Here is a 41,870-nt window from a genome sequence, read left to right on the forward strand (position 1 = left end):
GTCGAGGTGCTGACCGACAACCGCAACCGCGCCGCCTCGGGCGTGCGCTCGGCCTTCGCCAAGAATGGCGGGGCGCTGGGCGAATCGGGCTCGGTCACCTTCATGTGGGATCGGGTCGGCAAAATCGACTATCCGGCCGAGGCGGGCACCGAGGACGCCGTCATGGAAGCCGCCATCGAGGCCGGCGCCCAGGACGTCGAGAGCGATCTGGTCAAGCCGGACATCTATGAGGACGCGCCGGGCCACACCATCTGGACCGCCTTCGAGGACCTGAACGAAGTCGCCGAGGCCATGTCCAAGGTGCTGGGCGATCCCAAATCGACCGCCATCGTCTGGAAACCTCAGTCGGAAATCGACCTGGAAGGCGATTCCGTCGGCGTCCTGTTCAAGCTGCTGGACGCGCTGGACGCCGAAGACGACGTGCAGCAGGTCTATTCCAACGAGAACGTCTCGGACGAAGACGCGGCGAAGTTCGCGGGCTGAATCCTGTTCAGCTGCAGTCGGCTGTCCACTCCGCATCCGGCTCGGCGGCTCTGAGGCCGCTGAGCGTCGGGATGTGTCTTTCCGCATCCGCCGTGATCGTCAGGCTGGACCAGGCGCTGCCAGTCGGCGCTTCACGGCGATAGACGGTCATAGCGAAGGGGACGCGCCCCGCCGCCTCTACGCGATAGACGGTGTTGGATTCCCCGGCGCCGAAGGCGTAGCAGCCGATCGGCATGACCACGGCGTCGCGCGTCCGTAGGGCCTCGACGATCTCATAGGGCACGGGTTCCCCGACGGCGGTCCACCCCAGTTCCAGCAGGGTAGTCGGCCCGCGTCGGGCCACGACCTTTACCGGGCCGAGCGCGCCCTCGAACGCCTGGGCGTCGGGGCGGGCCGGCAACCAGCGCACCCCTGTCGCCCGCGCCTTGACGTCGGCGGGATCGAGCGCGGCGGGAGCGCCCTCGGCGAACGGAGACAGGATGGCGTCGACCAGGGGGTTTGAGCGCGTCACCGCCGGCCAGGTTTCGGCGCAGTAGGACGCCGCCCAGTCGGCCCCAGGGTTCTGAGCCAGCGTGCGCTCGCGACAGCGGGTGAGGAAGTGATCGCGAGCGTCCTGGGGCGCGGCGACGGGCGCGCTCAGGGCCGCCCCGGCGGCGGTCAGGCTGAGACCGGCGGCGAAAAGAAAGCGGCGCATGACACGAGGAGACATGGAAAGGCTCCGGCGTTTGTTCCCCGAATGACATTATGCCTGAAATATCGCCGTTGCGGGAGTCCGGCGGAACTCGCCCGCGCCGCCAAGGCTTCTAGAGGCTCAAGCCTTGCCGCCAGGAGCCTTGCGCGATGGACATCACCCAACTGATCCTCGACGACCACGCCGAACAAAGACGGCTCTTCTCCCTGGTCGAAGAGATCGGGGCCGACGATGTCGAGGCGCTGGAGGCGGTCTGGGGGCGGCTGTCGGCCTTTCTGGACGCTCACGCCGAGGCTGAGGAACAGCATTTCTATCCCGAGCTGCTGAAGCTGGGCGAGGGCGCCAATGACGCCGAGGACGGCACGGTCCAGGGCGAGACCGAGGACGCCATCGAGGATCACAACAAGCTGCGCGACGCGGTCAAGGCCGTGGCCAGGCACAAGGTCGGCAGCAAGGCGTGGTTCAAGGCGGTGGGCGAGGCCAATGTCGTCAATTCCAAACACATGGGTGAAGAGGAGCGGCAGGGGCTGACTGATTTCCGCCTGAACGCCGACCTGCAGACCCGGCACGAATTGGGCGTGCGTTTCGCCGCCTTCCAGGCGCGTCACATCAACGGGGTGAAGCCGGTCAACAAGGACCCGGAAACCTACGTCGAAAAACATGGCTGACGCCGCCTGGGTGGAGACCTTCCTTCTGCCTATCGCGGGGGCCCTGATAGCCGGCGGGATGATCGGGTTTGAGCGCGAATGGCGGGGCCGGCCGGCGGGGTTCCGCACCCACATCCTGGTCAGCCTGGCGTCCTGCCTGCTGATGCTGGCGGCGATGACACAAGCCGACTGGGCCTTCCGCGCCTTGCCGGACGAGAACATCGTCACCGACCCGACCCGCATGGCCCACGGGGTGCTGACGGGGATCGGCTTTCTGTGCGCGGGGGTCATCTTCCGCACGGGCTTCTCCATTCACGGTCTGACGACGGCGGCGTCGCTGTGGATCACCTCGGCCATCGGCCTTCTGTTCGGGGCGGGGCTGTTCGGTCTGGGCGCGGCGGGGACGGTGATTACGGGCCTGATCCTGATCTCGCTCAGGGTGGTGAACGCTCGCCTGCCGGATCGCACCCTGGCGGACGTGGAGGTACGATGGCACCGCGACGCCCCCTCGCCGGAGGCGGAGGTCGAAGCCGCCCTGCGCGCCGTGGATCCCGTTCCTGCGACCGATCGATTTGAGTTGATCGACGACGGCGCCGTGGTGCGCCGCAGCTGGCGCGTCCGCATCGAGGGCGAGGAGGCCTTGAAGGCCCTGGCGGCGCGGCTGTCAGGCCTGTCTTCCGTCTGCGGCTATGTGCTGGATCCGCGCGACGACTGACGACTTGCCGGGCGCCCCGGCGCGGTTCAACCTGAACGGTCGTTGGGAGCGGTTGTGACATGGCGATTGACTGGGGCGTGACGCATTGGGGCGTCGAGGATCTGAGCCTGCTGGCGCCGGCGGCGGCCGCCATGATCGCGGGCGGCCTGATCGGGATCGAGCGGACCTATCACGGCCATCCGGCGGGGTTCCGCACCCATATCCTCGTCTCCATGACCTCGTGCGTGCTGATGCTGGCGGCCATGCATCAGGCCAGCTGGGGGTTCGTCGCCCTGCCTGAACAGCGTCTGGTGATCGACCCGACGCGGATGGCGCACGGCATACTGACCGGCATCGGCTTCCTGTGCGCCGGGGTGATCTTCCGCGAGCGGTTTTCGGTCCATGGCCTGACCACGGCGGCGTCCCTATGGACCACCTCGGCTATCGGGGTGATGTTCGGCGTCGGCCTGTGGAAGCTGGGCCTGATCGCCGCGGGGGCGACCCTGCTGGTGCTGGCCATCCTGCGCTTTCTGGATGCGCGCCTGCCGCACGTCGGCGTGATGGACGTCACCCTGCGCTGGACGCGCGGTTCGGCGCCGGACGAGAAGGTTCTGCGCGCCCTGCTGGCCGATAATGGACTGAAGCCCACTCGCATCGGCCATGTCGTCAGCCCAGACGGCCTGATCCACGAACAGTACGTCAAGGCGCGCGGCCCCATGCCGCTGAAGGTCGACGCCCTGTCCAGCGTCCTGGCCGAACAGGCAGGCCTTGCGGGCTTTTCGGTCATGCCCCGAGACGACTGAGCGGACGCGCGAACTTCTGACAAAACGCCCGGTCATTGTTCGCTAACCCTCTTTGGGGCAATAGGAACGGATGGCGAACGAAACGACTCGGATTCTGGGGCTGGACCCCGGCCTGCGCCGCACGGGCTGGGGCGTCATCGAAAGCGAGGGCAGCCGCCTGCGCTGGATCGCGCACGGCGTCGTCGCGCCCAGCGAAAAGGCCCCCTTCTCCGAACGGCTGCTGCATCTGCTGGAGCAGGTCGGCGAGGTCTGCGCCGCTTATGACTGCGACGAGGCGGCGATCGAGGAGGTCTTCGTCAACGTCAATCCGGCCTCGACGCTGAAGCTGGGCCATGCGCGAGCGGCGGTCATGCTGGCCCCGGCGCGGGCGGGTCTTTCCGTCGCCGAATACGCCCCGAGCCTGATCAAGAAGGCGGTGGTGGGCGCAGGGCAGGCCGACAAGAGCCAGATCGCCTTCATGGTCAAACGCCTGCTGCCTGCCTCGGGCGATGTGAAGGCCGACGCCGCCGATGCGCTGGCCGTGGCCGTCACCCACGCCCATCATCGGCGGTTCAAAACGATAGCAGTGAGAGGGGCGGCATGATCGGTCGTCTGCGGGGTGTTCTGGCTGAGGTCGGCGAGGCGGAGTGCCTGATCGACTGCGGAGGCGTGGGCTATGTCGCTGCCTGCGGGGCGCGGACGCTGGGCCGCCTGCCGGCGCCGGGCGACGAGACGACCCTGTTCATCCACAGCCAGTGGAGCCAGGATCAGGGGCCGCGTCTCTATGGCTTCCTGACCCGAGACGAGCGCAAGGTCTTCACCCTGCTGCAGACCATTCAGGGCGTGGGGCCGAAGGCGGCGCTGGGGGTGCTGGATATCCTGCCGCCCGCCGAACTGGCTGCCGCCGTCGCACGCGAGGACAAGGTCGCCGTCGGCCGCGCCAACGGCGTGGGGCCGAAGCTGGCCCTGCGCATCGTCACCGAACTGAAGGGCAAGAGCCTGACCGACGGCGTCTTCGCCCCGACTGCGCCGGGCGTCCACGCCGAGGCCGCCGTCATCGCTCCACCGCCGCCCAGCGTCACCGGCGAGGCGGTCGCGGCCTTGCTGGGTCTGGGCATCGCCGAGGTCAACGCCCGCCGCGCCGTCGATCACGCCCTGATCAAGCTGGGCGAAGACGCCGAACTGCCGCTGGTCATCCGCACGGCCCTGCAGGAGCTGGGACGATGAGGGCCGCCGCATGACCGACGACCGCATCATCTCGCCCGCGTCAGCGCCCGGCGAGCAGCACGACCGCGCCCTGCGGCCCCAGACCCTGTCCGAGTTCGTCGGCCAGTCGGCGGCCAAGGGAAATCTGAAGGTCTTCATCGACGCCGCGCGCGGCCGCTCGGAGGCGCTGGATCACGTCCTGCTGTTCGGGCCTCCGGGGCTGGGCAAGACGACGCTGGCGCAGATCGTGGCGCGCGAACTGGGCGTGGGCTTCCGCGCCACCTCCGGCCCCATTCTGGCCAAGGCGGGCGATCTGGCGGCCATCCTGACCAACCTCGAACCGCGCGACGTCCTGTTCATCGACGAGATCCACCGCATGGCCCCGCAGGTGGAGGAGATCCTCTATCCGGCGATGGAGGACCATGTGCTGGACCTGATCATCGGCGAGGGGCCGTCGGCGCGCAGCGTGCGCATCGACCTGGCGCCCTTCACCCTGGTCGGGGCGACGACGCGGGCGGGCCTGCTGGCCACGCCGCTGAGAGACCGCTTCGGCATTCCGCTGCGGCTGGAGTTCTATACGCCCGAAGAGCTGACGGCGGTGATCCGGGGGGCGGCGCGCAAGATGGGCGCGGCCATCACCGAGGATGGGGCGATGGAGATCGCGCGTCGCGCGCGCGGCACCCCGCGCATCGCCGGGCGCCTGTTGCGCCGGGTTCGGGACTTCGCCGATGCGGAAGGGACCCCTATCGACCAACTGGCCGCAGCGCGGGCGTTGGCGCGGCTGGAGGTCGACGAGGCCGGGCTGGACAGTCTGGACCGCCGCTTCCTCAAGGCCCTGATCGAGAATTACGGCGGCGGGCCGGTCGGCATGGACACCCTGGCCGCCGCCATCGCCGAGGCGCGCGACGCGGTCGAGGACGTGATCGAGCCCTATCTGCTGCAACAGGGCTTCATCCAGCGCACGCCGCGCGGCCGGATGGCCTGCGCCAGGGCCTATGAGCACCTTGGGTTAGAGACGCCCGCCGCGCCGCCCGCCGCCGCCCCGGACCTGTTCGGCAAATAGGCCGCGACTCTTTCGCAACAGGGCTTCACCTCGGCGGCGAAGCCGGTCATCCTTCGGTTTCCCAGAAGGAGGCGGTTTTGGCCCAGCCCCGCAGGATGAACCGGATGATCATCGCGCTTGGCGCGGCTGTCGTGGTGCTGGGCGGGTTCAGCCTCTATGCCGTCAATCAGGGCGCGCGCTTCGGGCCGCGTCAGGCCACGCCTGCGGAGCGGGCCTTGTCTCAGGTGCGAGAGCAGATGGGGACCGAGGCCGAGGTGCGCTATGTCGAGGCCGGGCGCGGCCGGGCGGCCTGCGGCTACGCCGGTCTGAAGGGCCGCAAGGAGGCGGTGGCCTTCGTCTCGCGGCCCAACCGCATCCTGATGAGCCACGATCCGCTGACCGGCGAGTTCGCGACGTTGAAATCGCGCTATTGTCCCGGCTTCGACGCCCCTGTTCCCGCCGCCGGCAAGAGCTGACCGACCATGACCGATCAACCCAGCGCGGGCCGTTTTGACGGCCGCGATCACCTGTTGCCCGTGCGCGTCTATTACGAAGACACGGACTTCACCGGCCTGGTCTATCACGCCAACTATGTTCGCTATTTCGAACGGGGGCGGTCGGACTTCCTGCGTCTGGCCGGGGTGGGACATGCGGACCTGCTGGAGCAGGAGGAACCGCTGGCCTTCGTCGTCTCGGACCTGGCGATCAAATATCTGAAGCCGGCGCGCATCGACGACGCCCTGGTGGTGCGCACCCGCTATGAGGCGATCAAGGGACCGCGCCTGATCATCCGCCAGACGGTCGAGCGGGACGGGGAGGCCTTGTGCCGGGCGGATGTCGTCGCCGTCTGTATCCACCTGGACGGGCGCCCCCGGCGGCCGACCAGACGGCTGGTGGAACTGGTGACGCCCTGGCTGTCGGGGGAGGAATAGGCGCAACTTCTCCCTCCCCTTCATGGGGAGGGTGGCTGAGGCGAAGCCGAAGCCGGGTGGGGGCGGCTTGGCTGTTCACGCGCCGCGCCTTGCATCACCCGGCCCTCCCCACCCGGTCGCTGCGCGACCACCCTCCCCATGAAGGGGAGGGAGAGGAGGCGCTTGTTTCCTCAATAACGATGTTGTCACCCTTTCGCCTGATGACGCAGGCCGCGACGCCGGTTAGACCGCCGCCATGAAACCGCCACGTCCGCCCGGTGCAACTGGCGGACTGATCGGACCCTTCGCCAAGGACCACGCATGACACCGCCCGTCGACGCCTCCCTGCTGAACCCCATCGAGCTGTTCATGACTGCCGACTGGGTGGTGAAGACGGTGATGATCGGCCTGGCCGTGGCCTCGGTCTGGTCGTGGACCATCATCATCGACAAGGCGGTGCGTTTCTCGCGCATGAACGCTCGGGCGACCGCGTTCGAGCAGCAGGTCGAGGGCGGGCGCTCGCTGGAAGAGGTCGCCGCCCAGGCCGGGCCGCAACCAGCCGATCCCCTGCCGCGCATGTTGGTGCTGACGCTGCAGGACTGGCGCGAGGCGCGCGCGCGCGGCGCCATGACAGATACGCAAGGCTCCATGCTGATCGCCCGCATCGACCGCGCCCTGGATTCCGTCATCGCCCGCGAGAGCCAGAAGATCGAGAACGGTCTGGGCGTGCTGTCGGTGGTCGCCACCGCTTCGCCTTTCATCGGCCTGTTCGGCACGGTGTGGGGCATCATGAACGCCTTCGACAGTATTGCAGCGGCGGGCAACACCAATCTGACGACCGTGGCCCCGGCCATCGCCGAAGCCCTGTTCGCCACGGCCATCGGTCTGGCGGCGGCCATTCCGGCCTATATCGCCTTCAACGCCTTCTCGGTGTCGGCGGGCAAGTTCACCGGGCGTCTGGAGGCCTTTGCGGACGATCTGCAATCGGCCATCGCCCGCCGTCTGGGCGCGCCGTCGACCCCGCCGCCTCCGCCCCCGCCGCCGTCGGCCGACCTGAACCTGCGCCGGGGCGCCTGATCCATGGGCATGGGTGCTGCAGGAGGCTCCAGCGGCGGGCGCGGCCGTCGCCGCGCGCGCAAGCGTCCGCTGAGCGAGATCAACGTCACGCCTCTGGTGGACGTCATGCTGGTGCTGCTGATCATCTTCATGATCTCGGCGCCGCTGCTGACGGTCGGGGTGCCGCTGGAACTGCCCAAGACCGAGGCCAGCGCGGTCGAGACGACCGACAAGCCCGTCACGGTCAGCATCGACCAGAACGGCGCCATCTTCATCGGCGAGAGCGAGGTCCGCTGGGAGCAACTGGCCCTGCGAGTGGCTGAAGAGGGCGGCGACAAGGCGCGCGAGAAGCCGATCTTCATCCGCGCCGACGGCCGCGCGCCGTATCAGGCCGTGGCGCGGGTGATGGCCCGCCTGTCGGCCTCGGGCTTCTCCAAGCTGAACCTGATCACCGACACCGCCGCCGACGAGCCGACGGAGGGCTGACGGACCTTGCGCCGCCCCAGTCCCGCCATCCTCGGCTCCATCGCCCTGCACGCGGGGGTGGTGGCGCTCGCCCTCGTGTCTTGGTCGTCGAAGGACGAGTTGAAGCCGCTGGTGAACTCGGTGCCGGTGTCGATTATCTCGGATATCGAGATCGCCGCCGCCCCGGCTGACAATCCGCAGGAAGAACCTTCTCCTGACGACGGCGAGACGGCCCCGGTCGAGACCTTGCCGGAACCGACGCCGCCAGAACCTGAGCCGACCCCGCCCGCGCCACAACCTCAGCCGCGCCCGACGTCGCCGGCGCCGCGCCCGACCCCGACGCCGCCGCAGAAGAAGGCCCCTACGCCTGCGCCCGCGCCGACGCCGCGCCCGACGCCGACCCCGCCGGAAAAGAAGGCGCCGACCCCGCCGCCTCGACCCACGCCCGCTCCGCCTGAAAAGAAGGCGCCCGCGACGCCTGCGCGTCCTGCCCGTCCGGCGCCGGGTCTGGACCTGGACGCCCTGGCGGGACCGCCGCGCCCGACCCAGAATCCCGGCCGCCCGGCGGCGGGCCAGCAGGGAGCTGGCTCCGCCCCACGCGCCACCGGCCCGCAGTTGGCCGCCCTGGGGGCCCAGGTGACGCCGAACTGGAACATCAACTGCGACATGCCGGGCATGGATGATCTGGTCATCCGCGTGACCGTGCGCCTGAGCGCCGACGGCCAGATCATCGGCACGCCGCGCCTTCAGGACGTGCAGAACGATCCGACGTGGAGAGCCGCGTCCGACGCCATGCAGCGCGCGCTGCGGGCGACCTCGCCCTTCACCGTGCCGGACGGCTTCCAGGCTCAGGAAGTGCCCTTCCGCTTTGAAACCAAACGTCAATGCGGGAACCGTTAGGGGCGCGAGCCGTCTATCACCCCAAAGTCGCCCAAATCCTTGTGAAGCTGGCGATTGTCGGTCGCGCCGATGCTATGAAGGGCGACCGGGCCCGACCCTGTCACGATCTGCGAAGGAATGACCCATGCGCCTGAACCGCTTTCTCGCCTCGGCCGCCGCGCTGGCTTTGACCGCCCCTCTGGCGCTGGGCGGATCGGTGCAGGCCCAGTCGACGGCGCCCTCGTCGGCACCGATGCAGGACGTGGTCGTCGATGAGGGCGTCCTGCGCCCGCTTCAGATCGCCGTCGTGCCCTTCACCGGCCAGAACGGGTCGCAGATTTCGAGCGTCATCAGCGGCAACCTGAAGCGGTCGGGCTTCTTCGATCCGCTGAACCCGGCCAGCTTCGTCGAGACGGGCCTGACCCTGGCCAATGCGCCGAACTTTCCGCAGTGGACCTCAATCGGCGCCCAGGCGGTGCTGTACGGCGGCGTGACGCCGCGCGCGGACGGGCGGATCGACGTAGGCTTTCGTCTGTACGACCCCTATCGCCAGTGCCAGCTGGTCTCCTACCAGTTCACCGCCACATCGGAGCAGTGGCGCCGCATCGCGCACAAGATTTCGGACGTGGTCTATCAGCGTCTGACCGGCGAGGCGGGCTTCTTCGATTCGCGCGTTCTGTTCGTGTCCGAAAGCGGCACCCAGCTGAACAAGCTCTCGCGCCTGACCATCGTCGATCAGGACGGTTACAACCCCGTCTTCCTGACCCAGGGCGACGAGGTGATCATGTCGCCGCGCTTTTCGGCCTCCAATCCTGACGAAGTGACCTATGTGGCGCTGGGCAAGGACTACAGCCGCATCTACCTCTACAATCTGTCGACCGGCCGCCGTGAAAGCCTGGGCGAGTTCGACGGTCAGGTGCTGGCGCCGCGTTTCTCGAACGACGGAACCAAGATGGCCTTCTCCATCATCCGGCACGGCAACACCGACGTCTATGTGATGAACCTGCGCAGCCGCCAACTGTCGCGCCTGACGACCGATCCGGGCATCGACACCTCGCCCTCGTTCAGCCCTGACGGCAATCAGATCGTCTTCACCTCGGACCGTTCGGGCTCGGCGCGCCTCTACACCATGCGGGCCGACGGCTCGGGCCAGCGCCCGATCAGCCGCGGCGGCGGCATCTACACCGCCCCGGCCTGGAGCCCGCGCGGCGACCTGATCGCCTTCACCAAGCAACAGGGCGGCCGCTTCCACATCGGGGTGATGAAGTCCGACGGCACCGGCGAGCGCATCCTGTCGTCCTCCTATTTCGAGGAAGGCCCCTCCTGGGCGCCGAACGGCCGCTATATCGCCTTCGCGCGTCAGAGCCCGGGCGGGGACACCCGTCTGTGGACCGTAGACCTGTCGGGCCGCGTCGTGTCCCAGGCGGGCTACGACGGGCGCGGTTCGGACCCGGCGTGGTCGGGATTGCTGGACGCCCCGCCGGTCAATCTGGGCATCGGCCAGGGTCCGGATTCCTGCTCGGCGTAACGCGGATTCGCTGTCGCTGCATCTTCAGCGGAGCCATTGCCGTAAACTGTGCGTTATCCCGCTAGCGTAACGCTGCATAGCGCTGTAGCAGCCGTCAAATACAGCTAAGCTAGAGGCATCGGCCTCGAACCGAATGAGAAGGAGAATTACATGAACGCCTCCACCCTGATCCGGCTCGCCGCCGTCGGCGTCGCCGTGACCTCGCTGGCCGCTTGCACCAAGCCCAAGGTCGAGCCCGCCGTCCCGACCGAAACCCCGCCGCCCGCCACCGGGCCTCAGTATCCGACCGCGCCGAGCACCCCGGTCACGGGCGGCAACGTCGGCGCCGCCGCCCCGGGCTCGGAACAGGACTTCGTCGTCAACGTCGGCGACCGCGTCTACTTCGACCTGGACTCCTATTCGGTGCGGGCTGAGGCCCAGCCGCGTCTGGACGCCCAGGCCGCCTGGCTGGCCCGCTACCCGCAGGTCACCGTGCGCATCGAAGGCAACGCCGACGAGCGCGGCACGCGCGAGTACAACCTGGCCCTGGGCGCCCGCCGCGCCGAGGCCGTGCGCTCGTACTTGATCAGCCGCGGCGTCGCCGCCGCCCGCATCGACACCATCAGCTTCGGCAAGGAGCGTCCGATCGCTGAGGGCTCGAACGAGTCGGCCTGGGCCCAGAATCGCAATGGCCGCACGGCCATCGTGTCGGGCGCCCCGCGCTAAACAGCAGGCGAAAAACTGACGGATCGAGGCGTCGGCGAAAGCCGGCGCCTCTTTTCTTTGCGCTTTCCAGGGATCAAAGTCCGCACCGAATCGGGGAGAAAGTGCATGGATCTGGAGGCGGCAGGCGGGGCCATGACGGCAGGCGTCATCGCTGGAGCGATCGAGAAGCCGACCGGTCAGGCGGGCCAGCCTCACGGCGTCTGCGCCGACTGCGGGGCCGAGGTCACGGGGAGGTTTTGCTCCAACTGCGGACAGGCGGCCCATGTCCACCGCACCCTGCTGCATCTGGGCGAAGAACTTCTGCACGGGGTCATGCACTTCGACGGTCGCCTCTGGCGCACCCTGCCGCTGTTGATCGTCAATCCGGGACGGCTGACGCGCGAGTGGGTTCAGGGCAGGCGGACGCGTTATGTCTCCCCGCTGGCGATGTTCTTGTTCACCCTCTTCGTGATGTTCTTCGCCCTCAGCTTCATGCCGCATCAGGAAGTGGCCCTGCCGTCCCTGCCGCAGCAGATCGAGGCCCAGAAGGAGGCGATAGCCGAGGCGGAACAGGTCGCAGCGGCCGCCCGTAAGGAAGTCGATGCGGCTGCCGCGGCGATGCAGCCGGCGGACGGATCACCCCCGGCGTTCAACAGCGGCGCGCGGGCGGGCGCCGCCGCCGGCGTTCTGGCCGGAGCCGAAGCCGGCGTCATCGCTGAGAAGGCCAAGCTTGAACGCCTGCAGAAGGACGCGGTCGAGGGCCGCAAGGACGGCCTGGACTCGGGCAGTTGGCAGGCTCAGGTCGCCGATCTGGCCGCCAGCGTCGGCACGGATGGTCAGACCAACGGCTTGACCAAGACGGTGGCCAAGAAGCTGAAGAACCCGGATCTGGCGCTCTACAAGCTACAGCAGACCATTTATAAATTCGCCTTCCTCCTGGTGCCGCTGTCGATCCCGTTCGTGGCCCTGATGTTCCTGTGGAAACGGGGTTTCACCCTGTATGATCACGGGGTGTTCGTTCTCTATTCCCTGACCTTCATGTCGCTGCTGCTGATGGCGGTGGTCGTGGTCGCGACGACGCTGAAGGGAGCGGGCGCAGCTGTCGGCACGATCGCGGCGCTGATCGTCCCCGTTCACATGTTCGCCCAGTTGAAGGGCGCCTACAGTCTGTCGGTCTTCTCGACCCTGTGGCGGACGGCGGTGCTGCTGATCTTTTGCGAGATCTCGGCGACGTTGTTCATCGTCTCCATCATCTATCTGGGCCTCGGACATTGATCGGGGCCTTGCCGTCGCCGCAAATCGGTGGGACGACAGAGCCATGCTGAAGACGCCATTCCGCCTCACGAAACCCGCTGTCCTGACGGCGATCGGCCTGACGTTGATCGGGGGCGCCGTCGTCGCCCAGGTCCAGCCGATGGAGCCGATCCAGTGGGACAAGCGCCGCCTGGACCAGCTGGACCGCAACGTCCGCCGTCTTGAGCGCGCCCTGACCCAGCGCAACGCCGCCGGCCAGCCGGTTCTGGTCGAGGTGGACCCCGAGGTCGTGGCCCTGCAGGGGCAGGTCTCGATCCTGGAGCGCCGTCTGGGCGACGTGGAGCAGACCTTCCAGCGCATGAACGCCGACAGCGAACGCCTGACCTTCCAGCTGGACGAGGCGACGCGCGAAAATACGCAGTTGAGCCGCCGCCTGCGCGATCTGGAAGGCCGGGTCGAGCGCGCCGAGAAGGCTGCTGAGGAAGCCGCCGAACTCAACGGTCCGGTGGTGGCGAACTCGCCGACCGGCGACGCGGCGCAGGACCTGCAGGCGGCCATGCGTCTGGCGGGGGAGGACGCCGTGCGCGGCGGCCGCGCGCTGGAGACCGTCATCGTCACCTGGCCGAACACGCCCCAGTCGCGCGAAGCCAACAGCCGTCTGGGCGACCTGCACGTCGCCGCGCGTGACAACGCTTCGGCGGTTCAGGCCTACGCCGCTGCCCTGAACGGCTGGCCGCGCACGCCGTGGGCGCCTGAGACGACGCTGAAGCTGGCCGAGGCCCTGCGCGCCACCGACCGCGCGACCCAGGCCTGCGGCGCCCTGACCGAGTTCGGTCGCCGCTACGCCGAGGCGGCCACGGCGGCGCAGAAGACCCGCGCGACCCAGCTGCGGACGCGCGCCAGCTGTAGCTGATGGACGATCTGACCAGTCGGGTCTTCGCCCGGCTGGACGCGCGCCTGAACCATCTTGGCCCCGAGCCGGTCGCCCTGGCCCTGTCGGGCGGGGGCGACTCGATGGCCTTGCTGGACCTTGCCGTCGCTTGGGCGAAGGCGAGGAGACGGCGGCTGCTCGCCCTGACGGTCGACCACAATCTCAATCCCGACAGCGCGGCCTGGACCCGGTTCGCGGCCGAGGCTGCGCGCGTGGCGGGCGCCGACTGGCGCGGCTTGCTCTGGGCGCAGGCGCGAGGCGGCGCCGGGCTTCCGGCGCGCGCGCGGGCGGCCCGCCACGCCCTGCTGGCCGAGGCCGCGCGGGATGCGGGGGCGCGCGTCATCCTGACCGGCCACACCGCCGATGACGTGGCCGAGGGCGAGTGGATGCGAGCCGAGGGCGCGACGCTGGGGCGCCTGCGCGACTGGTCGGCGTCGCCCGCCTGGCCTGAGGGGCGCGGACTGATGCTGTTGCGTCCGGTGCTGGAGGAGCGGCGTGACGCGCTGCGGGATCATCTGCGCGCGCGCGGGGCCTCATGGCTGGAGGACCCCGCCAACGCCGACCTGCGCTTCGGCCGGGGGCGGGCGCGGGCGGCGCTCGACAAAACCCCGCCCCGCCCGCCAATGGAAAGGCGGAGGGCTGATCCGCAGGTCACCCCCGGTTTTTTGCCGTGCGGGCAGGACCTTGCCTGGGCCGGGGTGCTGGCGCTGCCCCGCGACCTGCCAGGATCGACGCTGGCCGCCGTCCTGCTGTGTGCGGGCGGCAGCGTGACCCCTCCGCGCGGAGGCCGGCTGGCGGCACTTCATGGGCGGCTGGCGGCGGGCGAGGATTTCACCGCCGTCCTGTGCGGCGCCCGCATTGAGGCGTCCGGCGCCCTTGTCCGGGCGATGCGGGAGCCGGGCGAATGGCGGCGCCATCCGGTCGCGCCCCTGGACCTGACGCCGGGCGTCGCCGTCGTCTGGGACGGGCGGTTCGAGATCGTCACGGACAGGCCCGGCCTGCACGTCGAGGCGGCGGCCGGGCGGCTGGCGCAGTTGTCCGATCGGGAAAGGGCGGCCTTGTCCGGTCTGCCGCCCGCCGCCCGCGCCGCCGCGCCGGTGTTGATCGACGGGTCGGGGCAGGCGCGGCTGGCCTGGCGCGGGGCCAATGTGCGGGCGCTGGGCCTGCGCCGTCTGGCGCTCGCCTCGGCGGTTTTTACGGGCGAAACGACGCAGGAAGACGGACTCTTTCAAACCCTTCATGGCGAAACGCCGCCGTCTGACCTATTTTCAGACGAAGACTGCTGATCGACGGGCCCAGCGCGGCCCTGTCGAGGAACCGAGGACCGAATGAACCTGCGCAATTTCGCCATCTGGGCCGTGATCCTGTTGGGACTGGTGAGCGTCTACGCCGCGATCAGCCAGAACGGCGGCCCGGCCATGCCCGGCGCCAAGGAAGGCGCTGCCGGACGCCCTGAGACCCTGACCTATTCGGAGCTGATGACCGCCGTCGAGGCGCAGCAGATCAAATCCGTGGTCGTGCGCGGCGACGCCATGACCGGCGAGAAGAAGGACGGCGTCAAGTTCAACGCCGTGACGCCGGTGCCCAACGTCGACCTGCTGAACCAGATCCGCACCAGCGGCGGCGACGTCGAGGTCAAGAGCACCCGCCAGCCGTGGTGGTCGGGCCTGCTGGGCCTGCTGTTGCCGGTGGCGCTGATCGTCGCCTTCTGGCTGTTCATCATGAACCGCATGCAGGGCGGGGCGAAGGGCGCGATGGGCTTCGGCAAGTCCAAGGCCAAGCTGCTGACCGAGCACAAGGGCCGCAAGACTTTCGACGACGTCGCCGGCGTGGACGAGGCCAAGGACGAGCTGCAGGAGGTTGTCGACTTCCTGAAGGACCCGGCCAAGTTCCAGCGTCTGGGCGGCAAGATCCCCAAGGGCGCCCTGCTGGTCGGCCCTCCCGGCACCGGCAAGACCCTGCTGGCCCGTGCTGTGGCGGGCGAGGCGGGCGTGCCCTTCTTCTCGATCTCGGGCTCTGACTTCGTGGAGATGTTCGTCGGCGTCGGCGCCAGCCGCGTGCGCGACATGTTCGAACAAGCCAAGAAAAATGCGCCGTGCATCATCTTCATCGATGAGATCGACGCCGTCGGTCGTCACCGTGGCGCAGGCCTGGGCGGCGGCAACGACGAGCGCGAGCAGACGCTGAACCAGCTGCTGGTCGAGATGGACGGCTTTGAGGCGTCCGAGAACATCATCCTGATCGCCGCGACCAACCGTCCCGACGTGCTGGACCCGGCCCTGCTGCGTCCGGGCCGCTTCGACCGTCAGGTCGTGGTGCCCAACCCCGATGTTTCGGGTCGCGAGCGCATCCTTCGCGTGCACATGAAGGACGTGCCCCTGGCCGCCGACGTCAACGTCAAGACGCTGGCGCGCGGCACGCCGGGCTTCTCGGGCGCGGACCTGGCCAACCTGGTCAATGAGGCGGCCCTGATGGCGGCCCGCAAGGACCGTCGCATGGTCACGCACCGCGACTTCGAGGACGCCAAGGACAAGGTCATGATGGGCTCTGAACGGAAGTCCATGGCCATGAATGAGGAAGAGCGCCGCCTGACCGCCTATCACGAGGCCGGTCACGCCATCGTCGCCATCAACGTCAAGATGGCCGACCCGGTGCACAAGGCGACCATCGTCCCGCGCGGCCGGGCGCTCGGCATGGTGATGCAACTGCCGGAAGGCGACCGCTACTCCATGAAGTTCCAGCAGATGATCGACCGCATCGCCATCATGGCGGGCGGCCGTGTCGCTGAAGAGCTGATCTTTGGGCCAGAGAGCATCACCTCGGGCGCCAGTTCGGACATCGAACAGGCGACAAAGCTGGCGCGCGCGATGGTCACGCGCTGGGGCTTCTCGGAGCGTCTGGGCACGGTGGCCTATGGCGAGAATCAGGAAGAGGTCTTCCTGGGCCATTCGGTGTCGCGCAGCCAGAACGTGTCTGAAGAAACGGCCCGCATCATCGACGAAGAGGTCCGCCGCATCGTCACCGAAGGCTGGGAAGAGGCGCGCCGCATCCTGACCGACAAGGCGGGCGACCACGAGAAGCTGTCTCAGGCTCTGCTGGAGTACGAAACCCTCTCGGGCGACGAGATCAAGGACCTGCTGGAAAACGGCCAGCCGCCCAAGCGGGATGAGGAAAACGACACGGTCGTCGGCCCGTCGCTGTCGGTTCCGGCGACCCCGGAAGACGAACCGGCGAAGCCGGTCGAGCCGGCTCCCGCCGTCTAGGAGACTTTCGTCCAGCCACGAAAAAGGGGCGCGTCCGATGGGCGCGCCCCTTCTTTAATTTGAACCTCGGCCTGACGGCTTAGTTCGCCGGCTCCGGGTCTTCCAGCTTGACCAGGGTCAGCTTGCGCGCGGCGCCGGACGGATCAGGCCACGTGATGGACTGGCCTTCTTTCAAGCCGATGAGGCCCGCGCCGACATAGGACAGGATGGAGACGCGACCGGCGTCGATGTCGGCTTCCTTGGGCAGGACCAGCTGGACGCGACGCGTGTCGGGGCTGTGGTCGTCCGAATAGTGCAGCCAGCGGTTCAGGGTGACGACATTCTTGGGCATGGCCTTGGGCTCGCACACCTTGGCGCGGTCCAACTCCTGTTGCAGCAGGCCGGCGGGGCCCGAGCCGGGCAGATCGCCGACCAGGCGGTCCAGGGCGTCGAAGTCGTCGCTGCGAAGCGTAATGGCGGGCAGGGCGCCCTTGCGAGGGGTGGTCATGGAACGTCTCGTTCTCAAAAAAGCGATGGGGACGCGCTCAGGCGGCTGAGGGGCCGTCGTCGTCGGGATGATGGTCTTCGGGTTCCGACGCGGGCGGCGGCGCGCTATCGGGCGCGCTGCCTGGGGTTGGGGGGCGACGGAAGGGAATGATTTCGGCGCCGCCGACGTCTGGCTGAGACGAATCCGGCAGGCTGTGGTCCTGAATTTCAGTGGTCATGGCGCAAAGTCTCTTGGCCTGTCCGACGACCGGCCTGTTCTGCGATGATAAAAAAGGGAACCGAAAGCGTGCAACGTGGTCCCGTAGCGGGCGCCCGGCGCAGGGCGCGCGCGTGGCAGACCGCTACGGGTTAAAAGCCTTCGACGCGGCGTCCCGCGTGGGTGAGGCGTCGAGCCTGGCTGACGAAGCGTTTCATTGCCGTTAGAGGCTGAACCCCAGCGCACCGAAAGTCAAACCGGCGCTCGCGGAGTCATCGTCGCATGAGCCTTCAATCCCCCGTGAAGCGGCCCTTGGTCATGGGCATCGTCAACGTCACGCCGGACAGCTTTTCCGATGGCGGGCGCCTGCCCACGCCGGACGCCGCTCTTGAGCACGCTCTGCGTCTGATCCAGCAGGGCGCCGACGTGCTGGACATCGGCGGGGAAAGCACCCGGCCGGGCTCCGACCCCGTCGGCGAGGACGAGGAAACGGCTCGCACCCTGCCCTTGATCGCCGCCCTGCGTGCGCGCTGGGACGGACCCATCAGCATCGATACGATGAAGCCCGTCGTGGCCCGCGCGGCTGTCGCCGCCGGGGCGACGATGTGGAACGATGTTTCTGCGCTGGGCCATGCGCCGGACAGTCTATCCACAGCAGCCGAACTGGGGTGCGGGGTGGTGCTGATGCATATGAAGGGCGCGCCCAAGACCATGCAGGACGACCCGCACTATGACGATGTAGTCGCCGAGGTGACGGCCCATCTGGCCGCTCGCGCCGAGGCGGCTATGGCGGCGGGCGTGACGCGCGACAGGATCTGGCTGGATCCCGGCATCGGTTTCGCCAAGACGACAGCGCACAATCTGACGCTGACGGCGCGGTTGGAGGCCCTGGTCGAGCTGGGTTTTCCGGTCCTTTACGCGGTCAGCCGCAAGCGGATGATCCAGGGGGTGGACGCGACGGCGGGGGATGCGGCGGATCGGCTGGGCGGTTCGCTGGCCCTTGCCTTGGAGGCGGCGCGGCGCGGCGCACGGATGGTGCGTACCCACGACGTGCGCGAGACGGTTCAGGCCTTGCAGCTTCAGGCGGCGGTCGAGGGCGCAGCCTGAAGCCAGGGCTTAGAGTTTAGGCTTCCAGCTCGGCAGGACCTGATCGGGGAACCGGTCCAGGATGAAGGTCGGCTCGATGGCGCGCTCCAGCCAGATCTTGGCGCCGGCTAGCGCCAGGGTGAAGCCTTCCATCGCTTCGAGAGCCGCCTTTACGCCTGCGTCGGAAGCGGGAAAGCCGCGGTTTGAAATCTCGACCCAGGTGGCCGGGCCGCGCTCTTCGAACGTCCATTCCACCTCGGTGGGCGCATCGTCCAGATTCCAGTCGATCAGGATGCGTCGGTTGGCCTTCAGCGCCTTCACCAGAACGCGCGTGGCGACGCCATACATGCCCCAGGTCCAGGTCAGCTGTGCGCCCGGCGTCATCCGTCGATCCGCGTGGGTGAACCAGAACCACGCCGTCACGCCCGGCTCGGTAAAGGCCTGGTAGACTTCGTCGGCGGGCCGACGGATCAACATGCCAGTCTTCACCACAGGAGCTTCCATATGGCCTTCTCTATCATAAAACCCGCATGGCAACGCTTATGAAGCCGAAGTTGTTGCGCCAATTTTACCAAATTTTGCCGAAAACCTTAGCTGTTCTTGCAATAACTTTGTCTTTCTGAGCTATTCATTGAGATCATTGTTCATTTATGTGCTATTTTAAAACAACTCTCCTCGTCTTACGTATGAGCGAGGGGGATATGGCGCTCCATCGGGGTCTTTAGATCGCCCTTGTCTGACGCTTCGCCATCAGTCATGCAGCCGTCATGTCCTGGTTGCTGTCCCTGAATCCCTGGTTGGTGCTCGTCGTTGCGGGGCTTTTCGAGGTGGGCTGGGCGTCGGGCGTCAAATACGTCGGGCTGCAGCGACCGTTGACTTCGCTGGGCGTGGCGCTCGCCCTGGCGGCCAGTATGATCGGCCTGTGGGCGGCGACGCAGAAGCTGCCGGTGGGCACGGCCTATGCGGTCTGGACCGGCATCGGCGCGGTCGGAGCGGCGGCGGTCGGGATCGCCGTCTATGGCGAGCCGGCGACGGCGGTGCGGGCCGTCTGCATTCTGCTGATCGTGGCGGGCATCGTCGGGCTGAAGCTGTTTTCGGGGGCGCACTGATGACCTCTTCTGCGGAAGCGGCGACGAAGCCGCTGGGCCGCGTGCTGATCCTGGCGGGATCGGACTCAGGCGGCGGCGCGGGCATTCAGGCGGATATCAAGGCTGTGACCATGCTGGGCGGGTTCGCCGCCACGGCGATCACCGCCATCACCGTTCAGAACACCCTGGGCGTTCACGGCGTCCATCCTCTGCCGCTGGACGTGATCGAGGCTCAGGCCAGGGCGGTGCTGGACGACATCGGCGCGGACGCTCTGAAGACGGGCATGCTGGGCTCTGTGGAGGTCGTCGAAACGGTCGCCGGTCTGATCGACTATGCGGGCGGCGTCCCGGCCGTGGTCGATCCGGTGATGATCGCCAAGGGCGGCTCGCCTCTGCTGGCCGAGGCGGCGGTCGAGGCGGTGCGGCGGCTGATGGTCCCGCGCGCGGCGCTGCTGACCCCCAATGCGCCCGAGGCCGAGGCCCTGACCGGGATCGCCGTCGTTGATCTGGACGGTCAGCGCCGGGCGGGCGAGGCCTTGCTGGCGATGGGCGCGCAGGCGGTGCTGATGAAGGGCGGTCATGTGCCCGGCGAGACGGTGACCGATCTGCTGCTGACCCACGACGGCGAGACGGTGCTGGAAAGCGAGCGGGTGGAGACCCGTCATACCCACGGCACCGGCTGCACCCTGGCCAGCGCCTGCGCGGCGGGCATAGCCAAGGGCCTGCCCCTGTCGACGGCGGTGGCCGAGGCCTGGGCCTATGTCGCCGAAGCCATCCGACGCGCGCCGGGACTGGGGCAGGGGCATGGCCCGCTGGATCACGGATGGCCCCTGCGATGAGCTTGGAGACGACGACCGCTGCGGAGCTTGAGGCCCGCCTGATCGACATCGTCCGCGCCAATGCGGGCCTGATGCATGTGCTGCGCGTGATGCGCGACCTAGATTTGCCGGACTGGAGGCTGTTCTCGGGGGCCGTCTATCAGTCGGTCTGGAATGAGCGGACGGGCCGGGCGCCGGGCTATGGCGTCAAGGATTACGACATCGGCTATTTCGACCCCGATACCTCCTGGGACGCCGAGGATGAGGCGATCAAGCGTGTCGCGGCCGCCTTTGCGCCCGAGCTGCGTGATATTGTCGAGGTCCGCAATCAGGCGCGGGTGCATCTGTGGTTCGAGGGCAAGTTCGGCGAAGCCTATGAGCCGCTGACCTGCACGGACGACGCCCCAGCCCGCTTCGTCGCCCCGGCTTTCGCCCTGGGCGTGCGGCTGGAGAAGGATGATGCGATCAGCATCGTCGCCCCCTTCGGCCTGCAGGACGTATTCGACATGGTGATCCGTCCCAATCCGACGCGGAGCCTGGCCAGGGGCTGGGACCGGGTGATCGCCAATGCCCGCGGGCGCTGGCCCGAGATCACGGTGATCGAGCCGGCATAGATAAGGGCGCGACCCTTTCGGATCGCGCCCTTGGCAGAGCCCCTGACAGGGAGGGATGGGGCCCTGATGCTGAACCGTCTCAGTAGCGACGGTTGTTATGGTCGCGGCGCTCCAGCCGGATCTTGGCCGACAGGCGATCATAGCGGCGGTCCAGATCCTGACGCTCCCCGCGGGTCAGGCCGCCGCGCATATAGTTGCGCTCCAGGCGGACCAGGCCGTTCAGTTCATCCTTCAGGCGCGAGGCCTCGCGCGAGCTCAGCTGGCGAGTGCGGACTCCCTGGTCGATGCGGCGGTTCAGGCTGTATTTGCGCTGGCTGACCGACTGCCAGCCGCCATGGTTCTGCTCATAGGCGGGGCCGCGCGAGGGGCCGTGACGATCATAGGCTTGCGCTGCGGCGGGCAGGGCGGTCGCGGCGACCGTGGCGGCCAGGACGGGGATCAGCAAGGTCTTCATGATCGAACTCCTTCGGGTCTTCGCAACCGACCGGGCTGCGTTGACCCCACAAGAGCAGCCTGAGCCTGATCCCCGTCTGAACGGCGCGTTTCAGTCGGCGTTCATCAGCATGAGATCTTTGTCATCTTCTCGGGAGGGAGCGGTTCTGATGAGGCGCGAGGGCGACAGCGACGGAGAATCCTCGGGCGCGCGTTCCTTGTTCGGAGGAACGGCGGTAGACTGCGCGTTCAGCCACCGTTCAGAGGCCCCTGTCTAGAAGACGATCATGATGCGTATTCGAGCCCTCCTTCTGGCCGGTCTGATCGCCATCGTCCCCCTGACGGACGCGGCGGCCCAGTCGCGCGGCCGTGATCGGGACCGCGACGAAAGCCGTTCTCAGGATCGTCGCGAGGCGCCCCGCAACTACCCGGGCCAGGGGCTGCGCGATGCGCCCCGCTCGGCCCCTCGCGCCAATCCGGGCGATATCGCCCGACGGGTCCAGTCGGGCCGTCCTGGCCGCATGCTGGGCGTTCAGGAACGCGGCGGCGACTATGTGGTGCGCTGGGAGTATCCGGGCGGACGCGTGTCGGACATACAGGTTGACGGCCAGTCCGGCCGGGTTCGCGGAGACGACTGAATGCGGGTGCTGCTTGTCGAGGACGACGTTGATCTGTCGCGCCAGCTGAAGACCGCCCTGACCGACGCCGGCTACGCCGTCGATCACGCGCCCGATGGCGAAGAGGCCTGGTTCCTGGGCGACACCGAACCCTATGACGTGGTGGTGCTGGACTTAGGGCTGCCCAAGATCGACGGCGTTTCGGTGCTGGAGCGCTGGCGCCGTGAAGGCAAGGCGACGCCGGTGCTGATCCTGACCGCGCGCGGCGCCTGGTCGGACAAGGTGGCGGGCTTCGACGCCGGGGCCGACGACTATCTGACCAAGCCGTTCCACACCGAAGAATTGCTGGCCCGCCTGCGCGCCCTGCTGCGCCGCTCGGCCGGTCACGCGGCGGCGACCCTGACCTGCGGCGGGCTGCGGCTGGACCCGCGCGCCGCCCGCGCCACCGTCAACGGCGAGCCGCTGCGTTTGACCTCGCTGGAATACCGCCTGCTGCACTATCTGATGATGCACCAGGGCCGGGTCATCAGCCGCACCGAACTGGTCGAACACCTGTATGATCAGGACTTCGATCGCGACTCCAACACCATTGAGGTCTTCGTCGGCCGCTTGAGGAAGAAGATCGGCGCCGACCGCATCGAGACCGTGCGCGGCCTAGGCTATCGCCTGTCGCCGCTGGCCGGCGAAAGCGACGCGGCCTGATCGCCTGCTGATGACTGAGGCCGAAGCCAGCACCCAAGGCGAGATCGACTCTGGGCTCGACTCTGGGCTCGATTCTCGGGCTGGCAGCGCCCCTTCCTTGGCGGCGCGGCGCGAATGGGGCCGCTGGTTCGGGCGACCCGGCCGGTCGCTGACACGGCGCCTGATCTGGCTGGCCGCCGCCTGGATTCTGATCGGCCTGGCGGTGGCGGCGGTGGTGCTGACGGCGGTCTTCCAGGAATCGGCTCTTCGCCGCCTGGGCAACACCCTGAGCGACACCATCGACGAGGCCGTGGTCGCCTCGGTCATCACGCCCGAGGGCGAGGTGTTCGTGGGCGAGATTCAGGACGCCCGCACTCAACGCCTGCTGTCTGGAAAATACTGGATGGTGGCCGAGCCGGGGCCTCGCGGCGCGCTGCACGTGCTGGCGCGCTCGGCATCCCTGGGCAACGCCGATCTTGAGTACGGCTATGACCTGGCGGACCGGCTGCGCGCGGCCTTCGGCCAGACGATAAGCTACAACGCCGAGGATGGGCCCAAGGGCGAGCCGCTTCGCATCGCCGCCAGCATGAAGCAGTTGCCGGACCGCCGACAGCCCGTAGTCTTCTTCGCCGGGATCGACCGGTCCGACGTCGACGCCGACACGCGCCAGTTCGCCACCGTCACCTGGATCGCCATGCTGCTGCTGGGCGCAGGGCTGGTCGCGGCGGTGTTCATTCAGGTGCGGGTGGGCCTGCGCCCCCTGTTCGATCTGGGCGACGAGATCGCCAATGTGCGCCAGGGGCGCTCGCACCGCGTCGAGGGCGGTTACCCGCTGGAAATCCAGCCTCTGGCCGAACAGGTCAACCGCCTGCTGGCGCACAATCAGGAGACGGTTGAACGCCAGCGCACCCACGTCGGCAATCTGGCCCATGCGCTGAAGACGCCGCTGGCCGTCATGCTCGCCGAGGCGGGGACGACCCCGGGCGTTCTGCCCGACATGGTGCGCAAGCAGACCAGGGTGATGCAGGATCAGGTCGACCACCACCTGCGCCGCGCCCGCGCCGCCGCGCGCGCCGCGCACGGTCTGGGCGAACGCACCGACGTCAGCGAGGTTCTGGACGAACTGGCCGTCATGCTGGAGCGGGTGTTCGAGGAAAAGGGCGTCGAGATCGACTGGCGCGCTCCCGACGACCTGGCCTTCCTGGGCGAGCGCCAGGACCTGCAGGAAATCTTCGGCAACCTGCTGGAAAACGCCGCCAAATGGTGCCGCCGCCGGGTGCGGGTCTCGGCCGGTCCCTCCATGCCAGGCCAATTGATCGCCGTGGTCGAGGATGACGGCCCCGGCCTGCCCGTCGACCAGCGCGACACCGCCCTGAAACGCGGCACCCGCATGGACGAGGACACGCCCGGCACGGGGCTGGGTCTGTCGATCGTCGACGAACTGACCCGCGCCTACGGCGGCCGCGTCACCCTGAGCGACAGCAGCCTGGGCGGGCTGAAGGTGGTGCTGGAGCTGCCCGCCGCAGAGGGGTAGGGGCGCAGAGCGGCTGTTGTGAAGGTCTACGACGGGTGGAAAGAGGTCATTCAGCTAGTTGTCTCTAGAAGCCCGACGTTGCCACAAGCCCCAGATCAGTTTTCCCATATTCCAAACGCCTAGGGCTCCACAGCCTAGCCAGAACCATTTGCCAGGAACGCTATCGACAGCACCCCGCAGCACGTCGGAACGGGCGAATATCCAGAACAGCGCGCCGAAGACGATGGCACCCGCCCAAAGCTTCAATGAATCTCGCAGATCATTGTTCATGATGAAAGCATAGCCTCTACTTGAGTGTCCACAATGGGTCCGTTTCAGTCCTAGGCATCATGCCTGAAACCGGATCTTGGCCAGACAGCCCGAGAGCGGCCGTTCACAGCGACTGCACAGGGTGGATAGCGGACGCTGTGGCTGACCACATGTAGTAGGGTAGTCGCATGTCCGTGAGCTACATCCACTTGCCGCCAGAAGCCCAACTCCCTTCCGTTGGAGAGGCTGGACCGTTCAAATCAGTTCTCGTGCTTGAACAGGCCGTTTCTGCCGATTGGCAGAACCGAGTAAGCGAATGGCTGGTTAAGTCAGGCTGCCTCTATATGATGGCTTGGGGTGCAGAGTGTAGTTCGTGGGACGATAGCGTCGATTGGGCGAACATCTCTGTGGCTGGCGTCGACGACATCCCCGACGACCAGTTTGTCATGACGACGTGGCATGCCGATGAGCCACTCTCGGAGACATTCTGGTTCGCAGGTTTCAACGCACATCATCCCACGGTGCATTTGGAGCATGTCGTTATCATCGACATCGGTCCGACGAACCGTGAAAGCCAAACGCTCCAAGCCTACAAAGAAGCCCAGACGCAGTTCGACTGATGTCCGCAACGGGTCGCTTCCAGTCTTCGACTTTAGCGCCGAAAGCCGATTTCGGCTCGCAGAGCGGACGCGCTCGCCATTTCGCCTCAAAAGCCCTTGTTAACCGGCGACGGGCCACCCTTGGGGCCTTGGCCGGGATTTGAGTGTGGCCGGAGGATGCGTGGATGGCGGACCTGTCGGTCGCCCAGCGGGCCGCTCTGGCTCATTTGATCGAACGGTGTCCGGACCGGGCCCTGCCTCAGTTGCTGGGGCTGGCGGGGACGATGGCGGGCGATCGGGCGGCCGCCCTGCGCGAACTGGTCGAGGTCGAGCAGTTGGATCGGCGTCGCCGCGAGGTGGCCTTCGGTCCGCTGGCGCCGCTGTTCCGGCCGCGCGCGGATGCGCTGGAGGGGCTGAGCTTTCCTGCCGGTCTGCCTGCGAGGCTATGGCGCGCGGCGACGCGGGGCGAGCCGGAGCTGTTGCCGCAACTGGACCGTGACGACGACCTGTCGCGCATGGTCGCCGACCGTCTGTGCCACAGCGCCGCCGTGGTGCTGCGCGATGCGCCCGAGACGGTGTGGCCCGGCGCCTCGCCCGACGAGGTTGAGGCGTTGGCGGCGTGTCTCGACCTGGCGCCGGTGGCGCGGCGGGCGCTGCCGCATCTGTCGGCCTGGACCGGGCGGCCCAGCGGCGCCGAACTGGCGGAGTTGAAGCTGGCCCTGCGTCAGGCCTCATCGGCCGGGCCGGGCGGGGTCGAGCGGCTGTTGGAAATCCTCTTCGCCCATATGGCCGAAGCGCGGGTGATGCTGCGGGTGCTGGCCCTGATCGGCGCCTCAGGACGTGAGGCGACGCCGGGCCGCGACGAGGCTGATCTGCTGATCGACCGCATTATATCGGCCCTGGCGCATCGCGCCGCCGACATCGCCGCCCAGAGCCTTGAGGACGACGCACAGGGCAGGCGGTTGGCGACGGGGCTGACCTGGTGCGCCGAAATCCTGACGGAGATCGACGCCGTTCTGCCGCTGCGGCCTGACAGCGCCTGGGCCAAGGCTGTGCGTCAGGCGCGCCTGAGGATTGCGCTTCGTCTGTCTGAGCATTTCGATGCGGCCGAGAAGGCGCTTGATGCGGTCCTGCCGGTCCAGCGGACGCCTCTGGTTGGACGGATGACCCGGCCGACGCCTCTGTTGGCCCAGGCGCCCGATCCGCATGCGGCGGCGCGGGCGCGGGTTCTTTTGACGCTGACGGGTCAGGTGCGCCCCATCGCGGCGGTCTTCGGCTGTGAAGCCGAGCGCCGCCAGACGGCCGAGGCTCTGACGGGACGGCTGGCGACCTGGGCCGATGAGGCGATCGAGCAACTGAACGACGGTCAGGCGCCGGACGAAGGCGTGGCCCGTAAACGGGTCGGCCTGACCGCCGAACTGCTGGGTCTTTTGGGCGCCAGGGATGCGTCGCGCGTCGTGCGGCGGCGGCTGGCCATCGCGGGCGGCAAGGCGGGTGCGTCGTCGCGCGCCTCGCCTCCGGCCGCCTGATCCGCTAAAGCGGCGGCCATGACGATCTTCTGGATCATGACGGCGCTTGTGACCGCCCTGGCGGGGCTGGCCGTGCTGTCCGCCGCCCGGCGCGGGGCTGAGGCTGAGAGCGTGGCGGACCGCGATGCTGGCGCGCTGGAATTGGCCGAGCTGGACCGGCTGAAGGCGCGCGGCCTGCTGGACGAGGCGGGCTGGACCGCCGCGCGGGCCGAGGCCGGACGCCGCCTGCTGGCCGCCCGCCGTGCGGATCGCCGCCCGGTCGCCGGGCCGCGCGACCGCTATTGGGTCTTGGGCGGGATCGGGGCGACGGCTGCGGCGACGCTGGGTCTCTACGCCGTCTTCGGCGCGCCGGGCATGAAGGATCAGGCCTATGAGACGCGCGTGCGCGAATGGGCCTCGGCGCCCGAGGCTTTGGAGCCTGCTCAGGTCGCCGCCGTGCTGGGGCAGGTGGTCAAGGACCGGCCCGACGACCGTCTGGCCCTGACCATGCTGGGAGCCGCCCGGTTCGAGGCGGGCGACCCCATCGGCGCGGCCTCGGCCTTCCGCCGCGCCCTGGCCATCCAGCCCGACGACGCCCAGAGCTGGGCGCGGCTGGGCGAGAGCTTGGTGCGCGCCAACGGCGGCGCGGTCGACGGCGACGCCGAGGCGGCCTTCCGTCAGGCGGTCAAACTGGACCCCGATCAGTTGGGCGCGCGCTTCTATCTGGGCGACGCGGCCCTGGCGCGCGGCGACGTGGCTGAGGCCGAGGCCATGTGGTCGCCGCTGATCGCCGCGCTGGCGCCGTCCGACCCGCGCCGGGCGGATCTTCAGAAACGCCTGACCGAGGCCGCGCGATGACGCTTTGGCCCGCCCTGAACCTCGCCCTATATGCCACGGCGTTTTCGCCGCACTCGGATCGTTGACATGAGCTGGTTGCCCAAATCGCCCAAGGCGCGCCGTCGCCTGTGGGTCGTCATCGCCGCGGCGCCCGTGCTGGCGCTGGCCGTCGGCCTGTCGCTGTGGGCGATGAAGGACAATGTGACCTTCTTCTACTCTCCTTCGGAAGTGACGCCGCAGAAGGTGCCGGCCGGTCAGATGATCCGTCTGGGCGGTCTGGTCGAGGCGGGCAGCGTGACCAAGGCCGCCGACGGCTCGGTCGTCTTTGTCGTCACCGACAACGGGGCGACGGCGCAGGTGATCTATCACGGCGATCTGCCCGACCTGTTCCGCGAGGGGCAGGGAATCGTAGCGCAAGGCGCCTTCCGCCCCGACCGCGTGTTCGAGGCCAGTCAGGTGCTGGCCAAGCACGACGAGACCTATATGCCGCGCGAAGTCGCCGACCGGCTGAAAGAAAAGGGCGAGTGGCGGCCTGACGACGCGGCGGCCCCCGCCGTCGCCGCGCAGCAGGGGACTTAAGCCTTGATCGTCGAACTGGGCGCCTTCGCCCTGATTCTGGCGCTAGCCCTGTCGGTGCTGAGTCTGGCGCTGACCACGGCGGGGCGTCTGCGGCTCAGCCCGGTGCTGGCCGGGGCAGGGGGCGGCGCCATGCTGGCCTCGGCCGGGGCGATCCTGCTGGCCTTCGGCGCCCTGATCTACGCCTTCGTCGTCTCGGATTTCTCGGTGTCGAACGTGGCCATGAACAGCCACACCGACAAGCCGGTCTTCTATAAGGTCGCCGCCGCATGGGGCAGCCATGAGGGCTCGCTGCTGCTGTGGTGTCTGGTGATGACGGTCTTCGGCGGGGCGCTGGCGCTGGCGCGCGGCCTGCCGTTCGGGCTGAAGACCTCGGCCGTGGCCGTGCAGGCGGGCCTGTCGAGCCTGTTTCTGGCCTTCGCCGCCTTCACCTCCAACCCCTTCTTCCGGCTGGACCCGGCGCCGGTGCAGGGCGCGTCGCTGAACCCGCTGCTGCAGGACCCGGCGCTGGCGGTGCATCCCCCGCTGCTGTACGGCGGCTATGTCGGCTTTTCCGTCTGTTTCTCGCTGGCGGTCGCCGCCCTGATCGAAAAGCGGGTCGATCCGGCGTGGGGGCGCTGGGTGCGGCCGTGGGCGCTGGCGTCCTGGGCGCTGCTGACCGTCGGCATCCTGCTGGGCTCCTTCTGGGCCTATTACGAACTGGGCTGGGGCGGCTGGTGGTTCTGGGATCCGGTCGAGAACGCCTCCTTCATGCCGTGGCTGGCGGGGGCGGCCCTGCTGCACTCGGCCATCGTCACTGAGCGGCGCGGGGCGCTGGCGGGCTGGACGGTGTTCCTCGCCATTCTGGCCTTCACCTTCTCCATGCTGGGCGCGTTTCTGGTGCGCTCGGGCGTGCTGACCAGCGTCCACGCCTTCGCCGTCGATCCCCAGCGGGGGATGATGCTGCTGGCCATTCTGGGAGTGGCGGCGGGCGCGGCCTTCATCCTGTTCGCGCTGCGCGCTCCGGCGATCCGTTCCGGCGCGGCCTTCGCGCCGGTCAGTCGCGAGGGGACGCTGGTGCTGAACAACCTGTTCCTGACGGCGGCGGCGGCGACGGTGCTGCTGGGCACACTGTATCCGCTCATTCTGGAGGGCGTGACGGGGGCGACGATTTCGGTCGGCCCGCCTTATTTCAACGCCGTTTTCAACCCCTTGATGATTGTCGCCTGCCTGATCCTGCCTGCCGGGCCGTTGCTGGCGTGGAAGCGGGGTGATCTGAAGGGCGCCTTGCAGCGCCTGTGGCTGGCCGCCGCGCTGGCGATCGCCGCCGCCTTCGCCGCCTTCCTTCTGTTCGAGCCGAAGAAGGCGCTGGCCGCTGCAGGGCTGGGCGTCGGGGCGTGGTTGATTCTGGGCGCGCTGGCTGAGTTGGGCGTCCGGACCAAGGCCTTCCGTGCGCCCTTGGCCGAGACGCTGCGCCGCGCCACGGGCCTGCCGCTGGGCGCCTGGGGCATGGCGCTGGCCCACGCGGGTCTGGGCGCTTTCATTCTGGGAGCCGTGGTCGAGACCAGCTTCAAGGCTGAGGCCGCCCTCGCCCTGCCGCTGGGAGGGGAAGTCGCCGCCGGACCGTGGAAGGCGCGGCTGGATGCGGTGCAGGTCATCGAGGGCCCGAACTATTTGGCTGAACAGGGCCGCCTGACCATCATGCCGGTCGACGGCCGCGCGCCCGAGCGCGTCATCACCGCCGAGCGCCGCTTCTTCCCCGCAGGCGGTCAGACGACGACCGAGGTCGGCCTCGATTTCCGCGGGCTGGACGACGTCTACGCCGTCATGGGCGACCGGGCCGCGACGGAGACGGGCGAGCGCGCCTGGATCGTGCGCATCTACTACAATCCGTGGGCGCGGCTGATCTTTCTGGGACCGGCGCTGATGGCGCTGGGCGGGCTGATCTCTCTGCTGGACCGTCGCCTGCGCGTCGGGGCGGGTTCGCGCGCGAAGAAGGCCGCCAAACCGGTCGAGCCCGTGGAGGCGCAGGCATGAAGCGCGCCGCCGCCCTGTTCGCCGCCGCCCTGCTGGCCAGCACGGCTGCGCCCGCTCTGGCCGAGCCGCCGCCCGCGCCCGACCGGCCGCTGACCGATCCGGCGCAGGAGGCCCGCGCCCGCGCCCTGTTCGGCGATATCCGCTGCGTCGTCTGCCAGCATGAATCGATCGCCGACAGCCCGGCGGGCATCGCCGCCGACCTGCGCGGTCTGGTGCGCGAACAGATCGCCGCCGGAAAGACGGACGACGAGATCAAGGACGACCTGATCCGCCGCTATGGCGACTATGTGCTGTTCCAGCCGCCGGTGCGGATCGGCACCTGGCTGTTGTGGTTCGGCCCGTTCGCCCTGGCCGCGGGGGCGGGCGTGGTGCTGGTGCTGCGCGCGCGCCGTCGTGGCACGGCCGAGGCCGCGCCTCTCACGGCGGAAGAAGAACGCGCCCTGGCCGAGCTTACGGCGGACGACGAGAACGCCTGAAGCTTCCATTCGGCAAGTCTTTCGCCGCCTTCCTGACGCAGACGCGCCATACGCCGAACGATGATCGGGAACAATCATCGCGACGGCGTGCATTGGCTTGAGCCAAAACGCCCTATATCCATGTGCGAACGGAGCTTTCCGTATCCGCCAGTAAAGACTGCAAGGACGACGATGCTGAAACGCAAGGAGTTCATTCTGGGGGCCGCTGTCGGCCTGACCTTCGCCGCCGCCGCGACGGCGGGCGGGGTCATCACCTGGCCCGGCGCCGAGGCGGCGCCCGCCGCCAGGGTCGGACAGCTGGTCCCTTCGGCCGGGGCCGGAACCGTGGCTTTTGCGCCGCCGCAGGGCGCGCCGCTCAGCTTTGCCGACATCTTCCAGCAGGTCGCCCCCGCCGTGGTGCAGATCGACGTTAAGACCCGCGTCCAGCGTCCGCGCGGCATGTTCCAGATTCCAGGTTTCGGCGCCGTACCGATCCCCGGCGCGCCGGGCGGCTCGGCTGAAGGCGAAGACAACACCCAGCTGGCCGCCGGCGCCGGGTCGGGCTTCTTCATCTCGGGCGACGGTTTTATCGTCACCAACAACCATGTCGTCGAGAACGCCGAGGAGATCAGCGTCAAGCTCAGCGACGGCCGCGAGCTGAAAGGCAAGCTGATCGGTCGTGACGAGAACACCGATCTGGCCGTCATCAAGGTCGAAGGCGCCGGTTTCCCCTTCGTCTCGTTCGAAGAGCAGTCGGAGCCGCGCGTCGGCGACTGGGTCATCGCGGTCGGCAACCCGTTCGGTCTGGGCGGCACGGCGACGGCGGGCATCGTTTCGGCGCGCTCGCGCGATCTCCAGGACCAGTCCAGCGCCTATGTCGATTATCTGCAGATCGACGCCGCCATCAACCGGGGCAACTCGGGTGGACCGACCTTTGACATCTACGGCCGCGTCATCGGCGTGAACACGGCGATCTTCTCGCCGTCGGGCGGTTCGGTCGGCATCGGTTTCGCCATTCCCGCGACCACGGCCAAGGCGGTCACTGACAAGCTGATGCGCGGCGAAAGCGTGGAGCGCGGCTATCTGGGCGTGCAGATCCAGACCCTGTCCAAGGATGCGGCGGCCGCTCTGGGCCTGAACGAGGACACCAAGGGCGCCTATGTCGCAGAAGTCACGGCGGGCACGCCGGGCGAGCGCGGCGGCATGAAGGTCGGCGACGTGGTCACCAGCGTGAACGGCGAGGCGGTCGACAGCTCGACCGAACTGACCCGTCGCGTGGCCCGCGCACGGCCGGGCGATACGCTGCGGCTGGAAATCCTGCGTGACGGCAAGCGTCAGACGCTGAATATCCGTGCGGGCGCCCGCCCGTCTGAGGCGGAACTGAACGGCGGCGACGATGCCAGCCCGCAGCCCGGCGACAGCGGCGTCGTCGGCCAGTCGATCGAGGGCCTGACGGTTACGCCGATCACCTCGGCCCTGCGCCAGCGCTACGCCATCCCCAACGACATGGAAGGCGTGGTGGTCACCGCCGTCGCGCCACGCTCGGAAGCGGGCAAGATGCGGCTGCCGGTCGGCACGGTGATCCAGCGGGCCAACAACCGCGTGGTTCGCTCGGAGGCTGATCTGAAGGCGGCCGTGGATGAGGCGCGGTCGGCGGGACGGCCGGGGGTCTTCCTGCTGATCCGGGTGCAGGGGACCAACTCATCGGTGGTTCTGCCCTTCGCCAAGTCTGAATAAGGCGTAACTCACGGGATCGGCGGCGATGCGCTAACATCGCCGCCGAATCTTTTTTGGGAGGCTGCATGCGTATTCTGGTGGTTGAGGACGACGCCGAGGCCGCGACCGCCATGGTGCGCGGCCTGAGCGAGGCCGGGCATGAGGTCACCCACGCCGTGGACGGCGCCTTCGGCCTGCTGGAATCGCAGAAGGGCGGCTACGACGTCTATGTCGTGGACCGAATGATGCCGCGCCTGGACGGCGTCGGCATGGTCGAGACCATCCGCAAGGGCGGCGACCAGACGCCGGTGCTGTTTCTGTCGGCTCTCGGCGAGGTCGAGGATCGCGTTACGGGGCTGAAGGCGGGCGGCGACGACTATCTGGTCAAGCCCTACGCCCTGGCCGAACTGGTCGCGCGGGTCGAGGCCCTGTCGCGTCGCCGCGAGACGGGCGGAGTCCAGACCGTGCTCAAGGTCGGCGATCTGGAGATGAACCTGATCGCTCGCACCGTCCACCGCGAGGGTCAGGAGATAGACCTGCAGCCGCGCGAGTTCCAGTTGCTGGAATTCCTGATGCGCCACGCCGGCCAGTCGGTGACGCGCACCATGCTGCTGGAGAAGGTCTGGGAATACCATTTCGACCCCCAGACCAACGTCATCGACGTGCACATCAGCCGCCTGCGCTCCAAGATCGACAAGGGTTTCGACAGGGCCATGCTGCAGACCGTGCGCGGCGCGGGGTACCGGCTGGAGGCGTAAGGCGCGCAATCTTTCTCCCTCCCCTTCATGGGGAGGGTGGCCGGCGCAGCCGGTCGGGTGGGGAGGGCTTGCAAATCATGGCGATCATCGCTCGAGCCCGCGCCATGCGAAAGGCGCTGACGCCGCCCGAGGCGCGTCTGTGGGTGCAGTTGAAGCTGTTGCGCGCTCAAGGGTTTCATTTTCGGCGGCAGGCGCCGTTTCGCGGCTATTATCTCGACTTCGTCTGTTTCGACCAGCGCTTGGTCATAGAGGTGGATGGCGTCACCCACACGGTCGAGGCGCGGGCGAACAGGGACAGGGTGAGAGACGCGGTGCTGGCAGGCGAAGGGTTCACGACGCTGAGATTCGACAACGCCGCCGTTCGCGATGATCTGGACAGCGTGATGGCGGGCATAATGGGCGCGCTTGAAGCCCTCCCCACCCGGTCGCTGCGCGACCTCCCTCCCCATGAAGGGGAGGGAGATAAGCTGAAGTGAAACTCCCCTCGCTCTTTCGGCGTACGCCTTTTCGGCTGACGCTGCTGTTTCTGGCGCTGTTCGTGGCGACGGCCAGCGCGGTGCTGGCTTATGTCTATTTCGCTTCGGCGTCCGAGGCGCGGACGCGGGCCGAGACGAGCGTGCAGGGCGAGGTCGATAGTCTGACCGCCATCTATCGCACGCGCGGCCGAGACGCTCTGAATCAGGCGCTGGTCGAACGGGCGATCCGCCACGGGCCCTACCTTTATGTCTTCAAGGACGCCGAGGGCCGCATCATCACCGCCAACATCACCGACGTGCCCGACGGGGTGAAGCCGGGGCAGTGGGACAGCTTCCGACTGACCGATACGGACGAGGACGGTCGCGTCCGGCGCCGTCAGTCGATCGGCGTCAACACCTCGCTGTCAGGCGGCGAACACCTGTTCGTGGGCGAGGACATCGGCGACATCGAGGCCTATCTGGCGCGACTGACCCAGGCTCTGTGGGGCGCGATGGTCATGGTGCTGGTGCTGGGCGTCGGCGGCGGGCTGTGGATCAGCCGTCGCGTCGAGCGGGCGATGGCCGGGCTGAACCGCGTGGTCACGGCGGTTCAGGAGGGCGATCTGAAGGCGCGCGTGCCCATCCGTCATTCCGGCGATGAACTGGACGAACTGGCCGAGGGTCTGAACGGCATGCTGGACCGGCTGGAAGGCTCGATGGCCTCGATCCGCCATGCCGGCGACGCCATCGCCCACGACCTGCGCACGCCGCTGAACCGGATGAAGGCCAAGATGGAGGTGGCCCTGATCGACGCCGAGGCGGGGCGGACCTCGGGCGTCGACGCCCTCAGCGTGGCGCTGGATGAAGCCGACGCCCTGCTCAAGACCTTCAACACCGTACTGGCCATCGCCCGACTGCAGGCGGGCGGGGCGCCCGAGCCCAAGGTGTTCGACGCCGCTGATCTGGCTGCAGACATGGCCGAACTCTATGAACCGGCGGGCGAGGACAAGGGGCTGGAGTTCGCCGCCGAGATCGAGAGGGGGCTGATGATCGAGGGCAACCAGCCCTTCCTGGCCCAGGCGCTCGCCAATCTGATCGACAACGCCGTCAAATATACCCCCGAAGGCGGGGCTGTGATGTTCCGTGCGCGGCGGCGCTCGTCGGGCGATGTGGAGTTCTCGGTCACCGACAACGGGCCGGGCGTGCCGGACGGAGACCGCGAGCGCGTGCTGCAACGCTTCGTGCGGCTGGACAACAGCCGCACCGAGCCGGGCTCGGGGCTGGGTCTGTCGCTGGTCACGGCGGTAGCCGAGGCGCACGGCGGCCGCATCCAACTGGACGAGGGACCGGGCGTCTATGACGGGCGCGGGCCGGGTCTGCGCGTGGCCCTGATCCTGCCCGCCGCCACGCGGGCGCCAGAGGTCGAGGCGTGAGCGAAGGTCTTGCGGGACGGTTGCAGCCCTGCGGCCCCGTGCGCGACGCAGAGGCGGCGGCGCGCCTGCATGAACGACTGGCTCAAGTGGCGGAAGCCGATGGCTGGCGCGCGACGCTGGATGCGGCGTGGGGCGCGCTGGAGCCGGTCTTCGCCGCCTCGCCCTATCTGGCCGGATTGGCGCGGCGCTGGCCGGATCGGCTACGACGGACGCTGGACAGCGATCCCGAGGCGCGGCAGGCGGAGATTCTGGCGGCGACGGACGCCCTGACCGGCGCGCCGGACGAGGCCAAGGCGCCGCTGCGTCATCTGAAGGCGGAACTGCACCTTCTGACGGCCCTGTGCGACCTGGGCGGCGTCTGGGATCTGGATCAGGTGACGGGCGCCCTGTCGCGCTTCGCCGATGCATCGGCGCGCGCGGCGCTTCGGATCATCGCCGACGACTGGAGCCGTCGCGGGCGGCTGATCTCGACGCCCGACGATCCACGCGGGCCGGTTCCGGGCCTGTTCGTTCTGGCGATGGGCAAGGGCGGGGCGTTCGAGCTGAACTACTCCTCGGACATCGACCTGTCGCTGTTTTACGAGCCGGAAGCGCTTGAAACCGCCCTGTCGGAAGGCGTGGAGATGCAGGGCTTCGTCAACCGTCTGGCGCAGGGGCTGACGGCCCTGTTGGCCGAGCGGACGGCGGACGGTTACGTCTTTCGGGTCGATCTGCGGCTGCGGCCGGACCCGTCCTCGACCCCGCCGGCAGTCGCGGCGCCGATGGCGCTGGCCTACTATGAATCCGTCGGTCAGAATTGGGAGCGGGCGGCCTTCATCAAGGCCCGCGTCTGCGCGGGCGATGCGGCCGAGGGCGCCGGTTTCCTGAAGGCGTTGGTCCCCTACATCTGGCGCCGCAGTCTGGACTATCAGGCGGTGCTCGACATCCAGTCGATCAAGAAACAGATCCACGTCCACAAAACCGGCGAGGGGCTGGAGGCGGCGGGCGCCAATCTGAAGCTGGGTCGGGGCGGCATCCGAGAGATCGAATTCTACGTCCAGACCCAGCAGTTGATCCTGGGCGGGCGGAACCGGTCCTTACGCTCGCCGCGCACGCTGGAGGCGCTGGACGCCCTGACCAAGGCGGGTCATGTCAGCCCTGAGGCGCGCGACGAACTGCGCGCCGCCTATGTCGAGCTACGCGCGCTGGAGCACCGGGCTCAGATGCTGGCCGACGAACAGACGCATATCCTGCCCGTCGATCCCGAACGTCGCGCTGATGTGGCGGCTCTGGCGGGGCAGGGCGATCTGGCGGCCTTCGACGGCGGGATCGAGCGCCTGCTGGTGCGGGTCAACGCCCGCTATGGCGAACTGTTCGAGGGGGGCGAAGACCTTTCCTCTCCCTATGGCAGCCTCGTCTTCACCGGGGTGGAGAACGACCCCGGCACGCTGGAGACGCTGGCCCGCATGGGCTTCTCCGAGCCCGCCAGCGTGTCCGATACGATCCGCAGCTGGCACCACGGCCGCATTCAGGCGACGCGCACGGCGCGGGGGCGCGAACTGTTCACCCGGCTGGCGCCGCAACTGCTGACGGCGGTGGCCAAGACGGGGGCCCCGGACGCGGCCTTTCGTCGGTTCGCCGTCTTCTTTGCAGGGCTCAGCGCCGGGGTGCAGGTGCAGGCCCTGTTCCTGAACCAGCCCAAGCTGTTCGAACTGGTGGTCGAGGTGATGGCCTTCGCGCCCCGGCTGGCGCGGATGCTGGGGCGGCGGCCGCAGGCGCTGGACGGCGTGCTGGACGCGCGCTTCCTGACGGATCTGGACGCAGATTCAGGCGTCGTCGGCCAGCTTCTGGCCGAGGCCGCCGCCGCGACCGATTTCGAAGAGGCGATGAACGTGGTGCGTCGCCAGCATCGCGAACAGGTCTTCCGCATCGGCATGCACACCATTACCGGCCGCGCGGGACCGGAAGAGGCGGGGCGCGCCAATACCGATATGGCAGAGGCCTGTATGCGGGCGCTGGCCCCGGCGGCCTTGAAGGAGGCCGAGCGTCTGGGCGGAGCGCTGGCGGGCGCGGTCGCCGTCGTCGCCCTGGGCAAGGCGGGCTCGCGCGAGATGTCGGCGGGCTCGGACCTGGACCTGATGACCGTCTATGAGGCGCCGCCCGAGGCCGCGTCCGCCGGGCGCGGCTGGAGCGCCGAGACCTTCTATGGCCGTTTCACCCAGCGGCTCATCGCCGCCCTGTCCGCCCACACCGCCGAGGGCGGTCTGTATGAGGTCGACATGCGCCTGCGGCCCACGGGTTCGAAAGGGCCGGTGTCGGTGCGGCTGGAGACCCTGCGCGCCTATTACGCCGAAGAGGCCGATACCTGGGAGTTCATGGCCCTGACCCGCGCGCGCGTGGTGTGGGCCAGCGACGACGGCTTCGGCGCCGAGGTCACGGCGGCGCTGGACGAGGCCTTGCGGCGACCCAGGGATGCTGTGCAAACCGCGCGCGAAGTGCGGGCGATGCGCGACCTGATGGAGCGCGAACGGGCGGCCAAGGGCTTCTGGGACCTGAAGCTGTCGGCGGGGGCTCAGGTGGACGCCGAGTTCGTCGGCCAATACCGCCAGCTGATGGCGGGGGCGGCGGGCCGGCCCCTGACCGTCTCGACGCTGGAGGCGCTGAAGGACGACCCTGTGCTGGCCGACAGCTGGCGCATGCATCAACAGCTGTCGCAGCTGACCGCCTGCGCTTTCGAGGATAAGAACGACCCCGACCAGGAGCCGCCGGGCTTTCAGAAGCGTCTGGCTGCAGCGGTCGGGGCGCCGGATTTTGAAACGCTGAAGGCGCGTCTGATTGACCTGCGTCTGCGGGCGCGGCGGGCGTTTGATGCGGTTTTGCCGCCGATCAGCGACGGAAACTGATCCGGGCGCCGTTCTATCTCTCGACAGGGATGCTTTCGGGGCGGCTTCGCCCCAGGAGACCATCGAGATGAAGACCATATTCGCCGCCGCCGCCGTATCCGCCCTCATGCTGACGCTGGGCGGCGCCGCTGCTGCACAGACGACGCCGGAAACAGGACGCCAGGCGCGCATGGCCCAGTCTGCGGGTCAGCCGATCAGTCAGGCTGACTTTGTCCAGCGCCGCGTCGAGCGACTGCGGGCCGCCGACGCGAACGGGGACGGCCAGGTGACGGCCGAGGAAATGCGCGCCCATGCCCAGGCCCGCCGCGCAGAACGTCGCGCCGCCCAGTTCGACCGTCTGGACGCCGATAAGGACGGCTCCATCAGCCGCGCCGAGTTTGAGGCGCCGCGCCAGCAGGCGAGCGGCGAAGGCCGTATGGGCGCCGGCCGTTGGGGCCATGCGAGGGGCGGCATGAAGCAGGGGCGCATGGGGGGCCACGCTGCGCGCGGCGGCGCCGACCGCTTCCCTGTCGTCATCGCCGAAGTTGAACGCAAGGCAACCGAGGCCTTCGCCCGCATGGACGCGAACAGCGACGGGACGCTGAGCGTCGAAGAGCGCCGCGCCGCCATGCAGGCGGGGCGCGCCGAGATGCGTCAGAAGCGCGACATGCGCCGGATGCAGCGCCCGGCGGTCAGTTCGCAGGGGACGGCGTCGCCTTCGGCGCCCGTTTCGGAGTAAGGTGATGTCGGGGACGGCGGCTGGACCGCTCGCCCTTATTGCAGCCAAGCAAAGAGGCGTGATTGGCGAAGGTCGCCGACCCCGACGAGGACCTGGTGAAGCGCGTGGGCGCGGGCGATCCTGCCGCCGTTCAGGCCATGGTCGCGCGCAAGCTGCCGCGCATGTTGTCGCTCGCTCAGCGGATGCTGGGCGATGCGGCGGAGGCTGAGGACGTGGCCCAGGAGGCGATGCTCAGAGCCTGGAAACAGGCGCCGCGCTGGACGCCCGGACAGGCGCGCTTCGATACCTGGCTGCATCGCGTGGCCCTCAATCTCTGTTACGACCGGCTGCGTCGCCGCCGCGAGATCGCGACGGACGTCATTCCTGACCATATCGACGACGGTCCGGCGCCGGATCGGGGGCTTTTGGCCGCCGAGACGGGCGCCCAGGTTCAGGCGGCCCTGTCGCGCCTGCCGCCGCGCCAGCGCGAGGCCATCGTCCTGTGCCACTATCAGGAGTTGGGCAATATCGAGGCCGCCGCCCTGATGGAGATCAGCGTGGAGGCGCTGGAAAGCCTGTTGTCACGCGGGCGGCGGGCGTTGCGGGCGGCGCTGGCGGATCTCGCGCCGCAGGGCGTCGTGAAGGCGACGGGGAGATAAGGGGCTGAAGATGACGACGATGGACCTGGAACGTTTTGAGCATCTGGCTGACGCCTATGGCGCCGACCTGAGACGCTGGCCCGAAACGGAGCGCGAGGCCGCTCGCCGGTTGTTGGCCGCCGATCCGCGCGCGGGTCGGATTCTCGGCGAGGCGGACGTGCTGGACGCCTTTCTCGACGCAGCGCCGCGTCCGGCGCCGTCTCACGCCATGCGCGAGCGGGTCATCGCTGATGCGGCGGGCGCCCATCTTGGGCGGCGTCGAGGCCGGTGGGGGCCGTTCGCCTGGATGTCGGGCGCGGGCTGGGCCGCCGCCGCCTGTGCAGGCGTGGCCTTCGGCATGGTGTTGACCAGTCAGATGACGGCGGAAATCCGCGCCGACACCGTCTTGTATCAAGCCAGTCTGACAGCGGCGGACGACGCTGAAATCCTGGCCGCCGGCCTGGGGGGATAAGTATGAACAAGGGTCTGAAGATCGCCCTGGCGGCCTCGGTCGCGCTCAACATCTTCGCCGTCGTCGGCGGAGGCACCGCCTGGGTGCTGTCACGCAAGGCCGAGAATCAGGCGATCGAAGGGCGCAGGCCGGGTCGCAGCGAGCCCGTCTGGGCCGTGGTCGAGGCCTTGCCGCCTGCCGTCCGCGATCAGGTCCGGAGCGAGCTGCGCGCCAACGCCCTTGAAGCGCGGCCGGATTTCGAGGACTCCCGCGCCGCGCGGCGTGAAGCCATCGTCATGACGGCGTCAGATCGCTTCGACGCCGTGACGGTCGCCGCTCTGTTGGAAAGGTCTCGCGCGTCAGAGATGCGCGGGCGCGCTCGTCTGGAGGCCGGTGCGGTCGAGACGCTGGGCCGCCTGTCGCCCGATAATCGCAAGGCCCTCGCGCCGATCCTGTCGCGGCATAAGTCGAGGACCCGCGATACGTGCGCGACGCCGCATCCGGAGCACAAGGCCGCAGACAATGCGGGGGCTCCTACGGACGATCAGGCCGCGCGCTGAACCCGCTGAACCGGGCCGCTCACGGGCTTCATGGCGCCTTGCGGGGCTTTGACGGGCAGGTCGAACCAGACGGTGGTGCCCCGCCCCGGCTCGCTGTCGATCGTCATCCGGCCGCGATGCAGTTCGATCAGCGACTTGGTCAGGGCCAGGCCGAGGCCCGTGCCCTGCGTCGATTTGGAATGCTGGCCTTCGACCTGTTCGAACGGCTGGGCCAGACGCGCCAGGTCGTCCGCTGAGATGCCGATGCCGGTATCGGCCACGGCGATGCGCACCGTCTCATCGTCTCTGGGCATCACGCTGACTCTGACCGCCCCGCCCTCGGGCGTGAACTTTACGGCGTTTGAGATCAGGTTCAGCAGGACCTGTTTCAGGCCGCGCTGATCGGCCTCGACGCGCAGCCCTTCCGGGCAGGACAGGGCCAGCCGCAACTGGGACTCCAGCGCCTTGCCGCGCATCAGCCGCACCGCCTCGCCGCACAGCACGTCCAGCGCCACCGCCTCATAGTGCAGGGTCAGCTTGCCCGCCTCGATCTTGGCCATGTCGAGGATGTCGTTGATCAGGCTGAGCAGATGCTGGCCCGAGGCGTGGATGTCGGCGGCGTAGCCCTTGTAGCGAGGGTCGCCCAGCGGCCCGAACATTTCACCCGCCATGATCTCCGAGAAGCCGTTGATGGCGTTCAGCGGCGTGCGTAGTTCATGGCTCATATTGGCCAGGAACTCGGACTTGGCGCGGTTGGCGTCTTCGGCGCGGGTCATGGCGACCTCATATTTGCGCGCAAGCAGGGACAGCTTGTCCTGGCTGGCCTCCAGTTCCTCGACCATGGCGCGCAGTTCATCGGCGGCGCGGCGGCGCTCGGCTTCCTGGCGGCGGACGACGGTGATGTCGGCGCAGATCACCACCGTGCCGCCGTCGCCGGTGAAGCGTTCGGCCATCTGCAACCAGCGGCCGTCCTTCAGTTCGACCTCGCGCACGCCCGCGCGCCCTTCGACGGATGGGCGTTCGGACTTGATGGCGTCGGCGGCGATGCGGTTCAGCTCGTCCTTCAGCGCGCCGCGTCGCACGACGCCGGGCGGAAAGGCGAAGGCGTCCTGAAAGCCCTGGTTCCACAGGATCAGGCGGCCGCGTCGGTCGAACAGGACGAAGGCGTCCGACACGCTCTCGATCGCGTCGCGCAGCCGACCCTCGGCGGCCTGGGCCTGGGCCTTGGTGCGGCGCGCATCGGTCACGTCCAGCGCCACGCCCATCAGGCTGATGAAGACGCCGTCGCGGCGCGGCTGACGTGACTGGCCGCGCGCGTCGATCCAGCGGACGCCGCCCGACTTCAGCGGGATCGGGAAGGCGGCTTCGAAGGCGCCGTTCAGGGCCGCCTCGTCCAGCGCCTGATGCAGCACGTCGCGATAGGAGGGATGGACGCGTTCGATCAGCGCCTGGGTCGTCAGGCGCGAGCCTTCTTCGACCTCCAGAAGGGCGGCCATATAGTCGGACAGCACCATCTCGCCGCGGCCGATGTCCCACTCCCATATGCCGCAACGCGCGGCCTCGACCGCCACGCGGAAGCGCCGCTCGGTCTCGGCCCAGCGACGGCCTGCCCGCATCTGGCGGCTGTTCTGGACGGCGATGACGCCCAGCATCAGCACCACCAGCAGCAAGGGCCCGGCCAGCATCCAGGCGTCCTCCAGCCAGGCGGCCAGGCCGTGGGCGCGGGGCAGGGCGGCCACCACGGCCAGCCCAGTGTCGCCGATGGGCGCGACGGCGGCCGAGCGCGCCTGTCCGTCCGGTCCCTTGACCGCGCGGCCGGGCTCGGCCGGGGTCTGGCCCGCGGGCATGACCGACAGGGTCACGTCCCTCAGGCTGGGCTTGAGTTCAGGCAGGGGCGTGCGGGCCAGCAGGACGGCGCCGCCGCTTGTCGTGACGCTCTGGGTCATGCCGTCCTCGCCCAGCTGGACGGCGGAGATGGCGGCGGCGGGGGCGG

46 protein-coding genes (1 of these 46 running past the window's edge) are annotated in these 41,870 nt (G+C 68.6%); 40 read left to right on the plus strand and 6 right to left on the minus strand.

Features of this window, described 5'->3' with window-relative positions; translation table 11 throughout:
* Positions 1–483, plus strand: partial view of a YebC/PmpR family DNA-binding transcriptional regulator gene (locus tag D1604_RS06705; protein WP_024353655.1) — the 3' portion only. The gene continues 291 nt to the left of window position 1, outside the view; only the last 483 of its 774 coding nucleotides appear in the window; the start codon falls outside the window, past its left edge; the stop codon is at positions 481–483.
* 7 nt (positions 484–490) lie between these two features.
* Here D1604_RS06705 and D1604_RS06710 read toward each other — a convergent pair whose 3' ends face one another.
* A complete protein-coding gene (locus D1604_RS06710; protein WP_147399886.1) occupies positions 491–1,192 on the minus strand; it encodes a hypothetical protein in 702 nt (233 codons plus the stop codon).
* 131 nt (positions 1,193–1,323) lie between these two features.
* On the opposite strand from D1604_RS06710, the gene D1604_RS06715 reads away from it, so the two are divergent.
* The 17 genes from D1604_RS06715 to ftsH all read left to right on the plus strand — a co-directional run bounded on the left by D1604_RS06715 (position 1,324) and on the right by ftsH (position 16,516).
* Positions 1,324–1,842 (plus strand): hemerythrin domain-containing protein, encoded by a 519-nt coding sequence (locus tag D1604_RS06715; protein ID WP_119412718.1) that lies wholly within the window; start codon positions 1,324–1,326, stop codon positions 1,840–1,842.
* Entirely contained in the window at positions 1,835–2,536 is a 702-nt protein-coding gene (locus tag D1604_RS06720) for an MgtC/SapB family protein (RefSeq protein ID WP_119412719.1), read from the plus strand. The genes D1604_RS06715 and D1604_RS06720 overlap by 8 nt, the downstream gene beginning before the upstream one ends.
* Positions 2,537–2,595: 59 nt before the next feature.
* Positions 2,596–3,318, plus strand: a complete 723-nt coding sequence (locus D1604_RS06725) for an MgtC/SapB family protein (protein WP_119412720.1) — start codon at positions 2,596–2,598, stop codon at positions 3,316–3,318.
* Positions 3,319–3,388: 70 nt separating this feature from the next.
* Positions 3,389–3,901, plus strand: a complete 513-nt coding sequence (ruvC, locus tag D1604_RS06730) for a crossover junction endodeoxyribonuclease RuvC (RefSeq protein ID WP_119412721.1) — start codon at positions 3,389–3,391, stop codon at positions 3,899–3,901.
* On the plus strand, positions 3,898–4,524 hold the full coding sequence (gene ruvA / locus D1604_RS06735) for a Holliday junction branch migration protein RuvA (RefSeq protein ID WP_119412722.1): 627 nt from the start codon (positions 3,898–3,900) through the stop codon (positions 4,522–4,524). Before ruvC ends, ruvA begins: the two co-directional genes overlap by 4 nt.
* Before the next feature lie 10 nt (positions 4,525–4,534).
* Complete coding sequence (gene ruvB / locus D1604_RS06740; RefSeq protein ID WP_024353648.1) at positions 4,535–5,566, plus strand: Holliday junction branch migration DNA helicase RuvB; 1,032 nt, start codon at positions 4,535–4,537, stop codon at positions 5,564–5,566.
* 104 nt (positions 5,567–5,670) lie between these two features.
* Positions 5,671–6,021, plus strand: a complete 351-nt coding sequence (locus D1604_RS06745) for a hypothetical protein (RefSeq protein WP_233551926.1) — start codon at positions 5,671–5,673, stop codon at positions 6,019–6,021.
* A 6-nt stretch (positions 6,022–6,027) separates the two neighbouring features.
* Complete coding sequence (ybgC, locus tag D1604_RS06750; protein ID WP_119412724.1) at positions 6,028–6,477, plus strand: tol-pal system-associated acyl-CoA thioesterase; 450 nt, start codon at positions 6,028–6,030, stop codon at positions 6,475–6,477.
* A 300-nt stretch (positions 6,478–6,777) separates the two neighbouring features.
* Positions 6,778–7,533, plus strand: a complete 756-nt coding sequence (gene tolQ, locus D1604_RS06755) for a protein TolQ (RefSeq protein WP_024353645.1) — start codon at positions 6,778–6,780, stop codon at positions 7,531–7,533.
* Positions 7,534–7,536: 3 nt separating this feature from the next.
* On the plus strand, positions 7,537–7,998 hold the full coding sequence (locus D1604_RS06760; protein WP_119412725.1) for an ExbD/TolR family protein: 462 nt from the start codon (positions 7,537–7,539) through the stop codon (positions 7,996–7,998).
* Between the two features lie 6 nt (positions 7,999–8,004).
* Positions 8,005–8,877, plus strand: a complete 873-nt coding sequence (locus D1604_RS06765; RefSeq protein WP_147399887.1) for a TonB C-terminal domain-containing protein — start codon at positions 8,005–8,007, stop codon at positions 8,875–8,877.
* Between the two features lie 124 nt (positions 8,878–9,001).
* Complete coding sequence (tolB, locus tag D1604_RS06770; RefSeq protein ID WP_119412727.1) at positions 9,002–10,384, plus strand: Tol-Pal system beta propeller repeat protein TolB; 1,383 nt, start codon at positions 9,002–9,004, stop codon at positions 10,382–10,384.
* A 150-nt stretch (positions 10,385–10,534) separates the two neighbouring features.
* A complete protein-coding gene (pal, locus tag D1604_RS06775) occupies positions 10,535–11,089 on the plus strand; it encodes a peptidoglycan-associated lipoprotein Pal (RefSeq protein ID WP_024353641.1) in 555 nt (184 codons plus the stop codon).
* A gap of 105 nt (positions 11,090–11,194) precedes the next feature.
* Positions 11,195–12,343 carry a DUF3667 domain-containing protein gene (locus D1604_RS06780; RefSeq protein WP_119412728.1) on the plus strand — a complete coding sequence of 383 codons (1,149 nt, stop codon included), beginning with the start codon at positions 11,195–11,197 and terminating at the stop codon, positions 12,341–12,343.
* 43 nt (positions 12,344–12,386) lie between these two features.
* Positions 12,387–13,235 (plus strand): tol-pal system protein, encoded by an 849-nt coding sequence (locus tag D1604_RS06785; protein ID WP_119412729.1) that lies wholly within the window; start codon positions 12,387–12,389, stop codon positions 13,233–13,235.
* On the plus strand, positions 13,235–14,539 hold the full coding sequence (gene tilS / locus D1604_RS06790; RefSeq protein ID WP_119412730.1) for a tRNA lysidine(34) synthetase TilS: 1,305 nt from the start codon (positions 13,235–13,237) through the stop codon (positions 14,537–14,539). Before D1604_RS06785 ends, tilS begins: the two co-directional genes overlap by 1 nt.
* A 42-nt stretch (positions 14,540–14,581) precedes the next feature.
* Positions 14,582–16,516 (plus strand): ATP-dependent zinc metalloprotease FtsH, encoded by a 1,935-nt coding sequence (ftsH, locus tag D1604_RS06795; protein WP_119412731.1) that lies wholly within the window; start codon positions 14,582–14,584, stop codon positions 16,514–16,516.
* Between the two features lie 79 nt (positions 16,517–16,595).
* On the opposite strand, the gene rnk is transcribed toward ftsH, so the two are convergent.
* Complete coding sequence (gene rnk, locus D1604_RS06800; protein ID WP_024353636.1) at positions 16,596–17,003, minus strand: nucleoside diphosphate kinase regulator; 408 nt, start codon at positions 17,001–17,003, stop codon at positions 16,596–16,598.
* A 37-nt stretch (positions 17,004–17,040) separates the two neighbouring features.
* The gene (locus D1604_RS15730) at positions 17,041–17,220 is read right to left on the minus strand and encodes a hypothetical protein (protein WP_119412732.1); all 180 of its coding nucleotides are present in this window, start codon (positions 17,218–17,220) and stop codon (positions 17,041–17,043) included.
* Between the two features lie 260 nt (positions 17,221–17,480).
* Between D1604_RS15730 and folP the strand changes: the two genes are divergently transcribed.
* A complete protein-coding gene (gene folP, locus D1604_RS06810) occupies positions 17,481–18,305 on the plus strand; it encodes a dihydropteroate synthase (protein WP_119412733.1) in 825 nt (274 codons plus the stop codon).
* 9 nt (positions 18,306–18,314) lie between these two features.
* Here the strand turns inward: folP and D1604_RS06815 are convergent, their stop codons facing one another.
* Positions 18,315–18,761 (minus strand): SRPBCC domain-containing protein, encoded by a 447-nt coding sequence (locus tag D1604_RS06815; RefSeq protein ID WP_119412774.1) that lies wholly within the window; start codon positions 18,759–18,761, stop codon positions 18,315–18,317.
* 290 nt (positions 18,762–19,051) lie between these two features.
* On the opposite strand from D1604_RS06815, the gene D1604_RS06820 reads away from it, so the two are divergent.
* The 3 genes from D1604_RS06820 to D1604_RS06830 are packed head-to-tail and all read left to right on the plus strand — an operon-like array spanning position 19,052 to position 20,804.
* Entirely contained in the window at positions 19,052–19,393 is a 342-nt protein-coding gene (locus D1604_RS06820; protein ID WP_119412734.1) for a DMT family transporter, read from the plus strand.
* Positions 19,393–20,211: a bifunctional hydroxymethylpyrimidine kinase/phosphomethylpyrimidine kinase gene (gene thiD / locus D1604_RS06825; RefSeq protein WP_024353633.1), complete on the plus strand. Its 819-nt coding sequence runs from the start codon at positions 19,393–19,395 to the stop codon at positions 20,209–20,211. Before D1604_RS06820 ends, thiD begins: the two co-directional genes overlap by 1 nt.
* Complete coding sequence (locus D1604_RS06830) at positions 20,208–20,804, plus strand: nucleotidyltransferase family protein (RefSeq protein WP_233551928.1); 597 nt, start codon at positions 20,208–20,210, stop codon at positions 20,802–20,804. The genes thiD and D1604_RS06830 overlap by 4 nt, the downstream gene beginning before the upstream one ends.
* A gap of 79 nt (positions 20,805–20,883) precedes the next feature.
* Here the strand turns inward: D1604_RS06830 and D1604_RS06835 are convergent, their stop codons facing one another.
* On the minus strand, positions 20,884–21,258 hold the full coding sequence (locus D1604_RS06835; protein ID WP_119412736.1) for a hypothetical protein: 375 nt from the start codon (positions 21,256–21,258) through the stop codon (positions 20,884–20,886).
* Positions 21,259–21,523: 265 nt separating this feature from the next.
* On the opposite strand from D1604_RS06835, the gene D1604_RS06840 reads away from it, so the two are divergent.
* From D1604_RS06840 to D1604_RS06925, 18 genes are all read left to right on the plus strand, one after another.
* Entirely contained in the window at positions 21,524–21,874 is a 351-nt protein-coding gene (locus tag D1604_RS06840; RefSeq protein WP_024353629.1) for a hypothetical protein, read from the plus strand.
* Positions 21,875–22,555 (plus strand): response regulator transcription factor, encoded by a 681-nt coding sequence (locus D1604_RS06845; protein WP_003169901.1) that lies wholly within the window; start codon positions 21,875–21,877, stop codon positions 22,553–22,555.
* A 10-nt stretch (positions 22,556–22,565) separates the two neighbouring features.
* Positions 22,566–24,068 (plus strand): ATP-binding protein, encoded by a 1,503-nt coding sequence (locus D1604_RS06850; RefSeq protein ID WP_119412737.1) that lies wholly within the window; start codon positions 22,566–22,568, stop codon positions 24,066–24,068.
* Between the two features lie 437 nt (positions 24,069–24,505).
* Positions 24,506–24,937: a DUF7684 family protein gene (locus D1604_RS15595; RefSeq protein ID WP_147399888.1), complete on the plus strand. Its 432-nt coding sequence runs from the start codon at positions 24,506–24,508 to the stop codon at positions 24,935–24,937.
* 164 nt (positions 24,938–25,101) lie between these two features.
* Positions 25,102–26,445 carry a hypothetical protein gene (locus tag D1604_RS06860; RefSeq protein WP_119412739.1) on the plus strand — a complete coding sequence of 448 codons (1,344 nt, stop codon included), beginning with the start codon at positions 25,102–25,104 and terminating at the stop codon, positions 26,443–26,445.
* Between the two features lie 18 nt (positions 26,446–26,463).
* Positions 26,464–27,282, plus strand: a complete 819-nt coding sequence (gene ccmI / locus D1604_RS06865) for a c-type cytochrome biogenesis protein CcmI (protein ID WP_119412740.1) — start codon at positions 26,464–26,466, stop codon at positions 27,280–27,282.
* A gap of 66 nt (positions 27,283–27,348) precedes the next feature.
* Positions 27,349–27,840, plus strand: coding sequence for a cytochrome c maturation protein CcmE (gene ccmE / locus D1604_RS06870; RefSeq protein ID WP_119412741.1), 492 nt, complete (start codon positions 27,349–27,351; stop codon positions 27,838–27,840).
* 3 nt (positions 27,841–27,843) lie between these two features.
* Positions 27,844–29,853 (plus strand): heme lyase CcmF/NrfE family subunit, encoded by a 2,010-nt coding sequence (locus D1604_RS06875; RefSeq protein WP_119412742.1) that lies wholly within the window; start codon positions 27,844–27,846, stop codon positions 29,851–29,853.
* Positions 29,850–30,329 carry a cytochrome c-type biogenesis protein gene (locus tag D1604_RS06880; RefSeq protein ID WP_119412743.1) on the plus strand — a complete coding sequence of 160 codons (480 nt, stop codon included), beginning with the start codon at positions 29,850–29,852 and terminating at the stop codon, positions 30,327–30,329. Before D1604_RS06875 ends, D1604_RS06880 begins: the two co-directional genes overlap by 4 nt.
* A 171-nt stretch (positions 30,330–30,500) precedes the next feature.
* Positions 30,501–32,045: a Do family serine endopeptidase gene (locus D1604_RS06885; protein ID WP_119412744.1), complete on the plus strand. Its 1,545-nt coding sequence runs from the start codon at positions 30,501–30,503 to the stop codon at positions 32,043–32,045.
* Between the two features lie 65 nt (positions 32,046–32,110).
* Positions 32,111–32,782, plus strand: a complete 672-nt coding sequence (locus D1604_RS06890) for a response regulator transcription factor (RefSeq protein WP_024353621.1) — start codon at positions 32,111–32,113, stop codon at positions 32,780–32,782.
* A gap of 77 nt (positions 32,783–32,859) precedes the next feature.
* Entirely contained in the window at positions 32,860–33,258 is a 399-nt protein-coding gene (locus tag D1604_RS06895) for an endonuclease domain-containing protein (protein WP_119412745.1), read from the plus strand.
* On the plus strand, positions 33,255–34,670 hold the full coding sequence (locus tag D1604_RS06900) for a sensor histidine kinase (protein WP_024353619.1): 1,416 nt from the start codon (positions 33,255–33,257) through the stop codon (positions 34,668–34,670). Before D1604_RS06895 ends, D1604_RS06900 begins: the two co-directional genes overlap by 4 nt.
* Entirely contained in the window at positions 34,667–37,552 is a 2,886-nt protein-coding gene (locus D1604_RS06905) for a bifunctional [glutamine synthetase] adenylyltransferase/[glutamine synthetase]-adenylyl-L-tyrosine phosphorylase (protein WP_119412746.1), read from the plus strand. The genes D1604_RS06900 and D1604_RS06905 overlap by 4 nt, the downstream gene beginning before the upstream one ends.
* A gap of 67 nt (positions 37,553–37,619) precedes the next feature.
* Positions 37,620–38,270 carry an EF-hand domain-containing protein gene (locus tag D1604_RS06910; protein WP_158584919.1) on the plus strand — a complete coding sequence of 217 codons (651 nt, stop codon included), beginning with the start codon at positions 37,620–37,622 and terminating at the stop codon, positions 38,268–38,270.
* A 62-nt stretch (positions 38,271–38,332) separates the two neighbouring features.
* Positions 38,333–38,908: an RNA polymerase sigma factor gene (locus tag D1604_RS06915; RefSeq protein ID WP_024353616.1), complete on the plus strand. Its 576-nt coding sequence runs from the start codon at positions 38,333–38,335 to the stop codon at positions 38,906–38,908.
* Positions 38,909–38,918: 10 nt separating this feature from the next.
* Positions 38,919–39,359, plus strand: coding sequence for a hypothetical protein (locus D1604_RS06920; protein ID WP_119412748.1), 441 nt, complete (start codon positions 38,919–38,921; stop codon positions 39,357–39,359).
* Between the two features lie 2 nt (positions 39,360–39,361).
* The gene (locus D1604_RS06925) at positions 39,362–39,898 is read left to right on the plus strand and encodes a periplasmic heavy metal sensor (protein ID WP_024353614.1); all 537 of its coding nucleotides are present in this window, start codon (positions 39,362–39,364) and stop codon (positions 39,896–39,898) included.
* Here D1604_RS06925 and D1604_RS06930 read toward each other — a convergent pair.
* On the minus strand, positions 39,883–41,870 hold a 1,988-nt coding region (locus D1604_RS06930), incomplete at its 5' end, for a cache domain-containing sensor histidine kinase (RefSeq protein ID WP_119412749.1). The genes D1604_RS06925 and D1604_RS06930 overlap by 16 nt on opposite strands.

It is taken from the genome of Brevundimonas sp. LPMIX5 (assembly GCF_003576505.1).
Taxonomy (GTDB): Bacteria; Pseudomonadota; Alphaproteobacteria; order Caulobacterales; family Caulobacteraceae; genus Brevundimonas; species Brevundimonas naejangsanensis.

Excerpts from the sequence above, each read along its gene's own strand:
- D1604_RS06710 (WP_147399886.1), bottom strand. The coding sequence starts at position 1,192 with ATGTCTCCTCGTGTCATGCGCCGCTTTCTTTTCGCCGCCGGTCTCAGC.
- D1604_RS06715 (WP_119412718.1), top strand. The coding sequence starts at position 1,324 with ATGGACATCACCCAACTGATCCTCGACGACCACGCCGAACAAAGACGG.
- D1604_RS06720 (WP_119412719.1), top strand. The coding sequence starts at position 1,835 with ATGGCTGACGCCGCCTGGGTGGAGACCTTCCTTCTGCCTATCGCGGGG.
- D1604_RS06725 (WP_119412720.1), top strand. The coding sequence starts at position 2,596 with ATGGCGATTGACTGGGGCGTGACGCATTGGGGCGTCGAGGATCTGAGC.
- ruvC (WP_119412721.1), top strand. The coding sequence starts at position 3,389 with ATGGCGAACGAAACGACTCGGATTCTGGGGCTGGACCCCGGCCTGCGC.
- ruvA (WP_119412722.1), top strand. The coding sequence starts at position 3,898 with ATGATCGGTCGTCTGCGGGGTGTTCTGGCTGAGGTCGGCGAGGCGGAG.
- ruvB (WP_024353648.1), top strand. The coding sequence starts at position 4,535 with ATGACCGACGACCGCATCATCTCGCCCGCGTCAGCGCCCGGCGAGCAG.
- D1604_RS06745 (WP_233551926.1), top strand. The coding sequence starts at position 5,671 with ATGATCATCGCGCTTGGCGCGGCTGTCGTGGTGCTGGGCGGGTTCAGC.
- ybgC (WP_119412724.1), top strand. The coding sequence starts at position 6,028 with ATGACCGATCAACCCAGCGCGGGCCGTTTTGACGGCCGCGATCACCTG.
- tolQ (WP_024353645.1), top strand. The coding sequence starts at position 6,778 with ATGACACCGCCCGTCGACGCCTCCCTGCTGAACCCCATCGAGCTGTTC.
- D1604_RS06760 (WP_119412725.1), top strand. The coding sequence starts at position 7,537 with ATGGGCATGGGTGCTGCAGGAGGCTCCAGCGGCGGGCGCGGCCGTCGC.
- tolB (WP_119412727.1), top strand. The coding sequence starts at position 9,002 with ATGCGCCTGAACCGCTTTCTCGCCTCGGCCGCCGCGCTGGCTTTGACC.
- pal (WP_024353641.1), top strand. The coding sequence starts at position 10,535 with ATGAACGCCTCCACCCTGATCCGGCTCGCCGCCGTCGGCGTCGCCGTG.
- D1604_RS06780 (WP_119412728.1), top strand. The coding sequence starts at position 11,195 with ATGGATCTGGAGGCGGCAGGCGGGGCCATGACGGCAGGCGTCATCGCT.
- D1604_RS06785 (WP_119412729.1), top strand. The coding sequence starts at position 12,387 with ATGCTGAAGACGCCATTCCGCCTCACGAAACCCGCTGTCCTGACGGCG.
- tilS (WP_119412730.1), top strand. The coding sequence starts at position 13,235 with ATGGACGATCTGACCAGTCGGGTCTTCGCCCGGCTGGACGCGCGCCTG.
- ftsH (WP_119412731.1), top strand. The coding sequence starts at position 14,582 with ATGAACCTGCGCAATTTCGCCATCTGGGCCGTGATCCTGTTGGGACTG.
- rnk (WP_024353636.1), bottom strand. The coding sequence starts at position 17,003 with ATGACCACCCCTCGCAAGGGCGCCCTGCCCGCCATTACGCTTCGCAGC.
- D1604_RS15730 (WP_119412732.1), bottom strand. The coding sequence starts at position 17,220 with ATGACCACTGAAATTCAGGACCACAGCCTGCCGGATTCGTCTCAGCCA.
- folP (WP_119412733.1), top strand. The coding sequence starts at position 17,481 with ATGAGCCTTCAATCCCCCGTGAAGCGGCCCTTGGTCATGGGCATCGTC.
- D1604_RS06815 (WP_119412774.1), bottom strand. The coding sequence starts at position 18,761 with ATGTTGATCCGTCGGCCCGCCGACGAAGTCTACCAGGCCTTTACCGAG.
- D1604_RS06820 (WP_119412734.1), top strand. The coding sequence starts at position 19,052 with ATGTCCTGGTTGCTGTCCCTGAATCCCTGGTTGGTGCTCGTCGTTGCG.
- thiD (WP_024353633.1), top strand. The coding sequence starts at position 19,393 with ATGACCTCTTCTGCGGAAGCGGCGACGAAGCCGCTGGGCCGCGTGCTG.
- D1604_RS06830 (WP_233551928.1), top strand. The coding sequence starts at position 20,208 with ATGAGCTTGGAGACGACGACCGCTGCGGAGCTTGAGGCCCGCCTGATC.
- D1604_RS06835 (WP_119412736.1), bottom strand. The coding sequence starts at position 21,258 with ATGAAGACCTTGCTGATCCCCGTCCTGGCCGCCACGGTCGCCGCGACC.
- D1604_RS06840 (WP_024353629.1), top strand. The coding sequence starts at position 21,524 with ATGATGCGTATTCGAGCCCTCCTTCTGGCCGGTCTGATCGCCATCGTC.
- D1604_RS06845 (WP_003169901.1), top strand. The coding sequence starts at position 21,875 with ATGCGGGTGCTGCTTGTCGAGGACGACGTTGATCTGTCGCGCCAGCTG.
- D1604_RS06850 (WP_119412737.1), top strand. The coding sequence starts at position 22,566 with ATGACTGAGGCCGAAGCCAGCACCCAAGGCGAGATCGACTCTGGGCTC.
- D1604_RS15595 (WP_147399888.1), top strand. The coding sequence starts at position 24,506 with ATGTCCGTGAGCTACATCCACTTGCCGCCAGAAGCCCAACTCCCTTCC.
- D1604_RS06860 (WP_119412739.1), top strand. The coding sequence starts at position 25,102 with ATGGCGGACCTGTCGGTCGCCCAGCGGGCCGCTCTGGCTCATTTGATC.
- ccmI (WP_119412740.1), top strand. The coding sequence starts at position 26,464 with ATGACGATCTTCTGGATCATGACGGCGCTTGTGACCGCCCTGGCGGGG.
- ccmE (WP_119412741.1), top strand. The coding sequence starts at position 27,349 with ATGAGCTGGTTGCCCAAATCGCCCAAGGCGCGCCGTCGCCTGTGGGTC.
- D1604_RS06880 (WP_119412743.1), top strand. The coding sequence starts at position 29,850 with ATGAAGCGCGCCGCCGCCCTGTTCGCCGCCGCCCTGCTGGCCAGCACG.
- D1604_RS06885 (WP_119412744.1), top strand. The coding sequence starts at position 30,501 with ATGCTGAAACGCAAGGAGTTCATTCTGGGGGCCGCTGTCGGCCTGACC.
- D1604_RS06890 (WP_024353621.1), top strand. The coding sequence starts at position 32,111 with ATGCGTATTCTGGTGGTTGAGGACGACGCCGAGGCCGCGACCGCCATG.
- D1604_RS06895 (WP_119412745.1), top strand. The coding sequence starts at position 32,860 with ATGGCGATCATCGCTCGAGCCCGCGCCATGCGAAAGGCGCTGACGCCG.
- D1604_RS06910 (WP_158584919.1), top strand. The coding sequence starts at position 37,620 with ATGAAGACCATATTCGCCGCCGCCGCCGTATCCGCCCTCATGCTGACG.
- D1604_RS06920 (WP_119412748.1), top strand. The coding sequence starts at position 38,919 with ATGACGACGATGGACCTGGAACGTTTTGAGCATCTGGCTGACGCCTAT.
- D1604_RS06925 (WP_024353614.1), top strand. The coding sequence starts at position 39,362 with ATGAACAAGGGTCTGAAGATCGCCCTGGCGGCCTCGGTCGCGCTCAAC.